Annotated in this window: 57 protein-coding genes and 1 pseudogene (2 of these 58 only partly in view); 19 read left to right on the top strand and 39 right to left on the bottom strand. The window is 62.0% G+C overall.

The features are described 5' to 3' along the window. From GBEM_RS08610 to pstS, 4 genes are all read right to left on the bottom strand, one after another. A protein-coding gene (locus GBEM_RS08610; protein WP_012530145.1) for a DUF4401 domain-containing protein crosses the window boundary here: on the bottom strand, positions 1-944 show its 5' portion. Its footprint begins 130 nt before the window's first position; the window shows 944 of its 1,074 coding nt (coding positions 1-944); its start codon is at positions 942-944; its stop codon lies beyond the left edge, outside the window. Next, the gene (locus GBEM_RS08605; protein ID WP_012530144.1) at positions 941-2,281 is read right to left on the bottom strand and encodes a DUF2157 domain-containing protein; all 1,341 of its coding nucleotides are present in this window, start codon (positions 2,279-2,281) and stop codon (positions 941-943) included. Before GBEM_RS08605 ends, GBEM_RS08610 begins: the two co-directional genes overlap by 4 nt. A 5-nt stretch (positions 2,282-2,286) precedes the next feature. Next, on the bottom strand, positions 2,287-2,679 hold the full coding sequence (locus GBEM_RS08600; protein WP_012530143.1) for a Rid family detoxifying hydrolase: 393 nt from the start codon (positions 2,677-2,679) through the stop codon (positions 2,287-2,289). Positions 2,680-3,086: 407 nt separating this feature from the next. Beyond that, positions 3,087-4,118, bottom strand: a complete 1,032-nt coding sequence (pstS, locus tag GBEM_RS08595) for a phosphate ABC transporter substrate-binding protein PstS (RefSeq protein ID WP_012530142.1) — start codon at positions 4,116-4,118, stop codon at positions 3,087-3,089. A gap of 117 nt (positions 4,119-4,235) precedes the next feature. Between pstS and GBEM_RS22020 the strand changes: the two are divergent. Next, positions 4,236-4,517: pseudogene (locus tag GBEM_RS22020) on the top strand (winged helix-turn-helix domain-containing protein); the annotation flags it as partial. 154 nt (positions 4,518-4,671) lie between these two features. Beyond that, on the top strand, positions 4,672-7,281 hold the full coding sequence (locus GBEM_RS08585) for an EAL domain-containing protein (protein ID WP_012530141.1): 2,610 nt from the start codon (positions 4,672-4,674) through the stop codon (positions 7,279-7,281). 73 nt (positions 7,282-7,354) lie between these two features. Here the strand turns inward: GBEM_RS08585 and GBEM_RS08580 are convergent, their stop codons facing one another. Continuing rightward, on the bottom strand, positions 7,355-8,974 hold the full coding sequence (locus GBEM_RS08580) for an NADP-dependent glyceraldehyde-3-phosphate dehydrogenase (protein WP_012530140.1): 1,620 nt from the start codon (positions 8,972-8,974) through the stop codon (positions 7,355-7,357). Between the two features lie 548 nt (positions 8,975-9,522). On the opposite strand from GBEM_RS08580, the gene GBEM_RS08575 reads away from it, so the two are divergent. From GBEM_RS08575 to GBEM_RS08560, 4 genes are all read left to right on the top strand, one after another. Beyond that, the gene (locus GBEM_RS08575; protein ID WP_012530139.1) at positions 9,523-10,026 is read left to right on the top strand and encodes a ferritin-like domain-containing protein; all 504 of its coding nucleotides are present in this window, start codon (positions 9,523-9,525) and stop codon (positions 10,024-10,026) included. Positions 10,027-10,178: 152 nt separating this feature from the next. Further along, positions 10,179-11,315 carry an IS481-like element ISGebe1 family transposase gene (locus tag GBEM_RS08570; protein WP_012528777.1) on the top strand — a complete coding sequence of 379 codons (1,137 nt, stop codon included), beginning with the start codon at positions 10,179-10,181 and terminating at the stop codon, positions 11,313-11,315. A 143-nt stretch (positions 11,316-11,458) separates the two neighbouring features. Then, a complete protein-coding gene (locus tag GBEM_RS08565; protein WP_012530138.1) occupies positions 11,459-12,547 on the top strand; it encodes a GlxA family transcriptional regulator in 1,089 nt (362 codons plus the stop codon). A gap of 14 nt (positions 12,548-12,561) precedes the next feature. Beyond that, positions 12,562-12,831, top strand: a complete 270-nt coding sequence (locus GBEM_RS08560; RefSeq protein ID WP_012530137.1) for a DUF2917 domain-containing protein — start codon at positions 12,562-12,564, stop codon at positions 12,829-12,831. Positions 12,832-12,835: 4 nt separating this feature from the next. Here GBEM_RS08560 and GBEM_RS08555 read toward each other — a convergent pair whose 3' ends face one another. From GBEM_RS08555 to GBEM_RS08460, 20 genes are all read right to left on the bottom strand, one after another. Then, positions 12,836-13,321 carry a DMT family transporter gene (locus GBEM_RS08555; protein WP_012530136.1) on the bottom strand — a complete coding sequence of 162 codons (486 nt, stop codon included), beginning with the start codon at positions 13,319-13,321 and terminating at the stop codon, positions 12,836-12,838. 10 nt (positions 13,322-13,331) lie between these two features. Then, complete coding sequence (locus GBEM_RS08550; RefSeq protein WP_012530135.1) at positions 13,332-15,047, bottom strand: hybrid sensor histidine kinase/response regulator; 1,716 nt, start codon at positions 15,045-15,047, stop codon at positions 13,332-13,334. Positions 15,048-15,322: 275 nt separating this feature from the next. Beyond that, positions 15,323-15,889: a manganese efflux pump MntP gene (locus tag GBEM_RS08545; RefSeq protein ID WP_012530134.1), complete on the bottom strand. Its 567-nt coding sequence runs from the start codon at positions 15,887-15,889 to the stop codon at positions 15,323-15,325. Positions 15,890-15,978: 89 nt separating this feature from the next. After that, positions 15,979-17,253: a B12-binding domain-containing radical SAM protein gene (locus GBEM_RS08540; protein WP_012530133.1), complete on the bottom strand. Its 1,275-nt coding sequence runs from the start codon at positions 17,251-17,253 to the stop codon at positions 15,979-15,981. A 36-nt stretch (positions 17,254-17,289) separates the two neighbouring features. Beyond that, positions 17,290-17,628, bottom strand: coding sequence for a zinc ribbon domain-containing protein YjdM (locus GBEM_RS08535; protein ID WP_012530132.1), 339 nt, complete (start codon positions 17,626-17,628; stop codon positions 17,290-17,292). A gap of 283 nt (positions 17,629-17,911) precedes the next feature. Further along, on the bottom strand, positions 17,912-18,415 hold the full coding sequence (locus GBEM_RS08530; RefSeq protein WP_012530131.1) for a putative zinc-binding protein: 504 nt from the start codon (positions 18,413-18,415) through the stop codon (positions 17,912-17,914). A 140-nt stretch (positions 18,416-18,555) separates the two neighbouring features. Continuing rightward, complete coding sequence (locus GBEM_RS08525; protein WP_012530130.1) at positions 18,556-19,116, bottom strand: RNA polymerase sigma factor; 561 nt, start codon at positions 19,114-19,116, stop codon at positions 18,556-18,558. Positions 19,117-19,279: 163 nt separating this feature from the next. Further along, positions 19,280-20,380 (bottom strand): ABC transporter ATP-binding protein, encoded by a 1,101-nt coding sequence (locus tag GBEM_RS08520; protein ID WP_012530129.1) that lies wholly within the window; start codon positions 20,378-20,380, stop codon positions 19,280-19,282. After that, on the bottom strand, positions 20,377-21,075 hold the full coding sequence (locus GBEM_RS08515; protein ID WP_012530128.1) for an ABC transporter permease: 699 nt from the start codon (positions 21,073-21,075) through the stop codon (positions 20,377-20,379). The genes GBEM_RS08520 and GBEM_RS08515 overlap by 4 nt, the downstream gene beginning before the upstream one ends. A 2-nt stretch (positions 21,076-21,077) precedes the next feature. Further along, on the bottom strand, positions 21,078-21,926 hold the full coding sequence (locus tag GBEM_RS08510) for a substrate-binding domain-containing protein (protein ID WP_012530127.1): 849 nt from the start codon (positions 21,924-21,926) through the stop codon (positions 21,078-21,080). 120 nt (positions 21,927-22,046) lie between these two features. After that, positions 22,047-22,862, bottom strand: a complete 816-nt coding sequence (locus tag GBEM_RS08505) for a TOBE domain-containing protein (RefSeq protein ID WP_012530126.1) — start codon at positions 22,860-22,862, stop codon at positions 22,047-22,049. 239 nt (positions 22,863-23,101) lie between these two features. Further along, on the bottom strand, positions 23,102-23,875 hold the full coding sequence (locus GBEM_RS08500; RefSeq protein WP_226373943.1) for a TIGR04290 family methyltransferase: 774 nt from the start codon (positions 23,873-23,875) through the stop codon (positions 23,102-23,104). A gap of 115 nt (positions 23,876-23,990) precedes the next feature. Further along, positions 23,991-25,046, bottom strand: a complete 1,056-nt coding sequence (locus tag GBEM_RS08495) for a CgeB family protein (RefSeq protein WP_012530124.1) — start codon at positions 25,044-25,046, stop codon at positions 23,991-23,993. Further along, complete coding sequence (locus GBEM_RS08490) at positions 25,043-26,143, bottom strand: CgeB family protein (RefSeq protein WP_012530123.1); 1,101 nt, start codon at positions 26,141-26,143, stop codon at positions 25,043-25,045. Before GBEM_RS08490 ends, GBEM_RS08495 begins: the two co-directional genes overlap by 4 nt. An 18-nt stretch (positions 26,144-26,161) precedes the next feature. Further along, positions 26,162-27,268 carry a CgeB family protein gene (locus tag GBEM_RS08485; protein ID WP_012530122.1) on the bottom strand — a complete coding sequence of 369 codons (1,107 nt, stop codon included), beginning with the start codon at positions 27,266-27,268 and terminating at the stop codon, positions 26,162-26,164. A 54-nt stretch (positions 27,269-27,322) separates the two neighbouring features. After that, the gene (locus tag GBEM_RS08480) at positions 27,323-28,450 is read right to left on the bottom strand and encodes a glycosyltransferase family 4 protein (RefSeq protein WP_012530121.1); all 1,128 of its coding nucleotides are present in this window, start codon (positions 28,448-28,450) and stop codon (positions 27,323-27,325) included. A 58-nt stretch (positions 28,451-28,508) separates the two neighbouring features. Beyond that, complete coding sequence (locus GBEM_RS08475; RefSeq protein ID WP_012530120.1) at positions 28,509-29,510, bottom strand: Gfo/Idh/MocA family protein; 1,002 nt, start codon at positions 29,508-29,510, stop codon at positions 28,509-28,511. A 13-nt stretch (positions 29,511-29,523) separates the two neighbouring features. Further along, complete coding sequence (locus tag GBEM_RS08470; protein ID WP_012530119.1) at positions 29,524-30,126, bottom strand: alcohol dehydrogenase catalytic domain-containing protein; 603 nt, start codon at positions 30,124-30,126, stop codon at positions 29,524-29,526. Beyond that, positions 30,126-32,180, bottom strand: a complete 2,055-nt coding sequence (locus tag GBEM_RS08465) for an NAD-dependent epimerase/dehydratase family protein (RefSeq protein WP_012530118.1) — start codon at positions 32,178-32,180, stop codon at positions 30,126-30,128. The genes GBEM_RS08470 and GBEM_RS08465 overlap by 1 nt, the downstream gene beginning before the upstream one ends. After that, positions 32,177-33,298, bottom strand: coding sequence for an NAD-dependent epimerase/dehydratase family protein (locus GBEM_RS08460; protein ID WP_012530117.1), 1,122 nt, complete (start codon positions 33,296-33,298; stop codon positions 32,177-32,179). The genes GBEM_RS08465 and GBEM_RS08460 overlap by 4 nt, the downstream gene beginning before the upstream one ends. Positions 33,299-33,622: 324 nt before the next feature. Here GBEM_RS08460 and treZ point away from each other — a divergent pair, with 324 nt between their 5' ends. Beyond that, on the top strand, positions 33,623-35,503 hold the full coding sequence (gene treZ, locus GBEM_RS08455; protein ID WP_012530116.1) for a malto-oligosyltrehalose trehalohydrolase: 1,881 nt from the start codon (positions 33,623-33,625) through the stop codon (positions 35,501-35,503). Next, positions 35,500-37,536, top strand: coding sequence for an amylo-alpha-1,6-glucosidase (locus GBEM_RS08450; protein WP_012530115.1), 2,037 nt, complete (start codon positions 35,500-35,502; stop codon positions 37,534-37,536). Before treZ ends, GBEM_RS08450 begins: the two co-directional genes overlap by 4 nt. Here the strand turns inward: GBEM_RS08450 and GBEM_RS20350 are convergent. After that, positions 37,508-37,858: a hypothetical protein gene (locus GBEM_RS20350; protein WP_049762638.1), complete on the bottom strand. Its 351-nt coding sequence runs from the start codon at positions 37,856-37,858 to the stop codon at positions 37,508-37,510. The two genes, GBEM_RS08450 and GBEM_RS20350, sit on opposite strands and share 29 nt — an antisense overlap. Before the next feature lie 46 nt (positions 37,859-37,904). Between GBEM_RS20350 and GBEM_RS08445 the strand changes: the two genes are divergently transcribed. The 9 genes from GBEM_RS08445 (at position 37,905) to GBEM_RS08405 (ending at position 43,438) form a co-directional block, all read left to right on the top strand. Beyond that, a complete protein-coding gene (locus tag GBEM_RS08445; RefSeq protein WP_264175535.1) occupies positions 37,905-38,780 on the top strand; it encodes a cation:proton antiporter in 876 nt (291 codons plus the stop codon). Positions 38,781-38,789: 9 nt separating this feature from the next. Further along, the gene (locus GBEM_RS08440) at positions 38,790-39,278 is read left to right on the top strand and encodes a Na+/H+ antiporter subunit E (RefSeq protein ID WP_012530114.1); all 489 of its coding nucleotides are present in this window, start codon (positions 38,790-38,792) and stop codon (positions 39,276-39,278) included. Continuing rightward, positions 39,275-39,526, top strand: coding sequence for an MrpF/PhaF family protein (locus GBEM_RS08435; RefSeq protein ID WP_012530113.1), 252 nt, complete (start codon positions 39,275-39,277; stop codon positions 39,524-39,526). Before GBEM_RS08440 ends, GBEM_RS08435 begins: the two co-directional genes overlap by 4 nt. Continuing rightward, on the top strand, positions 39,523-39,882 hold the full coding sequence (locus GBEM_RS08430) for a monovalent cation/H(+) antiporter subunit G (protein WP_012530112.1): 360 nt from the start codon (positions 39,523-39,525) through the stop codon (positions 39,880-39,882). The genes GBEM_RS08435 and GBEM_RS08430 overlap by 4 nt, the downstream gene beginning before the upstream one ends. Before the next feature lie 13 nt (positions 39,883-39,895). Further along, entirely contained in the window at positions 39,896-40,138 is a 243-nt protein-coding gene (locus GBEM_RS08425) for a hydrogenase subunit MbhD domain-containing protein (RefSeq protein WP_012530111.1), read from the top strand. Next, the gene (locus GBEM_RS08420) at positions 40,135-40,896 is read left to right on the top strand and encodes an MnhB domain-containing protein (RefSeq protein WP_012530110.1); all 762 of its coding nucleotides are present in this window, start codon (positions 40,135-40,137) and stop codon (positions 40,894-40,896) included. The genes GBEM_RS08425 and GBEM_RS08420 overlap by 4 nt, the downstream gene beginning before the upstream one ends. Beyond that, the gene (locus GBEM_RS08415; protein WP_012530109.1) at positions 40,893-41,237 is read left to right on the top strand and encodes an NADH-quinone oxidoreductase subunit K; all 345 of its coding nucleotides are present in this window, start codon (positions 40,893-40,895) and stop codon (positions 41,235-41,237) included. Before GBEM_RS08420 ends, GBEM_RS08415 begins: the two co-directional genes overlap by 4 nt. After that, positions 41,234-43,048 carry a complex I subunit 5 family protein gene (locus GBEM_RS08410; RefSeq protein ID WP_041262704.1) on the top strand — a complete coding sequence of 605 codons (1,815 nt, stop codon included), beginning with the start codon at positions 41,234-41,236 and terminating at the stop codon, positions 43,046-43,048. The genes GBEM_RS08415 and GBEM_RS08410 overlap by 4 nt, the downstream gene beginning before the upstream one ends. 93 nt (positions 43,049-43,141) lie before the next feature. After that, entirely contained in the window at positions 43,142-43,438 is a 297-nt protein-coding gene (locus GBEM_RS08405) for a DUF2795 domain-containing protein (protein ID WP_012530107.1), read from the top strand. Between the two features lie 94 nt (positions 43,439-43,532). Here the strand turns inward: GBEM_RS08405 and GBEM_RS08400 are convergent, their stop codons facing one another. After that, positions 43,533-43,850, bottom strand: a complete 318-nt coding sequence (locus GBEM_RS08400) for a BON domain-containing protein (protein ID WP_012530106.1) — start codon at positions 43,848-43,850, stop codon at positions 43,533-43,535. Between the two features lie 169 nt (positions 43,851-44,019). Here GBEM_RS08400 and GBEM_RS08395 point away from each other — a divergent pair, with 169 nt between their 5' ends. Continuing rightward, positions 44,020-44,436 carry a hypothetical protein gene (locus GBEM_RS08395; protein ID WP_012530105.1) on the top strand — a complete coding sequence of 139 codons (417 nt, stop codon included), beginning with the start codon at positions 44,020-44,022 and terminating at the stop codon, positions 44,434-44,436. On the opposite strand, the gene GBEM_RS08390 is transcribed toward GBEM_RS08395, so the two are convergent. Next, positions 44,433-45,098, bottom strand: a complete 666-nt coding sequence (locus GBEM_RS08390; RefSeq protein ID WP_012530104.1) for a uracil-DNA glycosylase family protein — start codon at positions 45,096-45,098, stop codon at positions 44,433-44,435. The genes GBEM_RS08395 and GBEM_RS08390 overlap by 4 nt on opposite strands. A gap of 34 nt (positions 45,099-45,132) precedes the next feature. On the opposite strand from GBEM_RS08390, the gene GBEM_RS08385 reads away from it, so the two are divergent. Next, positions 45,133-46,053: a zinc dependent phospholipase C family protein gene (locus tag GBEM_RS08385; protein ID WP_012530103.1), complete on the top strand. Its 921-nt coding sequence runs from the start codon at positions 45,133-45,135 to the stop codon at positions 46,051-46,053. Here the strand turns inward: GBEM_RS08385 and coaBC are convergent. The 11 genes from coaBC to GBEM_RS08330 form a co-directional block, all read right to left on the bottom strand. Beyond that, positions 46,042-47,277 carry a bifunctional phosphopantothenoylcysteine decarboxylase/phosphopantothenate--cysteine ligase CoaBC gene (gene coaBC, locus GBEM_RS08380; RefSeq protein WP_012530102.1) on the bottom strand — a complete coding sequence of 412 codons (1,236 nt, stop codon included), beginning with the start codon at positions 47,275-47,277 and terminating at the stop codon, positions 46,042-46,044. The genes GBEM_RS08385 and coaBC overlap by 12 nt on opposite strands. 9 nt (positions 47,278-47,286) lie before the next feature. Continuing rightward, entirely contained in the window at positions 47,287-47,916 is a 630-nt protein-coding gene (locus tag GBEM_RS08375; protein WP_012530101.1) for an MBL fold metallo-hydrolase, read from the bottom strand. A 69-nt stretch (positions 47,917-47,985) separates the two neighbouring features. Then, entirely contained in the window at positions 47,986-49,152 is a 1,167-nt protein-coding gene (locus tag GBEM_RS08370; protein ID WP_012530100.1) for a 3'-5' exoribonuclease YhaM family protein, read from the bottom strand. A 40-nt stretch (positions 49,153-49,192) separates the two neighbouring features. Further along, a complete protein-coding gene (locus tag GBEM_RS08365) occupies positions 49,193-50,776 on the bottom strand; it encodes an NAD(P)/FAD-dependent oxidoreductase (protein WP_012530099.1) in 1,584 nt (527 codons plus the stop codon). Positions 50,777-50,786: 10 nt separating this feature from the next. After that, positions 50,787-51,194: a response regulator gene (locus GBEM_RS08360; RefSeq protein ID WP_012530098.1), complete on the bottom strand. Its 408-nt coding sequence runs from the start codon at positions 51,192-51,194 to the stop codon at positions 50,787-50,789. Between the two features lie 75 nt (positions 51,195-51,269). Continuing rightward, the gene (locus GBEM_RS08355; protein ID WP_012530097.1) at positions 51,270-52,460 is read right to left on the bottom strand and encodes a response regulator; all 1,191 of its coding nucleotides are present in this window, start codon (positions 52,458-52,460) and stop codon (positions 51,270-51,272) included. An 89-nt stretch (positions 52,461-52,549) separates the two neighbouring features. Beyond that, positions 52,550-52,993, bottom strand: a complete 444-nt coding sequence (locus tag GBEM_RS08350) for a universal stress protein (protein WP_012530096.1) — start codon at positions 52,991-52,993, stop codon at positions 52,550-52,552. Between the two features lie 29 nt (positions 52,994-53,022). Beyond that, positions 53,023-53,403 carry a response regulator gene (locus tag GBEM_RS08345; RefSeq protein ID WP_012530095.1) on the bottom strand — a complete coding sequence of 127 codons (381 nt, stop codon included), beginning with the start codon at positions 53,401-53,403 and terminating at the stop codon, positions 53,023-53,025. A 239-nt stretch (positions 53,404-53,642) separates the two neighbouring features. Next, positions 53,643-54,464 carry a helix-turn-helix domain-containing protein gene (locus tag GBEM_RS08340; protein ID WP_012530094.1) on the bottom strand — a complete coding sequence of 274 codons (822 nt, stop codon included), beginning with the start codon at positions 54,462-54,464 and terminating at the stop codon, positions 53,643-53,645. A gap of 1 nt (position 54,465) precedes the next feature. Continuing rightward, positions 54,466-55,218, bottom strand: coding sequence for a tetratricopeptide repeat protein (locus GBEM_RS08335; protein WP_012530093.1), 753 nt, complete (start codon positions 55,216-55,218; stop codon positions 54,466-54,468). Between the two features lie 93 nt (positions 55,219-55,311). Continuing rightward, positions 55,312-55,764: the final stretch of a PfkB family carbohydrate kinase gene (locus GBEM_RS08330; protein ID WP_012530092.1), read on the bottom strand. The gene runs 465 nt beyond the window's last position; only the last 453 of its 918 coding nucleotides appear in the window; its start codon lies beyond the right edge, outside the window — the gene reads right to left on this strand; it ends in the stop codon at positions 55,312-55,314.

Below are 55,764 nucleotides of genomic sequence, written 5' to 3'. Positions count from 1 at the left end.
TAATGGGACAGAAACGATGCCACTGCCATTAAACCCAGACCGAACAACACCCTGTTACCGCCGGCAAATCCGAGAATCAGTATAAGAGCCGCGGCAGCTAGTCCGTGGGTCGGGAAAGAGGCCGCCATGATCAGCGCCATGCAAGAGACGATGGCGATGCCTTCCTTACCAGAGACCTCGATGTCCAGTTCCTTAAGGATCTGCACGGTCACCGCAAGGAAGATGACGGCAACCAGTGCCGTGCCCACGTCGTTCCCATGCCTTTGCAACCAATCGGCTTCGCCGTGATGCAGGCCCGACAACATCGCTTCTCCCGCGGCTGAATAGGCCGCGAGCTGGAGCACCCCGAGGGCGAGACCATAGCCCACCGGCTGCCACAGTTCCGCACGCGCAGCCAGCCGCATCTCCCCGCGCCAGACGACCGCGCATGCAGCCGCGACAATCGAAAGCACAACTCCATGCAGTCCGGCCTGCACAGATGCATAGAAGAGTGCTGCCACTGCCGCGACGGTGGTGAAAATGCGGTGCATGAAGTTGGGCATCAGCACCGTAAGGAGCGCCTCGACGCAAAAAAATATGAAGCAGCCAAGCGATATGCTGGGGCTTAGTTCCTTGAAGATGGCAACGGCGAATAGCGCCTGTCCCGCAAGTCCCACCGCCAGACCGAATTGTCCCGCAAAGTCTCCTTTCGATGGCAACCGGAAGATCGCATAGGCACCGCCGCAGCAAAGTATCGCCGCAAAGCTCGCAGCCCCGGCGCTCCGCATCACCATGGCGAAGCTGGTGCCGACGAACCCCAAGATGAACCAGGCGCCGATCCACCCGGCGAACCCCAGCATGGCCCTGATATACCAGGTGGAGGATGGTGCGGAGAGAAGATCCCCTGTTACCAGCCGGGCCTGCCGCAGCCTTTCCCACAGCTCAAAGCGTGCCGCGATCTTCATGATTCCACCTCGCCTGCTACCGCCCGTAGCCACCACCCGCCGACCGCGGAAAGCCCCAACACGGTGACCCCTACGAAGAGCAACGCCCCTGCATCCTGGTCGCCTAGGTTATGGCCCAGAAAAACCGCCGACACGCAGACAATGCTCAATACTCCCAGTGCAAGTACGTAGAGGTCGCGGATCCGGTGTCGGTAAATTTGGTAGGTGCAGGCCAACCAGGCGAAGTAGCCGATAACTTCCGCGAATCCGGCGGAGGAGCGGCCGACGATTCCCCATGCCGCCAGCGTGGTGAAGTATCCAGTCACGAAAGTAGCTATCAGGCGGGGGGGCCAGCGCTCAGCCAGCCATTGAGTACCCCGGCTGGCGACCAACTCCCATACCGCAAGCGCAACCGTATTTACTGCGGTCAATGTCCACAGCAGGGTTTGCGTCCCGTACACGAAACCGAAAAATCCCGCAAAGGCGCTGTAGTAAAGGCTGAGCGCAAGATTAACCAGTGCGAGCCATACAAGCCACAGCGCCGGGAACCGGGATATGGCGACCCACGGCAGCACGAAGAGCGCCCATGTGGCGAAGAGTTCCCAAGGGTCGGCGCCGGTCTGGTACGTTTGGCCGACGAGTGCCAAAAGCGCACCCACCAATAGCGTCGCGGCAAGAAGGGCGGCTTTCCCGGCGGTCCGCTCCAACCCGAGACGCCAGGAGGCAAGCACCGAAGCGCCAAGCAGCCCCTCCGCTATGCCGAACCGGGTGAAACTGCCGAGTTCCTTCCAGTTGTAGGCGAAGAAGAAAATCACCGCTAAGGCGAGGAACGTCGCCCCGCTCCAAAGCGCCAGCCCGTCCAGGAACCGGCGCCACTCCATCCGCCCAGGGAGCATCCCCGCGATACGCGACGCTTGAGGCAGGGCTTCGGGGGCGAGGCGCCCATCCGCTATCCATTTGAAGAGTTCCCCCCGACCGTGGCCGAAATGAAACATGGCCTTACTCAAGGGGACAGGCACCTGCGGAGCCAGTCCCCCTGTCACGGTGTCTGGAAAAGGTGCGTCCTCCGTCGCCGGCTCATATTTATCGCCGTTGTCGGCCTGCAGCCGCCGCTCTTGCACAGCTCGGTACTTTTCGTAGAAAATTCCGCAACTGGCGCAGCTCTCGGCTGCTGGTTGCTCGACGCCGCACTTGGGGCAAACGATGGATGCGGAGGTGTCTTGCATAGCGACCGGTTCTGCCGGGCCGACGAAAAATACGTTCGAGCAACGTGGACACTTGGTGTTCGCCCCTTTGGTAGGGACCTTCGCCGGGTCGACATCGGCAGCGAATTGACAGGAAGGGCATTCAATTCTCATGGCAGCTAACTCGTCCTGTTCTCTCTACGGGCAACCAGTTCGATCTCTATCCTCGCCCCCAGCGGAAGCGACGCAACTCCAATCGTCGTTCGTGCCGGATACGGCCGAGTGAATTGCTTTTCATAGACGGAATTCATGGCAGCAAAATCACTCATATCCACCAGGAAAACGTTGACCTTCACCACGCTGCCCTCATCGAGGCCGGCCGACTTAAGCACAGCGAAAAGGTTCGCAAAGCACTGCTCGGCCTGAACCGTGATGCCGCCTGAAACAAGCTGTCCGGTCGCTGGATCAATTGGCGTCTGTCTCGACAAATAGATGGCGTCGCCGGCATCTATGCCATGGGAATATGGACCAACGGCAACTGCATTTTCGGCGGTTATTGCATTACGCGACATGATGCTTTCCTCTTTGTAAGGGGGACAGGGGTAAGGGAGACATTGTAAGGGGGACAGGCACCTTGCGGAGCCAGTCCCCTTTGTAATCGAAGGTCGCTATGAGCTGAGAGCAAAGAGTAGGTGCCAGGCACCTGGATGGGTGCGCGTCAATTAGGCCGCACTATATAGACATGTCCTATTGTTGTCAAAGGTGAAGCGGCCGTTACTCTCCCCCTCCCTCGACGGGAGGGGGTCGGGGGGTGGGTGAAGCTGCCAACTAAGTCGCATGTGGCCCCTTCCCCCCCACCCCGACCCTCCCCCGCAAGGGGGGAGGGGGGACCTGCTTCCCAAGCCCCCTTAAAAAAAAATCCGGGTGCCGGCTTTACGCCGTACACTCGGATCTGGTCATCTCTTTATTGTCTGCAGTTTTACTTGATGGTCTTGATCGTCTTCTGAACCATCTTCACCACGCTGTTCGGAAGCGGCGCGTACAGCATGGGGGACGCCATCTTCTGCCCTTTGGTCATGCTCCAGTTAAGGAACTCGACCAGCTTCTTGCCCTTGACAGCATCCTTCTGCTTCTCATAAACGAGGAGCCAGGTGAAGCCGACCACCGGGTAGGCGTCCTTGCCGGGCTGGTTCACCAGCGAGATGCGGTAGTCGGCGGGCATATTCTTCAGCGCTGCTGCCGCCGCGGCGCTGGTGGACTTGATGGACGGTGCCACGAAGACGCCGGCGCCGTTTTTCAGGGACGCGAAGGGAAGCTTGTTTTCGAAGGCGTAGGCGAGTTCGACGTAGCCGATGGTGTACGGGGTGGTCTTGATCTGTCCCGCAACGCCTTCGTTACCCTTGCCGCCCAGACCTACCGGCCACTTGACGGAAGCGCCCTTGCCGACCTTCTTCGCCCACTCCGCGTTGACCCCGGTCAGGTAGTCCGTAAAGATGCTGGTGGTGCCGCTGCCGTCGGAGCGGTGGACGACGATGATCGGCTTGGCCGGGAGGTTGATCCCCTTGTTGTCGTCGGCGATCCTCTTGTCGTTCCACATGGTGATCTTACCGAGGTAGATGTTGGCTACGTCTTCGGAGTTGAGCTTGATGCCGGAGGGTACCCCCGGAACGTTGTAGGTGACTACGACGGCACCCATGACGGTCGGGATGTGAAGGAGCTTGCCCGGGGCCGCGCTCAGTTCCTGATCGGAGAGGAATTTATCGCTGGCGCCGAAATCGACGGTCTGAGCGGTGATCTGCTTGATGCCGCCGCCGCTGCCGATGGATTGGTAGTTGAACTTAACGCTCTTGTCCACTTTGGCGTACTCGCTGAACCACTTGGAGTAAAGGGGATACGGGAAGGTGGCGCCTGCGCCGTTAATGAGGGTTTCCGCGGATGCCTGACCTGCGGCGGCGCCCACAGTCGCCACGAGGGCCAGCGCCAGGAATGCTTTTTTTATCTGCTGAATCATTTCTTCCTCCTTTTCGGTTTTGAAGCGACTATAGGCCCGTAATGTTGCAGTCTGGTTACAACGGCCAGAAGAATCTGTGAATATCACCCTCCTGCGTAGGTCCACGCGACTGCGATGCAGGTTGGCCCCATCGGCATAGACGTAGAGCTGCACTGCGTCTTGGTCAACGGCGAAGAGATCAACTTCACCGGCACGGAATTCAAGCTCCTGCAAACCCTGGCGCAGAGACTTGGCAGGGTCTAGAGCAGGGACGTCCTGCTGCGGGACGTATGGGGGTACAACTTGGTGGACGACAGCCGGACCGTCGACACCCACATAACCCGTCTGCGCACCAAACTGGGGGAAGCGGGGGACCTGATAAAAACGGTCCGGGGGTTCGGCTACAAGCTGGAGGTATGAAGAGGAAGTACAGAACGCGACACCTGTAAAAAATCCTTTATAATAAACTTTTCTAACGATCCGTCCCATGAGTAGAGACGTCCCGTATCTCGTCCGCCTAACAGACATCTGGCAGTTGCCGTGCCAGGAACTGCTCTAATGGAGGCCGAAGATCATGCCCGTTAACCCGGACCTGCCAGCGGCACAAGGCCAAGATCTATCCGTACGCGTCCGCAGAATACTCATAGTCGACGACAGCCCCGCCCAGACCAAGTTCCTGACACAGGTACTGGCGGCGCAAGGGTACGGCGTGCTAGTCTCGCAAAGCGCGGAAGAGGCCCTGGAGCAAATAGCCGAGCTCTCCCCAGACCTGGTGATAAGCGACATCCTCATGCCCGAGATGGACGGTTTCGAGCTCTGCCGGCGCATACGCGGGCTGGACCAGATGAACTCGCTGCCGGTCATCCTGCTGACCTACCTGAACGACCCTACCCATGTGCTGCACAGCCTGGAGGCTGGCGCCAACTACTTCATCACCAAGCCCTACAAGACCGAATTGCTACTGTCCCGCGTCTGCGCGCTCTTGCACGGCGGAGAGGGGTGCTGCCAGGTCCGCGACAACGGCGAGGTGGTCTGCAACTATTACGGCAGCAACTATGAGATCAAGGCCTCGAAGGGCCACGTCATCGACCTGCTGCTCGCGACCTACGAGCTCGCTTCGGAGAAGAACCAGGAAAACGAGGCGGCGCAGGAGGACCTGAGGAAGCTGAACGAGGAGTTGGAAACACGCGTCGCCGAGCGGACCGCCGCGCTCAACGACACCATCTGCGAACTGCGCCAGGAGATCTCCGAGCGGGAAAGCGCGGAAGAGTGCGTAAAGCGCCTGAACCGGCTCCACTCGGTTCTTTCGGAAACGAGCAAGGCGGTGGCGCATACCAAAGATCGGGGCTCCCTATTCCATGATTTCTGCAGCATCGCCGTCGACCAAGGCTGTTTCAAGCTCGCGTGGGTCGGCATCCTGGATCAACCTTCCGGAGTAATTGCAGTAGCCGCCGCCTGTGGAACCACGGACTACCTGGAGGACCTGACCGTATCCCTCGATGTGGGGGCATCGGGTAACGGCCCTACCGGCCAGGCGATACGGGAAGGGACCCAATACATCTGCAACGACTTCCTGGGCGACGCCGTCACGCGTCCCTGGCATAAGCGCGGCGCGGCCTACGGCTTCCGCGCCTCGGCAAGCATCGCGCTCAAGCAGGAAGGGCATGTCATCGGCGCGCTCACCTTGTATGCAGACAAGAAGGACTACTTCGATCAGCCCCAGATCGAGCTTTTGCGCCAAATGGGCGCGGATATTTCCTTTGCCTTGGGGAACATGGCGCGCGAGGAACGGCGCCTGGATGTGGAGCGGGCCTTGCTGGAGGAAACGACCCAGCGGATGAACGAACAGGAGCTGCACGAGCAGCGCGTCGAATACCTGGCGCATTACGACATGGTGACGAAGCTTCCTAACCGCTTCAGCCTCATGGCCCGGCTGGGCCAGGCGCTGGAGCTCGCCAAAAGGTTCTCAAGCCGGCTGGCCGTCATCTTCATCGACCTGGACCGTTTCAAGAACATCAACGATTCGCTGGGCCACCACATCGGCGACCGGCTGCTGTTCCAGGTGGCGGGACGCCTCCAGGACACCATCCGCAGCGCCGACATCGTGGCGAGGCTTGGCGGCGACGAGTTCGTGGTGGTGCTTCCGCTGATCAATTCCAACATCTCGGCCGCACATGCGGTGCGCAAGATCCAGCAGACGCTGTCGCAGGGATACACGGTCGAGTCCCACGAGCTGAACATCACCCCGAGCATCGGCATCAGCGTTTATCCTACGGACGGGGAGACGGTCCAGGAGTTGATGAAACACGCGGACCTGGCCATGTACCACGCCAAGTCGGCGGGGCGCAACAGCTACCAGTTTTTTACCCAGGAGATGAACCTGACGGTGCAGGCGAGGCTGGTGCTGGAGAGCGATCTGAGGACGGCCCTGGAGCGGGACGAGTTGATGCTGCATTACCAGCCGCAGATCGATCTGAAGAGTGGCGATGTTGTGGGGGTAGAGGCGCTCTTGCGCTGGAGGCATCCGGTGCGCGGGGCGGTGGCGCCGGACGTTTTCATTCCGGTGGCGGAGGATACCGGGCTCATCCTCTCCATCGGCGAGTTCGCCCTCAAAAGCGCCTGCGAGCAGCTTGCGCTCTGGATCTCACAGGGACTTGGCCCGCTGAGGATGGCGGTGAACCTCTCGGCGCGGCAGTTCAAGCAGAGTAACCTCCCCAGCCTGCTCGCCGACATCCTCGCCGCGACCGGGGTCGCCGCGCACCTTTTGGAATTGGAGATCACCGAAAGCTCGGCCATGGACGACCCGAATTCCGCCATCCTGCATCTGCGCACGCTGAGGGAGATGGGGGTGAAACTCGCCATCGACGACTTCGGGACCGGCTATTCTTCGCTGAGCTACCTGAAGCTTTTCCCGGTTAACCGGCTGAAAATCGACCGCTCCTTCGTGCGCGGCATCGACACCGACTCCGAAGACGCCGAAATTGCCGCCGCCACCATCACCCTGGCTCACAACCTGGGGAAGGAGGTGGTAGCAGAAGGGGTGGAAACGGAAGCGCAGTGCAGGTTCCTTAAGGGGCAGCAGTGCGACATCCTGCAGGGATACTTCTTCAGCGAACCCCTCTCCGCCGCCGGCATCGCCTCCTACCTCGCCGCGAACCGGCGCCCCCCTACCCTGGTCAACTGACCCCTCACTTTCATATTCAATGAATGGCGAAGTCGCTCTTGGTCCCCCCTCCCCTTGCGGGAGGGGGGGACTATTAAAGCATGTAATCGGTGGAGAGGAAGTGCGACTTCCTCTCCCTCACGATGCTGGTGATGATCTCGCGGTTGGCATCGGTCTCCCGCGCCGCCACCACGATCCTGATCGAGAAGACCCTGAGCGCGTCCGCCACCGACTGCGTTCCTTCGGCTGAATTCTTTCGGCCATTGAAGGGGAAGCTGTCCGGGCTTCTCTGGCACTTGCTGTTGATGTTGATGCGGCAGACCTGGTTCACCAGCGCATCGATCAACTGCGCCAAGAGCTCGTCGTCCTGCCCGAAGATGCTCGCCTGCTGCCCGTAGTTGGAATTGACCACGTAATCGATGGTCTCCTTGATGTCCTCGTAGACCACCACCGGGACCACGGGTCCGAACTGCTCCTCGTGGTAGACCCGCATCGCCGGTGTCACCGGGTACAAAAGCGCCGGGAAGAAGTAGGAACCGGAGCGTGCCCCTCCCCCTTCGTTCACCACCTGCGCCCCGTGCGCCTTGGCATCCGTCAGAAGCCCTTCCAGGTATTCCGGCTTTTCCGGCTCGGGGAGAGCCGTGATCGCCACCCCTTCCTGCCAGGGAACCCCGCAGGGGAGAGCGGCTATGCCGGCCGCCATTCCCTTGATGAAATCCCCCGCGATGCTCTTGTGCACGAAGATGATCTTCAGCGCGGTGCAGCGCTGCCCGTTGAAGCTCAGAGCCCCCGACAGGCATTCTTCGACCGCCAGCTTCAGGTCCGCATCGGGGAGGACGATCGCCGGGTTCTTCGCGTCCAGCCCCAGCACGCAGCGAAGCCGGTGCGGGCGCGGGTGGATGGCGCGCAGCGCGTCGGCAACCTTGTGGGTGCCGATGAAGCCGAGCACGTCGACACGCCCCGACGCCATCAAGGGGGGGAGCACTTCCTCGCCGTCGCCGTACACCGTGTTCACCACTCCCGGAGGGAAACAGTCGCGGAAGGCCTCCAGAAGCGGCGCGAAAAGGAGGATGCCGAAGCGCGGCGGCTTCAGCAGGATGGTATTCCCCATGACCAGCGAAGGGATGAGAGTAGTAAAGGTCTCGTAGAGCGGGAAGTTGTAGGGCCCCATGCAGAGCACCACCCCCAGGGGGGCGCGGCGGATCTGCCCGATGATCCCCTGCTGGATCACGAAGCGCGAGGAGACCCGGTCGAGTTCCTTGAGCGCCTCGACGGTGTCGCGGATGTAGGCTATGGCGCGGTCGAATTCGCCCTGCGCCTCCTTGAGCGATTTACCGATCTCCCACATCAAGAGCTTCACCACCTCGTCGCGCTTTTCCTGAACGCAGCGGCTGAAGCGGGTGATGCAGTGGATCCTCTCCCCGACCGACATGGTGGGCCAGGTGCCCCGGCCGTTATGGTAGGCGCTGACCGCCACATCAAGGGCTTCGAGCGCAGCCTCGACCGAGAGAAGGGGCGCCTCCCCTACCCGCTCGTTCTCCAGTTTCCCGGCAGACTTCACCTGGACCGGCGACACCACCTCCTGCAGCGGGCCGTCCCAGCGTCTCAACTCGCCGTTTATCAGGTAGTAATCCTGGCGGATAGGGGCATCGATGCGGTAGGGAGCGGGGATCTCTTCATGCGACGGGGAAAAGCAGGCGATCTTGTTCTTCACGTTTCTCTTCCTTACTGGCAGCGAGCCGGCGAAAGGCGCAGTTTTGCACATTAGGACGCGCAACACAGGCTTCACATGGGTGGGATAGCTTTGAAGCTATACGCCAAGACGAGCCGAGCGTCAACCTGTTAATAGGCTAATACAGCGGCGAGATATTGCTCCCAGCATCCCCCCTCCCGACCTCCCCCCTCCAGGGGGAGGAGCAGAAGCCTCAACGTCCCCCCGGAGGGGGAGGAGCAAAGAGGCATTAGCGTTCCCGTCCCAGGAGGCGGAGAGGCTTCAACGTACCCGCCCCCGGAGGGGGAGGGACAGGGAGGGGGCTATTTTGCCGCAGGGGTTTTCCCGACTCTGAGTTTGGACGCTGTGGCAAAAGCGAATCTCTGTCATATCCGCTCCGTCAGCGACACTGGGATCAGTAATCCCTGAATCAGCAAAAGCCTTTGTCACTGACGCCGTTTGCGCATCCAGTGGCACCTTGTATACTGCTACCATTCTCGCTTGCTATGCCTGTATTTCAGGCGAACTAAGACCATAAAAGGAGACAGAAGATGGGATCAAAGGGGCGCGAAATTGTCGGAATGGATGTGGAGGAACTGCTGGGCCTTTTGCAGCGCGCTTACAGCGACGAATGGTTCGCCTACTACCAGTACTGGCTCGGGGCCAAGGTGGTGAAGGGCCCGATGAAGGACGCGGTGGGCGCGGAACTACTGATCCATGCCACCGAAGAACTGGCGCACGCGGACCTCGTGGCGATGCGCATCATCCAGCTGGGAGGAACGCCGGTGACCCGCCCGGAAGACTGGTACAAGTTCAGCAACTGCGGCTACGACGCCCCGGACGACCCGTTCGTGAAGACCCTGCTGGAGCAGAACATAAAGGGAGAGCAGTGCGCGATAGGGGTGTACAAGCGGCTCTTGGACATCACCCGGGAGAAGGATCCGGTGACCTACAACATGGTGCTCACCATTCTGCAGCAGGAAGTCGAGCATGAAGAGGACCTGCAGGCGCTGCTGGAGGATTACGAACTACTGGTGAACGCGCTGAAGGGGTAACGAAGAAGGACTTTCCAATGCCGAATCAGTCCCCCTCCCGCCTAGTCCCCCCTCCCCTTGCGGGTGTATAGACTGGGGACATGGTTTACAAATGTTCGGGGACATAGTTAACACTTTTGCCAAGAATGACCTTTCCTCGGAGGAGGGAGACCATGCCTTGGCGACCGGTGGATACTATGACCCTGAGATTCGAGTTCGTTCATTTGGCGTTGCAGGAAGGCAGCAACATAGCCTTCCTTTGCAAACGCTTTAACATCAGCCGTCCGACCGGCTACAAATGGATTAGCAGGTTCCTTGAAACCGGCGTCGAAGGCCTAATTGACTTATCTCGCAAGCCACTGACCTGTCCACATAAGACGGTCACTGCGACCGAAGATGCTATTCTCAAGCTTCGCGAAGAACATCAGGCTTGGGGAGCACGTAAGCTACGTAAGCGTCTTGAAAAACTTGGGCATCAGGGGGTGCCTGTACCTTCGACCATAACAGCAATCTTGCGCCGCAACGGCTGCATTGATCCAGCTGAGTCAGATAAACATACTGCTTTCCAACGGTTCGAGCACCCATACCCAAACGACCTATGGCAGATGGATTTCAAGGGCAGTATTCCGATGAAGCATCATGGTCGCTGTCATCCGTTGACTGTTCTGGATGACCATTCCCGGTTTAGTGTGGTGCTTGTAGCCTGTGCCAATGAGCGAACAGAAACGGTTAAAGCTGCTTTGATTGAGGCATTCAGGCAATATGGATTGCCATATCGAATGACCATGGACAATGGCAGCCCATGGGGTAACGATCAATACAACGACCTTACGCCATTAACGGTCTGGCTTATCAGAAACGAGATACGGGTCAGCCACTCTCGCCCCTATCATCCTCAAACACAGGGTAAGGACGAGCGGTTTCACAGAACTCTGGTTGCAGAAGCAATCGCTGGAAGAGTCTTCGAAGACCTAGCTGACTGCCAGCTTAGATTCGACACCTTCAGGCATTGCTACAACTTGGAGCGCCCACACGAATCACTAGGTATGGAAACTCCGATGACGCGTTATAAGCCTAGCCGGCGGACTTACTCAGAAATACTGCCCGAGATTCAGTACGCCCCAGACGACGAGATCCGAAAGGTCCAGGCCGAGGGTAAGGTGTCATTCAAAGGCCGATGTGTGCGCCTCGCGAAGGCGCTCAGGGGGCAGCCGGTGGCATTTCGGCCAACCATACGCGATGGCGAATATGGCGTTTATTTCTGCAGCCAGAAAATCGCAGAAGTCGATCTCAAAGAACAAAAAGTGTAAACCATGTCCCCGAACAACTGTAAACCTTGACCCCGGTCCATACAGCGGGAGGGGGTCAGGGGGTGGGGGTAGGTGTCCCCTCCTGCCTTCGCGGACCGTAGCGCTACGGCGCGCATGCCGTCAAGGAAGGGGGAGAGCTGGAAATGGATGACCGTCAAAATGGCAGGATCTGCTGGTCCATTGTCCTTGAACCTCAGCCGACCTTGTGCAATTATCCCCCCATGAAAAAAACCACTACCATATCGAACATAGAGAGCACCGGGCGGCGCAGGATAGCGGTAGCGGCATACCATGGTGCCGAACTGCTCGACGTCACCGGCCCCATAGAAGTCTTCAACATGCTGAACCGCTGCCTTGGGGACGAAGAGGCGCTGAAGTGCGGCTACGAGGTGCTGCTGATGGCAGAGCGACCGGGCCCCTTCGCTTCCTCGCCGGGCATAAGGCTGGTGGCGGACCTCGCCTGGCAGGAGCTATCCGGTGACACGGACACCATCTTCGTACCGGGGAGCCCGGACGACGCCCTGGCGGAGGCCCTGAAAAACGAGCATCTGGTGCAGTGGCTGCGCTCGACGCCAGCACTGGCCAGGCGCGTGGTATCGGTCTGTACCGGCGCCTTTCTCCTCGCCGAGGCTGGGCTCCTCGACGGGCGGCGCGCCACCACCCACTGGATGGACTTGGAGCGGCTGGCCAGGGAATACCCGCAGGTCATAGTGGAGCAGGACGCCATCTACACGCGTGACGGGGAGATCGCCACTTCGGCCGGGGTCACCGCGGGGATGGACCTGGCGCTCGCGCTGGTCGAGGAGGATTTCGGCAGGAAGATGGCGCTTACAGTGGCCCGGCGCCTGGTCATGTTCCTGAAGAGGCCGGGGGGGCAGACACAGTTCAGCACACAGCTGCGCGCCCAGATGGTGGAGGGGGGACAGCTTGCCGCCCTGCTTGCCTGGCTCAAGGATAATCACTGCCGCAAAGTTACAGTGGAAGAACTGGCCGGGCGGGCGGCGATGAGCCCGCGCAATTTCGCCAGGGTTTTCCTGCGGGAGACGGGGAAGACACCGGCCAGGTATCTCGACCAACTGCGCCTGGAGCGCTCGATAAACCTGATGGAGGATGACGCGCTCTCCCTGGACAGGGTCGCCGCCGAGAGCGGTTTCACCTGCGCCGAACAGATGAGGCGCGTCTTTATCCGGGAGATGGGGGTCACCCCGCTTGCCTACCGGACGAGGTTTTGAGAGGAGGAGGTCGCATGAAATATCTGCTCTGTAAGGGAGAGTTGCTGGCGTTCAAAGCAGGCGCCGCCATCGAGGCGGTAACGGTCAACTCGGGAGAGGCATGGGTGACCAATTCGGAGGATACGCGCGATTATTGCCTGCAGCAGGGAGACAGGCTCACGGTGCGCAAGGGGCAGAGGGTCGTGGTTGAAGCCCTGCAGCAGACGGAACTGACCGTCATCCTGAGGAAATCCCGCGGCGACATCCGTATCACCCTCGCCTGCCCGGGTCAGGCATCGGCTTAAAGGGTCACCGGCCCGAAGTAACACCCCCTCCTTTCGAGGCCATATCCGGATCGCCGGGAGAGCTTCCCTGAAGCGGCCAGCTGATGATGACCACCCCCAGGATGCAGACCGCTATCCCCAAAAGCCGCAGCCAGTGCATATCCCCCCCCAGAAACCAGTAGGCCAGGAGCAGCACCAGGGCGGACTGGCACCCGATGATCGCCAAGGCGTAGCCGGCATTGGCGCTGGAGGAGGTGGCGAGAAACATGGCCCAGTTGCCGACCACGCTGCAAAGCCCCGCCCCAACCAGCAAGGGGACCGCCGCTTTCCACTGCGGCCACATCCCCCAATCCCCGTAAGACCAGATCCCGAAGCTGAAAGTGAGCACCAGCGAAAGCACGAACATGGAAAACTGGACGGAAACGCCGCGTTTCACCGCGGCCGTCATGAACAGCACCATGAAGGCGAAACAGACCAGCGCCGTCAGGGCCTGGGACACGTAATTCCACATAGCTACCCCCTCAACAGGTTGACGTCGTCTTCCCTCCCAGCACCATCCGTATGGTCTGCCCCAGCATCTTCGAGGTGTAAGGCTTCATCAGGCAGGCGCGGATGCCGTATTCCCGGTCCTTCTCGTCGAAGCTCTCCGTGTACCCGGTGCAAAGGATGATGGGGAGGTCCGGTCTCAGGGCATGGATCTCTTTGGCTAAGGCCTTTCCGGCCAACCCAGGCATGGTCAGGTCGGTAATCACCAGGTCGAAAATGGCGGGGTCGGCTCGGAACATCTCCAGTGCCCTGCGGCTGCTGTTGGTGGTGACCACGCTGTAGCCGAGCGCGTCCAGGATACCCTTGCCAAGGACGGTGAGCGATTCCTCGTCGTCGACGAACAGGATCCGCTCCGAGCCGTGCAGAAGCTGCTCTGGAATCTGTGCCTCATGGAGCACGTCGCCAATCACGGTAGGGAGAAAAACCTCGAAGCAGGTTCCCTTTCCCGGTTCGCTATGAACCGTGATGGCGCCCCCGTGGTTTTTCACGATTCCCTGCACCACGGCGAGGCCTAGCCCCGTCCCCTCCCCCACCGGCTTGGTGGTGAAATAGGGGTCGAAGATCCTCTCCAGCACCGAGGGCTCTATACCGCGCCCAGTGTCCCTTACGGCAACCCTGATGTAGTCCCGCGAAAGAAAGAGAGGAAGAGAGCGCAGCCCCGGCGATCCTGCCGCAACCGCGGTCAGCGTGATGGTCAGCATCCCGCCTTCAGGCTGCATGGCGTGTGCCGCGTTGGTGCAAAGGTTCATCAGCACCTGGTGCAGTTGTATCGGGTCGGCCAGGACCTTGTCTTCATCCTCGGAAGCAAAACATTCCGTGCCGATCTCCACGGTGGCAGGGAGCGAGGAACGAAGCAGCTTGCAGGCCTCTTCGACGATATCGGAGAGGTGCACCGGCTTCCTTTCCTGATCGCTTCTCCTGCTGAAACTGAGGATTTGGCGCACCAGGTCCGCGGCTCGCTGCGCCGCTACGAACACCTGCTCCATCTCCCGCCGCCCCGTCCCTTCTTCGGGGATCTTGTGCAGGACCATGTCGGTGAATCCGAGGATGGAGGTAAGGATGTTGTTGAAATCGTGCGCGATACCCGCCGCGAGGGTCCCGATAGCCTCCATCTTCTGCGCATGGCGCAGCTCCTTTTCGGTCCTCCTCAGTTCCTCGGTCCGCTCCTCTACCCGTTTTTCCAGCAGTTCGTTCGCTTCCCGAACCGCCTTGGCCGCAACCTCCGCCACCTCCTTGGCCAGGACCAATTCCGTCGTCCGCTCCCGGACCAGCTCTTCCAGGTGGTCGCGGTACCGTATCAGCTCCGCCTCGGCTATCTTCTGCTCCGTGATGTCCGTTCCGCTGCCGATCCAGCGGACCACCCGCCCATGCTCGTCCTTTTGCGCCAGCGCACGCGACAGCATCCAGCGGTACTCGCCGTCGTGCCTTTTGTTTCGGTGCAGGCAGTAGTAAGGCTCCCCGGTCGCCAGCGAATTCTGCCACTTTTCGGCCGTCATGGCCACGTCGTCCGGATGGATGATGCTGCGCCAGGGCTCGGGATCGGGCTCCCCCGGCGTTAGGCCGTTGAACTCGTACCAGCGCAGGTTGGCGAAATCCTGCCCTCCGTCCGGCGTGGCCGTCCAGACGATCTGGGGGATCATGTCGACGATGTAGCGGTACAGATTGTCGCCCTCGTTGCTGTTCTGGCTCATCGATCCCTCATGCGCTGCGCGCTTTGCCTAAATACAGCTGACATTCAGCGTTTTTGTTGTGCTAAATATACATAGCTTCTGTCACAGTTCAAGGTCTGGTCTGTATACCTGGCACCTCCACAGTCAACTCCTGCCTCATATCGCTGTCTCAGCACTCTGTCCGCTCTGACAATAACTAGTCAGGATTATCATGGTGCGGTAAGTGACGACTCCACGATAAAGAAAAGGGCACGCTCTATGAACGTGCCCTTTTCCAGTGCCTGCCGTCGAAATGCTTATTTGAGGAGTGTGTGTTCCAACAGGATCTTAAGACCTATGAGACACAGTACGAGACCTCCGCAGATCTCCACGCGCTTGCCCCATTTTTCCCCCAGGCGCCGCCCCAGCAGCATCCCCGCCACGGTGAGAACACCGGCAACCAGGCCGATTACCGTTGCGGGGAGCCAGACGCTGACCCCCAGCATGGCGATACTCAAGCCGACCGCAAAGGCGTCGATGCTGGTCGCCACCGACAGCATCACCATGGTCATCCCCTTCGTCGGATCGGAGGGGGTTTTTTCTTCGTCGTCCTCTTCGAACGCTTCGTGCACCATCCTGCCGCCGACATAGGCCAGAAGGCCGAAAGCGATCCAGTGGTCATAGGCGGAGATCCATTTCTGCACGGTCATGCCGAGGAGCCAGCCTCCGATGGGCATCAGCGCCTGGAACAGGCCGAAATGAAAGCCCAGGCGGAACAGGTGGCGCCCGGTGATCGGGCTGATGACGGCACCTGCGGCCAAGGCTACGGCGAAAGCATCCATGGCCAAGGCCACGGAGATACCCAAAATGGTCAACCAATCCATTCAAGTTCCTTTTCAATCATTGCGGTAGGAAAGCCAGGCAGTATAGCCAAAGAATCGCTTCTACCCAAGTCTTTTCTACCTAAAACCCGCTAGCTGATACAGTAGGGGCGGGTCTTCATCCAGTCAGCCAGCAGCGGCCCAAGCCACTCATCCAGGCCCGGAGCCTGATAGAAGCGGGGAAGGAGCAGGTCGTCATCCCCGGCGATCACCCCTTCCCTTCTGGCCGTCTCGGCTAGAGGCGTGTCGGGGTAGATGCGGATCCCGGTGGAGAGCTTCAGCATGTCTAGCTGCAGGGAATCGGCGAAGTCGAGGCTTTCCTGCACCGTCTCCCTGGTTTCACCGGGCGCGCCGAACATGAGGAACCCCATCCTGGCGATGCCGTGGCGCCGGAGGAGTTCGGAAGCATCGCGGACCCGGTCAAGGTCGTACTTCTTGTTGAGGTTTTTCAGGATGAGGGACGACCCGCTCTCGAACCCGAGGCTCACCTCGACGCAGCCGGCGCGGGCCATCTTGGAGACCATCTCCTCGTCCACGAATCCGGGATAGAGGATGCAGCGCCAGCGGATGCCGAGTTGGGCAGAGACGATGGCGTCGCACAGGCGCTTCGCGTAGTCGGGGGGAAAGTTGAAGGTGTTGTCGACAAAGTAGAAGTTATTGAACCCGGCGGCGACATGGCGGGAGAGCGCTTCCAAGACGGTCTCGACCGGATGCATCCTGATCGCCGTCCCCTCCAGGGCGGGGGTGGAGCAGTAGCTGCAACGCATCGGGCAGCCGCGCCTGGTCTGCAGCGGGATCCAGAGCTCGTCCGCCCGCCCCGCCGGAACCGACCAAAGGGAAGGGTCCGGAAAAGGAAGCCCTTCCAAGCCCCCCCTCGCGGCCGAGCCCATCTGCACCGGCTTTCCCGGGAGGCAAAGGCCGGCAATGCCGGAAAGTTCCCCTCCCCGCTGCAGGGCGTCGACAAGCTCCGTGAAGGCCAGCTCCCCTTCGCCGCAGATACCCATGTCGGCGCCGAGGTAATCCAGCATCGCCGCGGGGAAGATGCTGAAAGCGGCGCCGCCCACGACCGTCGGCGCATAGGACAAGCTCCTGCAAAGGGCGACCGTTTCCCTTACCGGCTCCAGGAGGAACTTGGTGTCCGCCATGCTCTGGTTGTCCACATTACGGACCGAGATGCCGATCACCTCCGGACGGAAAGTATCGATGGCGGCCCGGATGAGCGAGTCGTTGTCGCCTCCCCCCATCAGGTCGAGCAGTCGCACCTCGTGACCCGCGTTACCGGTGGCGACGGCCACGCAGTTGAGCCCCAACGGGAGCGGCACCATGTTCATGGTTTCAGTATTCGCGGAAATCAACAGGACTCGCATATGCTGCTCCTCCAAAATCTTCGCTCTACTTTACAATCAGGCCTTCTTCACGAACTCAGATTTGAGCTGCATCGCGCCGATGCCGTCGATCTTGCAGTCGATGTCGTGGTCCCCCGAGACGATGCGGATGTTCCTCACCTTGGTGCCGACCTTCACTACCGAGGACGAGCCTTTAATCTTAAGATCCTTGATGACGGTGACGGAATCGCCGTCGTTGAGGACATTGCCGAAGGCATCGCGCACGACGCTGTCGGATGCTTCACTCTCAGCGGCGGCTTGCGGCCACTCATTGCCGCACTCGGGACAGACATACAGGCTCCCGTCCTCGTAGGTGTATTCGGACTTGCAGGAAGGGCATTGCGGCAGGCTAGACATTGGTATTCCTCTTTCTTTCATAGGTTTTACATGCGCGCAGCAATATATAACCCAGACGCCCTTTTTGCAAACCCCAAAACGGAGAAGCAAAGGCTTTCACCACAGAGGACACAGAGGAACCACAGAGCTAAAACCAAAAGCACAAGCTTTACCACAGAGGTTCACGGAGGAAAAACAGAAACAGGAAAAGCCTAAAGCTTTTTGGTTTAACCCAAAGGCTTTAGGCTTTTGCTTTTCCTCTGTGGTTCCTCAGTGGACCTCTGTGGTGAGTGCCTTTTTCCGCCTACAATGTAGCGGCGATTTTGACAGCGACGGTGCGGGCCCAGGCGCCTATCTCCTCCGACGTCGCCTCGTCCACTCCGAACAGCTGCCGGTCGAACTCGTACAGGCGGTCCGCAATGATCAGCTCGGGAGTCAGCCCTTCGATCACCCCTTGCATCATGCGGGAGGAGCAGTTGACGCCGCACCCTTCAAGCGCTATCAGGCGGCCGGAGTTACGCACCAGGCCGCGCTGGCCGGTGTCTTTCGTGAAGGCTCCGCCCAGGCAGATCCTGACTGTCTTGTCCTTCGCCAACTCGTGGCAGATGATGTTCGCGGCCCGACGCGCCACCTCCCCTCTCAGGCAGGCCCCTTCGCAGCACATTACCGCCACCGGTTTCGCCTCATTTTTCTTGGCGAAGTCCTCGCACAAGCTGCAACCTCCCGGTGCCTTGGCTATTCGCGCCACCTCGTAACCGTCGGTAGCCCCGCCGCCCATCATCTTGTCGCAACACTTTTTCCTGTCCATGGTTTCGCTCCGTCTGTAGATTTGACTGCTTCACCCCCTACAGACGGGCTTCCACGAAAAAGGATACAAAAAAGGGGACAGGCTACTTTTTCAAATCAAAAAGTAGCCTGTCCCCTTTAAAGTAGCCTGTCCCCTTTTTTTTACTGCGCCTTTCGGTCGCACATCAGTTGGTTGCGCTCGTCGCGGTAGAAGTCGCACCCGGCTCCCATCGCCTCGCGCAAGGCCTTCCGCGCCCGGTGGAGCCGGATCTTCACGGTGTCGAGACTCGCCTTCAAAACATCTGCAATCTCGGCATTGGAAAGTCCCTCGAACTCGCTCAAGACCAGGACCTCGCGGAGCTTTTCCGGCAGGCCGTCCACCATCCCGCGGATACAGCACCCCATCTCGCTCCGGATGTACTCCCAGTCGGTCTCCGGGTCGTCCTCGCGCACGAAATCGTCCAGGGACTGGTCCTCGTCGAGCAGTTGCTCAGCCCGCCTTTGCTTGGTCATGGACAAAGAGGCGTGGTCGTGCGCGGCGTTGGTGGCGATCCGGTAGATCCAGGTGGAGAGGGAGGATTCCGCCCTGAAGCTTTCGAGGGATTGGCTCACCTTCAGGAAAACCGCCTGGCTCACTTCGAGCGCTTCTTCCTCGGACATGAAACTGCAGAGATAACGGGTTATCTTGGGCTGGAACTCCTGATAGATCTCTTCAAAGGTCATGCAAACTCCTTAAAAGCTTTACCACAGAGGTCACAGAGGATCACGGAGGTCGCAGAGAAAGGCAAAAGACTTTGGGTTGAACCCAGAGGCCTTTGTTTTGGTTTCCTCAGATTTTCCTCTGTGTACCTCTGTGTCCTCTGTGGTAAGTGCCTTAGGCTTTTGTCTAGCCGGCCCGCCTGCGAATGATGTGAACGGAGGTCGCTTTGAAGGAGGCGAAAACCGGTCTTCCTTCATAAAGGGCTAGTTCGGTGAAGGATTCACGGGTCACGTAAGAGGTCAATTGGAAATCGCAGTCGAGCCGGAGTTTGAGGAAGGGCCCCATGGAGGAGATCTCGGTGATGGTCCCTGGAAACAGGTTCCTGACGCTGGTTTTTTCCTTAGGAAAACTGGTGCTGACGCTGACATTCTCGGGCCTGATGCAGCAATAAACATGATCGCCCGGTTCTGCATCCCCCACCGTATCGACCTCCTGCCCGCACACCGCAACCGCCACCTGCTGCTCGTGGTTACTGATGACTTCTCCTTCCAGGATGGTCTCCATGCCGACGAAGTTGGCGACGAACTCGTTGACCGGGTGGTTCATCACCGCGGCCGGCGTCCCTTCCTGCACCAGCCTTCCGCTGTTCATGACCACGATCCGATCGGACATCCTGAGCGCCTCGGACTGGTCGTGGGTGACCAGCACCGCCGAGATCCCTTTCTCCCGGATGATCCGGTCCATGTCCTCGGTGAGCGCCTGTCGAGTGGGGGGATCGAGGTTAGCGAACGGCTCGTCGAAGAAGATCAGCTCGGGCTCGACCGCGAAGGCGCGCGCGAGGCTGACGCGGCGGGCCTCGCCGCCGGAGAGCTTGCGGGCCGAGCGCTGGGCCATGTCGGCGAGGTTGAAGCGCTCCAGGTAGGTCATCACCCGGCTGCGGATCTCGTCCCGCCCCATCCCCCTGAACTTCAGACCGCTCGCCACGTTGTCGTAGATGGTGCTGTCGAACAGAAGCGGTTCCTGGAGCACCATCGCCATCTTGCGGCGCAATTGGAGAAAGTCGGCCTCGGTGCGGATCTCCTCGCCTTTATATCTGAGGGTTCCGCTTCGGCGCTGCATCAGCCCCATCAGGGAAAGAAGCAGGGTCGATTTACCCGCGCCGTTTGGTCCGATGAGAGAGACGAACTCGTTTTCGTACAAACAAAAAGAGGGTATGTCGAGTATCTGGACACCACCTCGATCTACCCTCAAATCTTTTTGTTCAAGCACTATTTGCTGCTGTGTCATCTAGGTCTTTCCCGCTGCTGAATGTAGGTCAGTACGATGTTGATCGCGAAGCAGAATAACAGAAGGATAACGGAAAGGGCAATCGCTATGTCGAAATTCCCCCTCCCCGTTTCCATCACAGTTGCCGTAGTGAGTACGCGCGTATAGCCTCTCACGTTGCCCCCCACCATAATGGAGGCGCCGACCTCGGAGATGACGCCGCCGAACCCGGCCATGACCCCCGCCATCAGCGGAAGCCTCGCCTCCTTCACCAGCATCCAGACCATCTGGACCCGCGTCGCCCCGAGCGCAAGGATCTGCAGCCTCAGGTTGGCCGGGAGGTTCTGCATGGCGCCGATGGTTATCCCCATGACGATGGGAGTGGCGATCACCGACTGGGCGATGACGATCGCAGTCGGAGTGTACAGGAGCTCCAGGAACCCGAGCGGGCCGTTTCTCCAGAGGAGGATGGAGACAAACAGGCCGACCACGACCGGGGGGAGCCCCATGCCGGTATTGACCACGCTGACCAGGATCTTCTTACCCGGGAAAGTATTGAGAGCGACCAGGGTGCCGACGGAGATCCCGAGCACCAGGCTGATCAGCGTGGCCAGCCCCGAAACCTTGAGCGAGAGCAGGGCGATACCCAGCACCTCGCCGTCGAGCGAGACGAGGAGCTGGAACGCCTTGATTATCCCTTCAAGAATGATGTCCATTATTACTCAGGCTTGCCGGCATCGGCGAAGAAGAGCGGGGAACCGAACTGCTTTTTGCCGAAGGTGCTGATGACGTCCTGGGCTTTCTTGGAGACGATAAAGTCGGAGAAAGCCTTCGCCCCTGCGCTGTTCACCTTGGGCCACTTCGCGGGGTTCACTTCGATGACGTGGTAGATGTTGAGGAGCTTCGGCTCGCCCTGCACCATGATCTCGAGGCCCAGGTGCGCCTTCTTGTTGAGCGCCAGGTAGGTGCCGCGGTCGGCCAGGAGGTAACCCTTCTTCTCGGCGGCGACGTTCAGGGTTTCGCCCATGCCGAGGCCGGTCTGCTGGAACCATTTCTGCCCTTCGGGGTTGATCCCCGCCGCCTTGAAAAGGCCTTTCTCTTTGGCGTGGGTTCCGGAGTTGTCGCCCCTGGAGAGGAAGAGCGCATTGGAAGCTGCGATAGCCTTGAGGGCGTCTGCGGCGGTCTTGGCGCCGCGGATCTTCGCCGGGTCGCCGGCAGGTCCCAGGAGGATGAAGTCGTTGTGCATGACGAGCTTCCCGTTCACGCCGAACCCGCCCGCCATGAACGCCTTTTCAGCCTCAGGCGAGTGGACCAGCAGCACGTCGGCCTCCCCCTTCTCGCCCATCTTCATGGCCTGGCCGCTGCCGACGGAAATGGTCTTGACGAAGTAGCCGGTCTGCTTTTCGAACATGGGAAGCAGCACGTCCAGAAGCCCTGAATCCTGGGTGCTGGTGGTGGTGGCGAGAATCACCGTCTTTTCAGCGGCCCATCCGGAGGGGACCGAGGCTACGGCGGTGAGCACGAAGAGTGCGGCGAACAGGGACATCATCTTGGCGAAACGCTTCATAAACTTTCTCCTTTTTGTCGACATTTCTGTTCTGCATTTGGCTGCGCTGTAGCGCAGGTGATATAACGACGAGCCAGTAAAAAGGGAACAGACGAGGTCCGTTCCCTTCCGCCCCTATTTTTAGCTTACGCCGAGGATGACGCTGGAGGCCTTGAAGAGGGTGCAGGCATGCCCCCCGACCTTGAGCCCGAGGTTGTCGGAACTGCCGTGGGTGATGACGGCGCTGATGGTGTTGCCGCCGCCCACTTCCACGTCGACCTCGGTGGACACGGGCCCTTCGATGATTTTGGCGACCGTGCCGCACATGACGTTGCGAGCGCTGATCTTGGCGCCGTGCAGGTCGCTCCCCACCATCACCGAGCTGGCCTTGATGATGGCGTAGGCGCTTGCGCCCTCTTTAAGGGCAAGGTTCTCGACGGCTGCGTTGGTGACGACCGCAATGAGCGGCGTGCCGCCGCCGGTAAGGGAAAGGGCAACCTCCGAGTTGACGGCCCCCTTGATGATCTTTGTTACCGTTCCTGCCAGGACGTTACGGGCACTAACTTTCATGGATATCCTCCTCAAAAGCCGGTAGAGGCTTGCGGTGTCCCCGAGCCTCCCCTCTAGATTCTCCAGGAATTTCCTGTGCTCTTCCTGGAGTACGCCGTACTGTCTAACCACCTCTTTGCCATATCTGGTGAGGGTGGTCCCGCCCCCACCCTTTCCCCCGGCCACCCGCTCTACCAGCGGCTGGTCGGCGAGATTGTTGATCATGTTGACCAGGTCCCAGGCGTTCTTGTAGCTGATGCCCACCGCCTTGGCCGCCTTGGTGATGGAGCCGACCTCGTCGATGCTTTTCAAGAGGGCAATACGGTCCCCGCCGAGGAATTTCTGCTCGTCCTTTTGAAACCAGAGGGAACCGTCGAGTTCCATGCCGCCCTGCTTCTTCCGGCTCAAATCGCACCTCGTCGTGCCTTCACAGTCAGAATAACCTGTCACTGGGGCCGGACGAATGGCGCCGGCTACCGTATACAACGTCGTTATAGCATAACCTATATGGCGAAAGAAAGCACGTATACGCGCCTTTCATGGAACTTCATGACAGTTGAATAAGGAATAAGAACGTGCATTGAGTATAACCGATAGGGAAATATGTGAAGTGAACAAGTCTTGAGACAGAGGATCGGCGAGATCTGTCAGAGGTCTTCCTTTTCTGCCTGTGTGGCTGAGAGGTATTCGGCCCGGTTCCAGGTGGTCATGCAGGAGGGCTTTTCCGGGTCCGGTTCGCAGAGGTAGATCTCGTCGCCGGGGTGGCCCGTGATGCGCATGCCGGCCGAGCGCAGCAGAGCCTCCACGCCGGCATGGTTGGCAATCCACCAGTTGGTCGGGTCGCCGGCGAAACGGTCTTCTATGAACGCCATTTTCGGCCACCCTTTTTCCAGCAAGGCATCCCTCTCGTTGAGCAGGAAATCAGACTGCCCCGCCACCTCGCGCCCCGGCATGGTTACGGTCTGGAACAGCATCATCCCCGCGGTCTTCTGAGCCACGATGTCGAGCGCCAGCATGGGGTAGCGCAGATGGTAGAAGACTCCCATGAAGAGCACGAGGTCGAATTTGCCGGTGAGGCGCGCCAGGTCGTAGACCTGCATCTGGCGGAAATCCACCAGCCCCTCCAGCCCGTACTGCCCGGCCGCCCATCGCGCCTGCTCCAGGTAGTGCGGGTCGCAGTCGATACCCAGGACCCGTGCCCCCCGCCGCGCCAGCTCGAAACTGTAGAAACCGGCGTTGCAGCCGATGTCGAGCGCGCTCCAGCCGGTGAGATCGTCCGGGATGCTGGAGGCGATTTCGAGCCATTTGAAGCTGGGGAAATCCCCAAGGAAGTGGTCCGGCGCGGTCTCGCTCCCGTCGGGGAGATGCAGGTTGTGGAACCAGGGAGAAAGCTCCCTTATGTCGTCGTCGACAGATCTCATCTTGGTTTCTGGCATACCTTGATACCATCCATTTCACTGATTGATGCAGCTGCCGACATGGTCACTCCACCTTTTCGCCTTCGCTGTTCCGCCTCCCCATCGCACATTGAAGAGGTCACCTGGCGGTCAGATACTCCTCCAACTCTTCCGCCCTGCAGGCGGCGGAATGGGAGCGGAGCACCCTTTGACGCGCGCGTTCGCCGATGGCCCGCCGCTCGTTTTCCGGGAAGCGCTGCAGGATGCGGAGCATCTGCTGGGAATCGGAGGCGAGCAGTATCTCCTCGCCCGGCACGAAGAAATGGTCCAGGCCGGGCCACTGGTCGCTCACCACCGGCACCGCGCAGGACGCCGCCTCGAAAAGCCTGACGCTTGGGGAGTATCCGGCGAGAAGCATCTGCTTCCGGGTCAGGTTCAGGGTGAACCGCTGCGAGCTGTAAAACTCGCTGTGGCACTCCGGCGGGAGGTGCTCGATGCGGTGCGTGTTTTCGGACCAGGCCACGTCGGCGGGGTACTGCGCTCCGGCGACCACGAAGCGCCCTTTCTTCCAGGAGCGCGCCGACCGGCTCAGAAGCTCCTCAAGGCCTAGCTGCCGATCGGGGCTGTAGGTCCCCAGGTATCCCAGGTCCCAGCGCGGCGTGATCTGCATCGGGTAATGCACCTGCGGGTCGACCGAGCAGTAAAGGGCACGGGCCGCCGGGGAGCCGAATTGGCGCTCTATCTGGTCGAGGGTCGGCCCTCCGGTGAAGGAGAGGTAGAGGTCGTAGTGCGGGACCAGCTCCCGGTTCAGGTATCTGCACTCCCCCTTGGCCAGGGAGGCGAGCGTGACCGGTGTGTCGATGTCGTAGAATGCCGTGATCCCCTTGGCGTTTTTCGTCACCCACTTTCCGACCTCGATCCCCTGGTACACGTACGAGCCGACGATGACGCAATCGGCGTCGCAGATCTCCGGGCCGTACTCTCCCAGGAGCGTTTCCAGCGAGTCGTAGAGTATGGTGTTGCAAAAGGAGGGCTCGGGGAGGTCGCGATTGGCGGCGTACCACTTGGCGTCGCGCTCGAAAAACTGCACCTCGTGGCCGCGCCGGTCCATCTCGCGCAGAAGGCCGCGGTAGGTGGTGGCGTGGCCGTTACCCCAGGACGAGGTGATCGAAAGGCCGAAGATTACGATCTTCATGGCATCCCCCCGGTATACGGCTTCCCGGCTGAAAAGATCTCCTGGAACTGTCGGGCGCGGTGGGCGTAGGTATGCTGCGCCCGCACCCGGGTCAGGGCCCGCGAACCGACCGCCGCGGCCAGCGCCGGAGTGAGACGGTCCAGGATCTCCGCCACCTCGTCGCCGCTGGCGGCGACGTAGATCTCGCGCTCCGGCTCGAAGAACTGCTCCACCCCTTCCCACTGGTCGGTGATCATGCAGGCGCCGGCACCGGCTGCCTCGAAGACACGGGTCGCCGGCGAGAAGCCGTTTCTCGCCATGCCGTCGCGGCTCACGTTCAGTATCGCCATGGGACTGCAGTTGAAGGCGTTATGGTCGGCGGTCCCCACATGCCCCAGGTACTTCACGTTGCCGGACCTCTCCTTGTCGTCCCAGCCGCTTCCGGCCAGAAGGAAGCGGCGCTCCGGCAGACGCTTCGCCACGGCGAGGAAGAATTCGTCGACCCGCCGCTCCCGGTCGGGGAGCCGGTTCCCCAAAAAGGAGAGGTCTGCCTCCAGGCGCGGCTCGGAGTGCACCGGGAAGTGGGTATCCGGGTCGAGCGCGTTGTAGATGGGAATGCAGCTGCGCGCGCCGAAGCTTTTGTAGCGGCGGACGATTGGGTCGCCGCCGCCATAGGTGAGGACGAGATCGTACTGGGGGATCAGCGCACGGAAGGGATCGTCCGAGTCTTCGGCGATACGCTCCAGGGTGGCAGGCGCGTCCACGTCCCAGAAGACGACCTGGGTCCCCTCCCCCTTGAGCCGCAGCACCTCGCGCTCCAAAAGTTCGTCGAAGACGCCGACGCCGCTCGCCTTGATGACCAGGTCCGAACCCTTCGCCGCCTCCAGCGAGCGCATCACCCCCGACTCGGTGGCCGGGTAGACCACCACCGTGGCCCAGTCTGGGTCTTCCATATCCCGGTGCGACTGCCGTTCGTAGGCGTCCGGTTCGTAAAAGACGATGCGGTGCCCAAGCCCTGCCAGGGCCCTGACCATGCCGCGGTAATAGGTGGCGGCGCCGTTCCAGTAGGCGGAAACAAGACTCGATGCGAAGAAGGCGATGGATAGTGGTGCGCCCATTGTCATTCCTTTTCTAGTTCATGATTCATCTGCGGGAAGCCCCAGCTCCCTGCAGATCTGCAAAAGCTCGTCTATGCGGTGGCCGCAGGTGTGCCGCGCCAGGATGGTGCCGCGGCCGTGGCAGGCCAACCTGCCGGCGCGGGCGGTATCGTCCAGCAAGGCGCACATCTGCCGCTGCATCTCCTCGCCGCTGCCGGCGTAGACGAAATCGCGGTCGGGGGAAAAGAGCGCGTCGCAGTCGTCCCATGGGGCCGAAATGAGCGGGATGCCGCAGGCCAGCGCCTCGAAGGGGCGGATAGTCGGGATCCCCGGAAGCGCCGTGACGTAGGGTCGACGCGGGATGTGGACGGTGAGCCGGAAGCTGCTGAAGACCCTCGGCACTTCGAAGTTGGGGAGCCAGCCGCCGTAGCCGATCCCCGCTTCCTGCAAAAGTTTCAGCGCGGGCTTCGGGTAGCGGACCCCGTATACCGCCGCTTTCAGCCCCAGCCGCCGCACCGGTTCCACGAAGAACTCGCGGATTTCTTCGCTCCTCTCGTCGTCCTCCCAGTTGCCGATCCAGACCACGTCCCCCGCCTTCTGCGCTCCCTCGACTGGTCGAAAGACCCGGACGTCGGCGGCCTCGTGCCAGATCCAGACCCGTTCCGCCCACCCCTTTTGCAGGTAGATCTCCCTGATCCTGCCGCCGTAGGCCAAAACGCCGTCGAAGCCGGAGAGGTCGTAGGCGTCCATGGCGCCGGCGTCGGTGACCGAGCGGTGATGGGTATCGTGAAAGAGCAGGCGGTAATTACCGTTTTTTTTGCGGTGCTCTCCGATCCTGTGCACCAGCTCGTGCTCGTTCCATTCGTGCACGATGACGAGATCTGCCCCGGCAAGCGCCTTATGGAGGTCAAGCTTATCGAGCTCGTAAGGAATCCCCGAAAGGCCGGGATACACCTCCTCGAAGCGCCGCAGGGCGTTCACCCCTTTTTCGCGCAAAAGGTTGCTGTAGCTCCAACCGTTCCTGGGTTCGTAGACGCGGACCTCGTGCCCCCTCTGGCCCAATTCGGTCGCAACCCCGCGCAGGAAGTGGGCGTTGCCGTGGTTCCAGTCCGAGACCAGGGAGTGATAAAACATGACGACACGCATCGGGCAATCCTCTGGTTGTCCCCCTCCCCCAGCAAGGGTCGGGGCGGGGGAAGGTCAGCTTACCCGGCACAACTGGCGGTACAGCGACAGGTAACCCGCCACCATCTTGGCCGCGGTGAATTTGCGGCTTTGCGCCAGCGCCTTGTTCCCCAGGCTCTCCTGCCTCGCGCGGTCGGCGCAGAGCCGGCAGAGTTCCTCCTGGAGCAGGTCTGGGGAATCCGGGTCCACGAAGATCGCGGCGCCGTCCCACAGTTCGCGTAGGCTCGGGATGTCGCCAAGCACCAGGGCGCAGCCGGAGAGCGCCGCCTCCAGCACGGTGAGGCCGAAAGGCTCGTAGCGCGCCGGCAGCGCGTAGACCGAGGCCGCCGCGTACCAGGGGGCCAGTTCGTCGGGCGAGAGGAAACCGAGCCGGTTCACCCCGCCCATGGTCACGCTCCCCCCGCCGGGGTGGTTGATCTCGCCCGCTACGTACACCGGCCAGGGGAGGTCGCAGGCATTTTTTACCAGGGCGCCGATGTTCTTCGCCTCGTCCCAGACCCTCCCTACTGAAAGGATGAAATCCTCCTTGTGCCCGGGGCGGAACCTGGTGCGGCTGCGGGCGTTATGAACCACCCTCCCCTCGGGAAGGGGGAGGTACAGCGTCTGGATGTTCCGAAGCATGGCGGCCGAAGGGGCCGCGACGAGGTCGGCGGCGGCGAGTCCCTGCGCCACCCGCTGCCGGTATTGCTGGTATCTGGAGGGGAGATCCTCCCGTCGCACCGCCTGCCACCAGGAGAGGAGGCAGGAGTGGGCGACCACGAGGCAGGGGCTCTGCCATGGGAGCGCGGCGTGGGCGTAGCCGTTCAGGTGCACCAGGTCCGGGCGCAGGCGGTCCTCCAGCTCCAGGAGCCAGGCCCCGCTTAGCTCCACGTCGGCCCAGGGGTCGTCCATCCACTCCAGCCGATAGCCGCTTTCATACAGGGTAACGTTCCCTTCGTCCGCCACCTCGCGCCGCTGCTCCTGGGAAAGGGGCTGCCCCATGGTGGCGAGAGCCACCTCCACGCCGAACACCGAAAGGCCGCGCGCAAGCTCCAGCACGTAGGTCCAGACGCCGCCGATGGTATCCGCGGTCATCAGGATCAGTCGGGGCGGAGCCGAGACGCCCCCCTCGTCGCACCCTTTTTTGTAATCCGTCTCGGTCATAGCAACTGCCGTCCTCCTGCTCTCTCTCCTCCCCCTCCGGGGGCGGGGACTCAAGCGGCTACCTGCCGTAGGCCGCGTCCAGTACCGCCGCCACCTGGACCAGGTTTTCCGCCTGGGGGTTGTAGCTCCCTCCCCCGGTCCTCAACTGACGCACCCAGTCCACGGCGCACCTCCCCCCCCAGTCGTCCGGCGGGGTGGCGATGGTCTCTGCGCTGGTGCCTCGGAAACGTTCGGCGACGAAATCGTAGAAGGAGCCCTGGACGTTCCGGAAGGCGACCCCTCCCTGGGTCCCGTAGAAACTCGACTCGATCACCGCGTCCCGCCCGGCGGAGACGTTCCAGGAGCAGGCCACCCGCACCGCGTGCCCGTTTTCCAGCACCAGCGAGACGACGGCGTAGTCCTCGACCTTGCCGGATCCCCCCTTGAGCCTTTCGCCGCCCGAGAAGATGGAGCTGGAGACGCTACGGACCTGGGGGTAGTCGAAAAACCAGAGGGCGAGATCGACCAGGTGGCTCCCGAGATCCATGAGGCACCCCCCGCCCGATAGTTCGGCGTCGTAGAACCATGCCTTGTCCGGGCCGTAGGCGTTATGGAAGACGAGGTCGGCGGCGTAGACCTCGCCGAGTTCGCCGGAGCCGACCAGTTCGTGCATCTTCCGGACGGCATCGGTGAAACGGTAGGAGAAGTCGACGCCCAAGAGGCGATTGGCCGCCCGGGCCGTGTCCACCACCATCTGCGCCTCATAGGCGCTCCTGCCCAGAGGCTTCTGGCAAAATACCGAGAGACCCGCCTCCAGCGCCCTTACCGCCTGGGAGCAGTGCCCCGCGCTGGGTGTGGCGATCACCACCGCGTCGAGCCCAAGCTCAAGAAGCGCGTCCAGCGAGTCGACTACCAAGGCGCCGGGGGCGAGCTTTGCCGCGTCGCTGGCATTTTCCCGGCAGACGTCGGCGATGCATGCTACCTCGGCTTCTTTGCTTTCCAGTATCGCCTTCAGGCGATGGCGACCGATCCAGCCGGTCCCCAGGAAGCCTATTCTCGGGAGTGGTTGCTTTTTCTTCATCGCTTCCCCTTTTTTAATGATCGATGCGGACGATCCCTTTCAGGAAGCCGTCCGGCCGCTGGTCCAGCGCCCGGTACGCTTCCCCCAGATGCTCCAGCGCATAGGTGTGGGTGATCAGCTCGTCGAGGGCAAAAAGGCCGGCATCGACGGCCTCGATGCCGGCCAGCATCCCCTCCAGGTACACCTTGGGGTCGCGCTCGTGGGCGTTGATCACGTCCACCCCCTTCCAGTTCCAGAGCTGGACGTTCACCTGGCGCATGCCGTCCTGGTGGAACCCGGCGATGACGATCTTTCCACGCTCGCGCACCAGTTCGCCGGCGACGTCGAGCGGCCACTGGTACCCGGTCGCCTCGATGACCCGGTCGCCGACGGCTATCCCTTCCACCCCCTCCCCCAGCCGATGCACCCTCCCCCACCCCTCGTGCCCGGGGGAGCCGGGCTGCGCGGGATAGTTGAACCAGAACCTTCCCTGCCAAAGCGGGAGGTTGGAGGCGCAGACGCCGCAACCCTCCACCCGCACCACTACTTCCCCCCTGCCGGCCGCAGGGCGCGCCACCTGTTCTACCCGCGACCGCCCAGGACCGGTGATTACCGCAGCATCCATCACATCGCTCATCAGATCGCCTCCGCCCCCGTCGCCGGGTAGCTTTGCTTGTCGAAGCTCCCGGCGCCGCGCGCCGGCGAGTGCATCGTTTCCAGGAGCCAGTCGTACAGCCTGCGCACCCCCTCGGCCACCGAATGCCGCGGCGTCCATCCGGTAGCCTTGCAGAACTTCCTGGTGTCGGAGACGTAGTACCTCTGGTCCCCGGTGCGCCAGTCGTCGCGCAGTATGGTGGGAAGGGTGCCGTGCAGATCGCGCAACAGATCCAAAAGCTCCAAGAGGCTTATGGTGCGAGCGGGGCCGCCGCCGATGTTGAAGGCCTGGCCGGCTATGCGCGGCATGATGTCCCGCGCCCGGCACATGGCGTCCACCAGGTCCTCGACGAAGAGGAGATCCCGGATTTGGCAGCCGTCCCCGTAGAGGGTGATGGGCTCCCCTTTCATGGTCTGTATGGCGAAGTGCGCCACCCACCCCTGTTCCTCGGTGCCGTACTGGTGCGGGCCGTAGATGCAGCTCATCCGGAAGACCGCGGCGTCGATGCCGAAGCTGCGGGCGTAGTCCAGGACATATTGGTCGGCGCATCCCTTGGAGCAGCCGTAGGGGCTCAGGAAATCGAGCGTGGTCCCTTCTCCCAGCCCGTGGGAGCGGAGCTGCGGGTCGAGCGGCTCGTAGCGCACCCCGTTTTTCCGGACGCCGCACCCCTCGATGGCCCCGTACACCTTGTTGGTGGAGGTGTAGAGAAGCGAAGGAGGGGTCTTCGCCTTGCGGATCGCCTCCAGGAGCGAGAAGGTCCCCTGGACGTTGATGGCGAAGTCGTTGGCGGGGTTGTCGATACTGCTGGAGACCGCTACCTGGGCCGCGAAGTGGAAGACCTGTTTCGCCTCACTTACCGCCTGCTCCAGAAGGAGAGAGTTGCGGGTGTCCCCTATCACCACCTGCAGCCTTTCGCCGCAGTTGTCCATGAGCCAGAGGAGATTCTTCTCGACCCCTGCGCGGGAGAGGTTGTCGTAGAGGATCACCCTCTCCCCCTGCGCCACCAGGTGCTGCACCAGGTTGGTCCCGATGAACCCGGCCCCCCCGGTGACGAGCACCGCCTTTTCGGTCCCGCCGCTGTCTGCCCTCGCGGCGCTCCCAGCGGCTACCACGCGCTTCAGGGAGGAAAGCGTCCCCTCCTGGAGCAGGCGGTAGAGGAGCTTGGGCGTTGCGTCCGCCTTCCTCAAGCCGAAAAAGTACTCGCGCTCGTCCAGATGGTAGCGGTCCACCGCGGAAAGCGAGGGATCGAGATCGTCCACGCCGTACCAGTAGACGCGCTGCGCCGGGGCGGCGAGAAAATCGAGGAAGACCTTGGCCTGCTTGAACTCGTCGTGCTGCCAGGTGGAGAAGCCCGCCTCGGTGACCCAGATCTCGCAGGCGCACTCCTTCTCGTCGAGGATCTCCCGCACCATGGCGATGTTGCGCTGCCACCCCTTCCAGGTGTAATCGAAGATGTCCGGGAAACCGTGGATTCCCACCACGTCGATGTAATCCATCACCCCCAGCTCGAACATCCGGCAGAGCCAGTGGCCGTCGATGGGGCTCATCCCCCCGAGGACGGTCTTCTTGCCGCGCTTTCTGACCCAGTAGGCCGCCCCGCCGATCATCTCCCCGAAGGAGGTCCAGTGCGGGTCCAGGGTCCAGTCCCACTCGCTCAGGTTGTTAGGCTCGTTCCAGAGCTCCAGGTACTCGAAATGCTCCCCGAAGGCGGTGACGAAAAGGTCGATGAAGTCGGCGTAATCCTTGGGACGACGCGGGGGGGATGAGGTCTTCGCCTCGATCCCGATGGAGGGGGGGGTGTAAAGCACGCAAGGGAGCAGCTCCACCTCCCGCGCCAGCCGCGGGATGAGCCAGTCGTACCACCTCTTCCCCTCGCTCGTGTACCAGTCCGCCCAGGAGATCCCGGTCCTGAGGCTCTTGGCGCCGATCGCCTTCATGTCGGAAAGGACCCGTTCCACCCGTTCCCGCTCGCCCGGCCGGAACCACTCCACTATGCCGAAGTGCTCCGGTACCGCTTCACTGGTCGCCCTTTTCATAGCGTCAACCCCCGCTGGGTGAGTTCGGCATGCGCCTCGGAGACACGGTCTATGGCGACCTCCCCTTCCAGCCAGCCGGCCAGTTCGGCAAGCCCATCGTCGAAGGAGATCCTCGGGGCGTATCCCAGGACGGAGCGGGCGGAGCTTATGTCCGCGAAGCAGTGCCTGATGTCGCCGGCCCGGTAGTTGCCGGTGATCTCCGGCTCGATCCCGTCGCAGTTGAGCACCCGGCGGAAGCGCTGCAGCACCTCGAGGACGCTGACGTTGGCGCCGCTGCCGATGTTGAAGAACTGCGCCTGCTGCTGGTCCACCTGGAGCGCGAGCCGGCAGGCCGTCACCACGTCGTGCACGCTGACGAAGTCCCTCTGCTGCAGCCCGTCCTCGTAGATGCGCGGCGGGTTGCCGTTCATGAGCCTGGAGGCGAAGATGGCGAGCACCCCGGTGTAGGGGTTGGAGAGCGCCTGCCTGGTGCCGTAGACGTTGAAAAAGCGCAGGGCGATCACCGGGATGCGGTAACATTCCCCGACGATGAGCGCCATCCGCTCCTGGTCGTACTTGGATAGGGCGTAGACCGAGGCGAGCGACGGCGACTTGTCCTCAGGGGTTGCCACCGGGCGCAGCGGCTCGCTCCTGCGGTTGAACGGCTCCCAGCGCCCCCGCTGCAACTGCTCCAAGGGACGCCGGACGTCGTCGTAGCAAAGCCCGTCGGCGTCCAGGTAGCGCCCCTCGCCGTAGATGCTCATGCTTGAGGCGACGATCAGCTTGCGATGCCCCTTGGCGTGGGCCATCGCCTCCAGGAGCACCGCAGTCCCGCAGTTGTTGACGGAGGTGTACTGCTCGATCTCGTACATGCTCTGGCCGACGCCCACCATGGAGGCCAGGTGAAAGACCGCCTCGGTCCCGGCAAGCGCCCTCTGCACGGCGGCCGCGTCCCGCACGTCCCCCTTGATCAGCTCGACCTCCGGATCCAGATAGCCGGGTCGCCTCCCGTCCGGTCCATGCACCTGCAGCACCAGGCTGTCCAAAACGCGGACGCGGTAACCGTGACGAAGAAGCTCATCTGCCAGGTGAGATCCAATGAATCCGGCTCCACCCGTGATTAGAACGCTCCCTGCCATAAGGCCCTCCTTGGCTTGACGGGATATGCTGCAGGCCATTTATCTAATTAGCACCAAGTTAATCGTTTTAAATTAATAGAAGCCAATACTAGCAGTGTGACTTTTCATGTCAAACGTTTTTTGCTGCTGTTAATGCAAAATCACCCAATAACTTGGCAGACATTGGCAGCGCCACCCTATCTTCTCGCGGTCTTCCGCTTCGAAGCCGCTTCAATGTTCATGAAAGTCTTGGATGAGCGACAAGAAACCGGCAGGTGCGGTTTTAAAATTTGCGAACTATGTTATTTTTAGAGCCTGTTAATTTTAATAAGACCGGAGGTAGCGATGACTGCGCTACAAAGACGGCTGGCCATGGGAGCGGAGATTGTCCCGGAAGGTGTCCACTTCCGAGTTTGGGCCCCGGCGCACAGGAAGGTGGAGGTGGTGCTGGAGGGAGGGGCCGGCCAGGGGAGTTCGGTGGAGCTGGAATCGGAAGAGGAAGGTTTTTTTGCCGGATTAAGCCGCGAGGCGCGGGCGGGGTCGTTGTACCGCTATCGGCTGGACGAGGCAATGAACCTCCACCCCGATCCCGCCTCGCGCTTCCAGCCCGACGGTCCGCACGGCCCCTCGCAGGTGGTCGACCCTTCCAAATACAGGTGGAGCGATGGCGAATGGCCCGGGGTCGTGCGCGAGGGGCACGTGATCTACGAGATGCACCTGGGGACCTATACCCAGGAAGGGAGTTGGCGGGCGGCGGCGGAGCAGCTCCAGGAACTGAAGGAGTTGGGGATCACCCTGGTAGAGGTGATGCCGGTGGCGGATTTCCCCGGCAGGTTCGGCTGGGGGTACGACGGGGTGAACCACTTCGCCCCCACGAGGCTTTACGGCGAGCCGGACGACATGCGCAGCTTCGTGGACAAGGCCCACCGCCTGGGGCTCGGAGTGTTGCTGGACGTGGTCTACAACCACTTCGGCCCGGAAGGGAACTACCTGGCCCAGTTCTCCCAGTACTACTACGCGGAAGAGGACGGCGAATGGGGCAAGGCGATGAACTTCGACGGCAGGCGCAGCCGCCCGGTAAGGGAGTTCTTCGCCAGCAACGCCGCCTACTGGATCGACGAGTTCCACCTGGACGGCCTGCGCTTCGACGCCACCCACGCCATTCACGACGACTCCCCCATCCACGTCCTGGGGGAGATCACCGAAAAGGCGCGGATAGCCGCCGGCAGGCGCGCCATCTTACTAGTGGCCGAGAGCGAGAACCAGGACGCGCGCTGCCTGCGCGATAAGGAAGCTGGCGGCTTCGGCATGGACGCGGTCTGGAACGACGACTTCCACCACAGCGCCTACGTGGCGCTCACCGGCTACCACGACGCCTACTACTCGGAATACTTCGGCTCGCCGCAGGAGCTGGCCTCGGCGGCCAAGTGGGGCTACCTGTACCAGGGGCAGTTCTACTTCTGGCAGGGGAAAAGGCGCGGCTCCCCAACCATCGGCGTGAGCCCTGCCTGCTTCGTCAACTACATCCAAAACCACGACCAGATCGGCAACTCCGCCTGGGGGATGAGGATCGACCGGCTCACGAACCCTGCGGCGCTCCGGACCATGACGGCGTTCCTGATGCTCGCCCCGCAGACCCCGATGATCTTCCAGGGGCAGGAGTTTTCCGCAAGCTCTCCATTTATGTACTTCGCGGACCTGAGCCCGGAGATCTCGCAGGCGGTGCACGCCGGCCGAATCGAGTACCTGAAGCAGTTCACCAACATAGACGCCCCGGAGATCATCGACACGATAGACAAGCCGTACGAGGTGAAGACCTTCGAGCAGTCGCGGCTCCACTTAAAGGAGCGCGAGCGGCACGCGAAGACCTACGCGCTCTACCGCGACCTGATCCGGCTGCGGCGCGAGGACCGGGTCTTCAGCCGCGGCTATGCCTGCCATATCGAGGGGGCGGTGCTGGGGGCGAGCGCCTTTTTGCTCCGCTATTTCCTGAAGGGGGACCAGCGCCTGCTCCTGATCAACCTGGGGCGCGAGCTGCACCTGGTGCCGATCCCGGAGCCTATGCTGGCGCCGCCGGAGGGATGCGACTGGGAGATCCTGTGGACCAGCGAGAAGCTGGAATTCGGCGGCTCGGGAACGCCGAAGCTCGACACGGAGAAATTTTGGCGCATACAGGGGAATGCGGCGGTGGTGCTGATTCCGGTCCGCCAGGGAGAAGAGCCATGACCACAGTGACACGCGACTTCCATTTCGACCGGCATGACGAGAAGACCAAGACGCGGCAGCTCCTGGAGCAGGAGTGGCTTCTCACCAACGGCCTGGGAGGCTACGCCTCCGGCACCGTCTGCGGCGCCCTCACCCGCCGCTATCACGGGCTTCTCATCGCAGCCTATCCCTCGCCGCTTGGGCGCATGGTGATGCTGAACCGGCTCACCGAGTCGATCCGCTTCCCCGACGGGAGCACGGTCCGCTTCGGAGGCGACCAGAGGGAGGGGGGACTCGATTACGAGGGGATCGAGTACCTGACCGGGTTCCGCCTGGAAGACGGGCTCCCGGTCTGGCGCTACGAGTTCATGGGGAGCGTGATCGAGAAGCAGCTGGTAATGGTGCACAAGCAGAACACGGTGCACCTGATCTACCGGCTCCTCTCCGGCGAGCAGAAGGTGAGGCTCAAACTGCAGCCCTATCTGCAGTTCCGCCCGCACGACGCCTCGGTGGACCAGGTGACCGACGACCCGTACATGTTCACCGCGGTGCAAAACCGCTACCAGATCTCCACTGGAAGCCATGCGCCGCAGTTAAGGCTCGTGATCAACGGGGGACGCGGCAACTTTACCCTGGAGGAGAAGCAGAGCACCGACATCTTCTACGACGTGGAAAACGCCCGCGGCTACGACGCCCTGGGAACGCTCTGGACCGCAGGCTACTTCGCGGTCGACCTGGGGATGGATCAGGAGGCGGCGCTGACCGCCTCCACGGAAACCTGGGAAACCCTGGCCGCCCTCCCTCCCGAGGCGGCGCTCGCCATGGAAAGGGAGCGGCGCCGGCTTATCCTGGCCGCGGCGGACCCCAGGGCCCGCCAGGGGCTCGCGGCAGAGCTCGTCCTTGCCACGGACCAGTTCATCATCACCCCGGCCGGCAGGCACAAGGACAGCGTGCGCGCTCACGCCATGGGGGACGAAGTCTGCACCGTGATCGCCGGCTACCACTGGTTCACCGACTGGGGACGCGACACCATGATCTCGCTGGAGGGGCTCACCCTTGCCACCGGGCGCCACATGGAGGCGGGATGGATCCTTAGGACCTTCGCCCACTACGTGAGAAACGGGCTGATACCGAACCTCTTCCCGGAGGGGCACAACGACGGGCTCTACCACACCGCCGACGCGAGCCTCTGGTTCTTCCACGCCGTCAACAGGTATCTGCAGCACACCGGGGACGACGCGACGCTGCAGTTGATCATGCCCCAGCTGCGGCATATCATCGACAAGCACCTCTCCGGCACCAGCTTCGGCATCAGGGTGGACCCAAGCGACGGGCTACTCACGCAGGGGGCCGAGGGGTACCAGCTCACCTGGATGGACGCCAAGGTAGGGGACTGGGTGGTGACCCCGCGCCGGGGGAAGGCGGTGGAGCTGAACGCCCTCTGGTACAACGCGCTCAGGTTGATGCAGCAGTGGACCGAGCAAAACGACCCCGCCTACTCGCGCCAGTTGGGCTCCTTTGCCGACCAGACCTGCCGCTCCTTCAACAGCCGCTTCTGGTATGCCGAGGGGGGCTACCTGTACGACGTGGTGGACGGCGAATTGGGGGACGACAGCGCCTGCCGCCCCAACCAGCTCTTCGCCATCTCGCTCGAACACTCGGTGCTGGAGCGTGACAAGTGGTCCCCGGTGCTGGAGACGGTGAGAACAAGGCTGCTCACCCCGGTCGGGCTCCGCACGCTCGCCCCCGGGCACCCCGACTACAAACCTACCTACCACGGCGACCTGAGGGCCCGCGACGCCGCCTACCACCAGGGAACCGTCTGGCCTTGGCTGATCGGGACCTTCGTCGACTCCTGGCTGAAGCTCTACCCCGACCAGGTCCAGACCGCGCACAGCTTCCTGGACGGGCTGGCGCGCCAGATGAACCACCAGTGCATAGGCTCCATCAGCGAGATCTTCGACGCGGAAAAGCCCTACCACCCCAAGGGGTGCATCGCCCAGGCCTGGAGTGTCGCCGAGATGCTCAGGTGCTGGTTGAAGACCTCGCCCTGAGAGCGGCAGCATGGGGTTCTTTCAAATCGCAGCACTCCTCACCACGCTGACGGCCGCCTTCGCCTATATCAATCACCGTTACCTCAAGCTCCCGGTGACGGTGGGGCTCATGCTGCAGAGCCTGCTCTTTTCCCTGCTGCTCGCCTTTTCCCTGCGTCTCGGGCTCGACGTGATGACCCCCGCGCTGCAGGTGATGACCCGGATCGACTTCGACGTCCTCTTCCTGCAGGGGCTCCTGAGTTTTCTCATCTTTGCCGGTGCCCTCTTCGTCAAGGTCGAGGAAGTTTTGAACGTGAAGTTGAGCATCGCCCTGTTCGCCCATCGCCGGGGTGCTGGTCTCCGCCGGGGTTATCGGCGGCTCTTTCTACTTGCTCGCCAGGCTGCTCGCTCTCAACCTGGAGCTCTCGCACTGCCTGCTCCTGGGGGCCATCATGTCCCCCACCGACCCGGTCGCCGTCCTTCCCACCCTGCGCAGCCTGGGGATCCCGGACCGGCTGAACGCCTGGATCGCCGGGGAGGCACTCTTCAACGACGGCATCGGCATCGTGCTCTTCGTGGCCCTCCTGGGGATGGCGCGCAGCGGCGGGAAACCGCAGTTGACCCAGCTGGGCGCCGCGTTCGCGCAGCAGGCGGTGGGAGGAATTATCTTCGGCGCGCTCCTTGGGTGGGCCGGGTACCTCCTCATCAAGAGCGTGGACAACTACCGGCTGGAGATATTGATCACGCTGGCGCTCGTTACCGGCGGCTATTCGCTGGCCCAGAACTTCGGCGTCTCAGGGCCGCTCGCCATGGTGATGACCGGGCTTCTCATCGGCGGGCGGGGGAGAAAGCTCGCCATGTCCGAGCACACCCGGGACCATTTGGACCAGTTCTGGGACCTGGTGGAGAAGTACCTGAACGCCATCCTGTTCACCTTGATCGGCCTGGAGGTCCTGGTGTTGAGCAGCAGGCTTTCGCTGGTCCAGCTCTTGACCGGGGTGCTGTCCATCCCGCTGGTGCTCCTGGGAAGGTTCCTGTCGGTGCTGGCGGTGGGTGCGTTTGTGAGGCTGCGCGAGCCGTTCTCGCTGCGGGACGCCTGGATCATGACCTGGAGCGGCCTCAGGGGGGGGATCGCCGTCGCGCTCGCCATGTCCCTGCCGCGCGGGATGGGGCTCGGCACCCTGGTGATCACCAGCTATATCGTGGTCCTTTTTTCCATCCTGGTGCAGGGGCCGACGCTCAAGTACCTGGTAAAGCGGGCCTGAGGGGGAAGCATGTTCTTTAAGGACGGCATCGTATTCGCGCTCTGCGCCTGGCTCCTATTTCTCGGGCTCTACCTTCTCATGGCGGGGAAAACCGACGGGAGCGAATTGGCGGCAGGCGCCTTCGCGGCGACCGTCACCCTCTTTCTCGTCAGCATGCTGCGGGAGCGCTTTAAAAAGCCCCTGCGCATCAAGCCGCGCTGGCTTTGGCTTCTTTGGCGCGTGCCGGTGGCCATGCTGACCGAAACCTGGCAGCTGCTGGTAGCCCTTTGCCGGGCACTGGCCGGCAAACCTGTGGAGGGGGAGCTCATCGAGTACCCTTTCCCCGGGCCCGATGACCGCCACGAGTCGGCGCGCCGCGCCGTGATGACCTTCGGCGTCTGCATCACCCCGAACAGTTACCTGGTCTATGTCGACCGGGAGCAAAAGCGGGTGCTGATCCGGCAACTGGTGGGGAAAGAGCTGTCTAAAATCGACCGGCTCTTCGTGGAGCTCCCATGAACCTCTGGCTGATTGCGGCATTGGTCCTTCTCTTGTTGATGGCCCCCTGCGGCTGGTTCTGCTGCAAGGGGGAGATCATGGAGCGTTTCGTCGCCCTGCAGATGGCGCAGATCCTGGCCGTATTGACGCTGCTCCTTCTGGCCGAGGGGTACGGCCGCGACATCTACTTCGACCTCGCCCTGGTGCTGGCGACCCTCTCCTTTGCCTCCGGGCTCGTCTACATCCGCTTCCTGGAGCGCTGGCTGTGACCCCGGACGTCTCAGCAAGCCCCGCGGCCCTAGCGCTCCTTTTGCCGGCGCTTTTCATCTGCGCCTTCTGCTGCCTGGCCCTGGCGGTAATGAAGGGGTTCTACGTGAAGCTGCACTACCTGGCTCCCCCCGCCGTCCTGGCAGGGGTCCTGGTGGCGGCAGCCATTGCATTTGAGGAAGGAATGGGAGCCAACGCGGTCAAGGCGGGGCTGGTGCTCCTGGTGCTCTTGATCGGAAACCCGGTCATCACCTTCGCGGCGGCGCGCGCCTACCACCTGCGGCAGGTCTCCCGGCAAGAGGCCGAGGATGGAAAGCGTGAGGAGGAGGCGCAAAAGGACGGGGCAGATGGTCCCTAAAAAGGAGTAGCGCATGGACCCGCTATTAACGGTGGCATTCGTGATGGTGGCGTTAGCCGGATGGGCTGTGGTGGCGGTGCGGGACCCGCTGGAGCAGTCGATCGTGGTCGGTTTCTTCGGGCTTTTGCTGAGCCTATTGTTCACCCTGCTCCAGGCGCCTGACGTAGCGCTTTCCGAGATGGTGGTCGGCGCCGTCGCCGTTCCGCTGATGGTACTGATAACGGTAGCGAAGACCCGCTCCGGGAGGAAGCAATGAGCGAACGGTTCCGCATCATGCTCTACCTCGTTTCGGCGCTGGCCTTCGCGGCGGCGCTAGGCGCCGCATTCGCCGGGCTCCCGGAATTCGGCGCCTATTCCGGCGCCTACGGCCCCCTGGTGCTGGAAAGCATGCAGGGGATGCGGCACACCCAGCAGGGCGTTGCGGCGGTGACCTTCGACTACCGCGGCTTCGATACGCTGGGGGAGGAGTTCATGCTCTTCGCCGCGGTGGCAGGCGCCCTCCTTCTTTTGCGCCGGCAGGAATCGGAGCGCTTCCGGGAACCCAAGGACCAGGCAAGCGACCGCGCCGGCATTGAACCGGCACCGGCTATCCTGGGGCTCGGCCTGTTGATGTTTCCTTTTACGCTGCTCCTGGGGATCTACGTGGTGCTGCACGGGCACCTCACTCCGGGGGGCGGGTTCCAGGGAGGCGTTTTGCTGGCGACGGCCTTCTACTACGTCTATCTGAGCGGGGAGTACGGCGACCTTCTTGAGGTCGCCGCCGGCGACACCGTGGCACGGTTCGAGGCCGCGGGTGCGGCGGGGTTCCTCCTCCTGGGGACGGTCCCGCTCTTCGCGGCGCGTCCGTATCTGCAGAACGTGCTGCCGCTGGGAAACTTGGGGGAACTCTTCTCCGCAGGGACGCTCCCGCTTTTGAACTGCGCAGTGGGGATCGAGGTGACCGCCGCCTTTCTCCTGGTGATCTCGGCCTTTCTGAGGCAGGTACTCTTGATACGAAAGGGGAAACATTCATGAACATGCTCCCGTTCCTTGTCGCACTCTGGCTCCTCCTGGTCGGGCTTTACGGGGTTTCGACCACGATAAACAGCATCCACCTGGTCAGTTCCCTCTTCGTGGCCCAGTCTTCGGGCTATCTGCTCCTCCTCTCCCTGGGGTACCTCAAGGGGGGGACCGCCCCCATACTGGACCAGGTGCCGCTCGGTTCGCGGCCGGTCGATCCGGTGGTGCAGGCGCTGACCATGACCGACGTCGTCGTGGGAGCGGCCGTCTCCGCCCTGATCCTCGCCTGTGCGCTGCAGGCCTTCAAAAAGAGCGGGACGCTCGACCCCAGGCGTACCCCGCCCATGAGGGGATGACCGTGGAACTCGCCCCCTTTCCCGTTCTGGCTCCGCTTTTTTTGGCGGCGGTTTTGGCGGCGCTGGAGCATGCGACCAACCGGCACCGGATCCTCGACCTCCTCTCTTTGGCCACCGTCGCGGCCGTGCTGGTCCTGGACCTGCTCCTTTTGAAACGCTCCCTCTCCGGCACCGTAGTCTACTGGTTCGGCGCCTGGACTCCGATGCAAGGCTTTCCCGTAGGGATCGCCTTCGTCGTGGATCCGGTCGCCGCCCTCCTCGCCCTTTTCGCGGCTTTTCTCACCGCCATGGGATTTCTCTATTCCTGGCACCGTTTCAAGGCGATCGGCACCTACTATCACACGCTCATGCTCCTTTTCCTCGCCTCCATGCAGGGCTTCTGCCTCACCGGCGACCTCTTCAACATGTTCGTCTTCTTCGAGATGATGGGGGTCACCGCCTATGCGCTCACCGGGTACAAGATCGAGGACAGCGGCCCCTTGGAAGGAGCGCTCAACTTCGCCGTGATGAACAGCATCGGCGGCTTGATGGTCCTCTTCGGGATCGGCCTCCTTTACGGCATCACCGGCGGGCTCAACCTCGCCTGGGCCGGCGCGTTCCTTGAGGGAAAAGCGGGAGGGGCAACTGTCGCTGCGGCCTTCCTACTCTTAAGCCTGGGGTTCCTGGTGAAGGGGGCCATCGTCCCCTTTCATTTCTGGCTTCCCGACGCCCATGCCGTCGCCCCTACCCCCGCCTCCGTCCTTTTCTCCGGCATCATGGTGCAGCTGGGGCTCTACGCGGTGGCGCGCATCTACTGGGTCGTCTTCAGCGACGCGCTCGACCCCGCCCCCTTGCGGCTCCTGTTGCTGTCTGCTGGTGCCGCTACGGCCGTTTTGGGAGCCGTCATGGCACTCCTGCAACGGCACCTGAAACGGATGCTCGCCTTCTCCACGGTAAGCCACAGCGGGATGATGCTGACCGGGATCGCCCTCATGGACCCGTCCGCCCTCGCCGGGACCCTCCTCTACCTGGTCGGGCACGGGGCGGTCAAGGGGGCCCTCTTCGTCTGCACCGGGATCATCCTCTATCACTACAATTCGGTGGACGAGGAGACCCTGCGCGGCAAGTGCCTCCCCCTGAAGGCGACCGGCGCCCTCTTCTGCCTTTGCGGCGTAGCTCTCGCCGGGCTCCCCCCCTTCGGGACCTGGGCCGGAAAGGGAGTGCTGGAGCAGAGCGCCGAGAGCCTCGGCTACGGGTGGCTCCCCCCCCTGTTCCTGATCTGCTCAGCCATCACGGGCGGGGTGGTGCTGCGCGCCGGGGGAAGCCTTTTCTACGGCGTAGGCTCTGCCAACTTCCTCTCCAGTTCGGCCCCGTCCTCGGGTAAAAAGGAGGAACCGGAGGCTTTCGAGGAGAAAGGGGCGACACCGAGGATGATGCTCCTTCCCCTGGTCCTATTGATTGTGGTCGCAGTCGGGGCCGGGGCCTTGCCGCAGGTGCAGAGTTCCCTTGCAGAAGGAGCAGCGAGGCTCGCGGATGGGAAAGGGTACCGGGCTACGGTGCTAAAGGGCGGGGCTTACGCTGCGGCAGCGCTGCCGCAACCCGACCGACCGGATTTGGCAATGGGAGTGGCTGCGGCCCTCGCGGCGCTAGCCGTGGCGGGAATTTTTCTGGCCCCGCCGGACGCGGTGCGGCCGCTGAGGGGCCTGCGGCGCGCGCTCGAAGGACCGGTAGCGCTCTTAAGATCCCTGCACAGCGGCTACATCGGGGACTACACCGCCTGGTTTCTGGCAGGGGCCGCAGTCATGACGCTTTTCGCCATATTGTCGCAATGAGCTATCAGAGGCTTTTTGCGTTGATTAAAAAAAACCAACTCAATATAATCGACTTGTAACAAGGTTGTTAAAAGTGGCTTAAAAGGAGGAGTTATGGCAACGCGTGGTACTGGTCACTCACCGGCAAATGTGACGAAAAATCTCAAAGGCATAGACTTCCCGGCAGATAAAAAGGATCTGGTAAAACACGCCCAGCATATGAAAGCCGAGAAAGTCGTCATCGACGAAATCCAGAAAATGGAAGACCGGGAATACGGCAACATGGCCGACGTCATGAAAGCGTTCGGCGGGAAAGGGTCCGAGGAGGGCTCATCCAAATCGAGCAGCAAGCAGCAACAACCAGGCAGCCAGGCGGGGCAGAGCAAGTCCCACAGCAAGTCGCACCACTAACGATGCTGAGCCCCCCTCCCCAAAGGGAGGGGGCTTTTCCCGGAAATGAAAAACCCGCCGCAGCGGGTTTTTTTGTGGGTATGAAAGTAATGCGTCACTTGGCGATCAGGTCGTTTCTCACCTCTTTTACCCCTTTGACGCCGCGGGCGATCTCGCCTGCCCGCTTGGCGTTGTCGGCGGAGTCCACAAAGCCGCTCAACTGCACCACCCCCTGAAAGGTGGTGACGTTGATCTGGAAGGTCTTCAGCGCCATCTCGTCGAAGATGGCCGCTTTCACGCGCGTCGTGATCATCGAGTCGTCGACGAACTCGCCCGCGCTGTCATGCTTGGGTGTGGTCCTGCAACCGGTGGTGACAGAGGCTGCCATGCAGGCACAGAGGATGAGAAATACGATGCGCCGAAACTTTGCCATAACCATCTCCTTTTGTTAGAGGATATAGCTGCCGGAAAGCGCATTAAGAATATCCAACGCAAATTGTGTGTCAAGACAGGCTGGAGAGTACGAAAATTTGAAAGGGTTCATTTTGACACTATACTTGGCGGGTGTTTGCAGCCATCAACCAGTGCAGCGGGGAGGGATCATGAAGCTCATACTGCTCGCATTAAGTCTGCTTCTGACAATCGGGAGCGGGAAAGCTCTCGGGGTCGACGCATCCATCTGCAATCCGGGCGGGACCGTGATCTATTACCCCAACGGCGAGTTGAAGTCCTGTCCGCTCAAAGACATCACCCTGTTAAGCGGCGTGAGATGCAACATGTACGCTGAGGCTGAGTTCTACGAACTGGGGACCTTGAAGAGCTGCATCACCAGGGACTTCTTCTACTACGAGGGGCTGGCCTGCAACGAGTACAGCACTATCAGCTTCTATACCTCCGGCAAACTGGAAGGGTGCGTCCTCGCCACCCGGGTCGAGGTGGACGGCAAGATCTGCGTCGACCTGCAGCCGATCGTGCTCTTCGAGAACGGCAGACTCAAGACCTGCACCGCTCCGCGCTAGCGCCCCTGCCCCAGGCGCCCCATCACCTGCTGCATGTCGTTCCAGGCGTCCCGTTTGAGCCCCTGGTTCTCCAGCATCGCCTCGGGATGGTGGGTCGGCATGAGCGCTATCCCGGACAGATCGTGGAACCTGCCCCGCAGCCGCTGCAGGGGGGCCTCGCTTTGGAGCAGCAGGGCGGTCGCCTCCTCCCCCATGCTCACCACCACCTCGGGAGCGAGCGCGGCGATCCGGCCGGCGACGGCGGCGCGGGAAGCCTCACCGCTGTCAAAGCTTAAAAGGCCAACCTGCTCCTTGCCCAATCCCATGGCGACGACGATCTTCTCCAGAAGCTCCCCCGCCTCCCCGGCGAATCCCGATCCGTGCATGACGAAGAGCAGCCGGGCCCGCGGATCCCCTTCCACTCGCAATGAATCTTCCGGCGCGGCCGGCCGGTAGCTCGCCTCCGCACGAACCGGGGCCGCCGGCTCCGGCGCGGCAGAGGGGGCGGGCGCCTGCGGGAATGCCTCTGCGGGCGCGGTCGGTGCCTGGACCGCGGCACGCTTCTCCCGCTCTCCGGCAACCGGCTCCCCAAAGGTGAGCTCGTCCACGCCGCTCTCCAAAAGCTCCGCCAGGTACCCTTTCAGCGAGCCTAGCACGGTTTCCCGCTCGTCCATCTCGACCATCCCAAACCCCTTTACTTTTTCAAGCTCATTAACTATGCTCGACCACATGTTGATACTAGCTGCAGCAACCCTCTTCCTGGTCATAGCGGTGCCGGAGCAGGCCTACGCCTGGGGCGCCGGCATCCATCTCCAGCTCGGCATGAACGTCCTCGCCAACCTGGACGCGCTCAAGCCCGCCGTAGCGGCCGTTATCGGCGCCCATCCCTACGACTTTCTCTACGGCACTATCGCGGCCGACATCACGCTCGGCAAGAAGTTCACCCACTACCTGCAGCACTGCCACCGCTGGCGCATCGGCCACCGCGTGCTGGACAAGGCGGGGGACGACGCGCAAAAGGCCTGCGCCTACGGCTACCTGAGCCATCTCGCCGCGGACTGCATCGCCCACAACTACTACGTCCCCTACAAGGTGATGAGGAGCTTCTCCTCCCTCACCTTGAAGCACGCCTACTGGGAGATGCGCTTCGAAAACTTCGTGGAAAAGGAGATCTGGGAGACGGCGAAGAAGGTGTCCCTGGAACATTTCAGCTCCAACGACGCGCTTTTGCGCAAGGTCCTTTCCGACACCATCTTCTCCTTCGGCACCAACAAGAGGATCTTCAACTCGATCCTGCTGGTGAGCCGCCTGGAGAAATGGCAAGGGCTCTTGCAGACCCTTTCGGAAACCTCCCGCTACGTCCTGGAGGAGGATGACCGGGAGGAGTACATGCAGCTCGCCCAGGAAGCGGTCTTCGACTTCCTCAACAACGACGAAGAGTCCCGCTACTACTTTGCCGACCCGACCGGCGAGCGCGCCCTCGCCGCAGCCGAAGCGGTCAGGAAGAACCTGCGCCTTTTGTACCGGACCGGAAAGATCACCAAGCCCCAGGCCTTAGACGAACTGGAGGAGCTGAAGCCGAAGCTGAAGCAGGCGATCTGCCGCCCCGAGCTCCTCTTGGAGATCCTATCGGGCTGACGGGCTCCCCGGCTTTTCCGCCTTGCCGGCTCCCTCTCCGCGCAGCAGTTCCACGCGCTCCAGTATCTCCCCCGCCAGCTCCTCTTTCCCCATCATGGGAAGCGCCTCCACCCGGCCGTCCCGGTACAAGAGCTTCGCGATGTTGGTGTCGACGTTGAAGCCGGCCCCCTCCTGGGAGACGTCGTTCGCGACCACGAGGTCCAGGTTCTTCGCGTTCAGCTTCGCGGTGGCGTTTTTCACCAGTTCCTGGGTTTCTGCCGCGAATCCGACCAGGAGCCTTTCCCCTTTCATCCCCCCTATCTCGGCCAGGATGTCCGGGTTTTTCTCCAGTTCAATGGAAAGGGCAGCCGCGCTCTTCTTCATCTTCTCGCCGCTGCGGGACTTCGGGCGGTAGTCCGCCACCGCCGCCGCCTTGATCACGATGTCGGTCCGCTCCAGAAGCCCCATGACGGCGTCCCGCATCTCGGCAGCGCTCTGCACCCGGATCACCTTCACACCGTGCGGCGCTGCGAGCGCCGTGGGCCCGGTCACCAGGGTGACCTCCGCTCCCTTTAGCTGCGCCTGCCTCGCTATGGCGTACCCCATCTTCCCCGAGGAGTGGTTGCTGATGAAGCGCACCGGATCGATCTCTTCCAGGGTCGGCCCCGCCGTCACCAGGATCCGCTCCCCCGCAAGCCTTTTGGGGGTGAGCGCCGCCACCGCCTCGGCTAGGATCACTTCGGGGGCCTGAAGTTTCCCCTCCCCCTCATAGCCGCAGGCGAGCATGCCGCAGACCGGCGCCACGAAGAGGTAGCCGTGCTTTTTCAGGCGCTCTTCGTTCTCGCGGTAAATGGGGTTCTGGTACATGTTGACGTTCATGGCCGGGGCGATCAGGACCGGCGCCTTGGTGGCCATGACGGTAGTGGTCAGCAGGTCGTCGGCGATGCCGCAGGCGAGTTTCCCGATGCAGTTGGCCGTGGCGGGGGCGACGATGAAGAGGTCGGCCCTTTCCGCGAGCGATATGTGCCCTATCTCCTGCTCCGAGATCAGGTTGAAGAGCTCGCTGTGCACGGGGTTACCCGAAAGGGTCTGGAAGGTGAGCGGCGTGACGAACTGTTTCGCGGCCTGCGTCATAACCACGTGTACCGTCGCACCCGCCTTGACCAAAAGGCGCAAAAGTTCGACGGCCTTGTACACCGCAATCCCGCCGGTTACCCCGAGAACGATCTCCTTCCCTTTCAGCATCGCCTCCTCCTATTCGTTGATGTAGGGATTGCTGCGCCTCTCGCGGCCGATGGTGCTGGAGGGGCCGTGTCCGGGCCAGACGGTGGTGTCGTCGGGAAGCGGCATCAACTTCGCCTTGATCGAGGCCATCAGCTGCTCGTGCGACCCGCCGGGGAGGTCGGTGCGCCCGACAGAGTCGGCGAAAAGGGTGTCGCCGGTGATCACCAGCTTCTCGTGGGCGAGAAGGAGGCAGCACCCCCCCTGGGTGTGCCCGGGCGTGTGCAGCACCTCGATGGTGCGCTTGCCGAATTCGAGCTTCATGCCGTCCTCAAGAAACCGTGTCGGGGCAGGAGAGGCCTCGGCCTTAAGCCCGTACTTCTGCGCGCTTTTGGCGGCCAGTTCCAGAAGCGTTTGGTCCCCCTGGTGGATCAAAAGCTCCGCGCCGGTCTTCTCTTGGACGCTACGGTTGCAGCCGACGTGGTCGAAGTGGCCGTGGGTGTTGATGATGTACTTGACCTTGATCCCGAAGCGCGCGATGGCGTCGGCGATCAGCTCGAAGTCTGCACCCGGGTCCACCACCACCCCTTCGTTACTCTGCTTGTCTCCCAGTATGAAGCAGTTGACCCCGAGGGCGCCAACCACTATGGTCTCGAATAACATGGCATTTCCTCCTTGCGCGGCCGGGGCTTTTTGGCTGCGCCCCGAACCCGCTTCAAACTCAGCGGATGCTTATTCCTTGCCGTTTTTCAGCGCGGCGAAAGGGTTGTTGCTGAAGCTCTTGCGCTCCTGGCCAGCGCGGGGGGCCTCCTGGCGCTCCCGGCGCGGCGCTCCCTGCTCCGGCGCGCTAGAGGGGGACGGTACCGGCACCGGCGCCTCCACCGTCTGCGGCATCAGCTCGGACGGCTCCAGGCCTGCCGCCGGGGAGAGTTCCAGCTCCTCCTCCGGCAGGCAGTTCTCCTTGAAGAAGTAGCGGTCGTAGAGGCGGTGGTACGAGGTCCAGCGCGAGGGGTTGTCGGGTTCCTTGCGGATGTGGGTCCGGATGCCGTTGATCTTGGAGTCGAGATCGTCCAGGTAGTTCAGGATGGTCGCCTCCAGCGTCTTCGGGCGCTTCGGGGAGCCGTACTCGTACTGGCCGTGATGCGACAGGATCATGTGCTTCAAGAGCATGGCGAGCTCGGCCGGAAACCCCGGCAGCGCCGTGATCCGCTCGTGCAGCATCTCGGCCCCGATGGTGATGTGGCCGATCAGCTTCCCCTCGTCCGAGTAGTCGAAGCAGCGCAGGTAGGTCATCTCCCGCACCTTACCCACGTCGTGCAAAAGCGCCCCGGCGACGAGGAGGTCCCGGTTCAGCCCCGGGTAGAGCGGGACCATGGCGTCTACCAGCTTCGCCACGGCAAGCGAGTGCTCCAAAAGCCCCCCGAGATAGACGTGGTGCATCCCCTTGGCCGCGGGGGCGACGCTGTACTGGGCCAAAAGCTCAGGGTCGTGGAAGAAGGAGGACAAAAGCCTGGCTAGGTCAGGGTCCTTCACGCCGGCGACGAGGGCGTGCAGCTCCTCGACCATCGCCTCGATGTCCCGGTCGGTTTCGGGAAGAAAATCCGCCAGATCCACCGAGTCATCGGGAACCTTCTTCAGCTCCGAGACGATCAGCTGCATCTTCCCCAGGTAGACGCTCGCCTTGGCGCGCACCTCCAGGAAGTCGTTGCGATCGAAAAGCGCCCCCACCTGGTCCGCGTTGTCCCAGACCTTGGCGTCGACCTCGCCGCTTTTGTCCATAAGCTTCAGGGTGAGGTACGGCTTGCCGTTCTTGGCCATGGCCACGATCTTCTCCTTGACCAGGAAGACCGCTTCCACGAGGTCGCGGTCCTTTATCTCGGCAACGCATTTCTTTTTCACATGAAGCTCCTTGTAGGCTTGAAACCGGTTGGTGCTACTGCTAAGGCTTTTGGCTCTCGGCGCGAAGCCTCGCCGCGATGGCGTCGGCCACGCGGATCCCGTCGAGGGCGGCGCTCATGATACCGCCGGCGTAACCCGCTCCCTCGCCTGTGGGGTAGAGTCCCGGATGGGAGACCGACTGCAGGTCGGGAGCCCGCAGGATGCGCAAGGGGGCCGAGGTCCTGGTCTCGACCGCGGTCAAGGTAGCCTCGGCGCTCATGAAGCCGCGCATCTTCCGGTCGAAGTGGCGAATCCCCTCCTTGAGCGTCGCGGCGACGGCAGGAGGGAGAAGCGGCGTCAGCTCGCATTCGACGACGCCCGGACGATAGCTGGAAGCGACCCTCCCCTTCCCCTCGCCCAGAAAGGCCATAAGGCTCTGCGCCGGCGCCAGGTACCCCCCTCCCCCGGCCGCGAAGGCGCGCCGCTCCAGGTCGCGCTGGAACTCGATCCCGGAAAGCGGGGAGGCGCCGGGGAAATCTGCCGGGCCCACGGTGACAACGAGCGCGCTGTTGGCGCCGGGGCCGTTGCGGCGGTAGCCGCTCATCCCGTTCACCACGACCCCGCCCGCCTCGGAGGCGGCTGCGACCACCACCCCTCCCGGGCACATGCAGAAGGAGTAGGCGGAGCGCCCGGTCTTCTCGTTGTTGTAGGCCTGCGCATACTCGGCCGGCGGGAGCTGGGGATGCGGGTTCCTGCCGTACTGGATCTCGTCGATCAGGGCCTGCGGGTGCTCTACCCTAAGCCCCACCGCGAACGGCTTTGCCTCCAGCGCCACCCCGGCCCGGTGCAGCATGGCGTAGGTGTCGCGCGCGCTGTGGCCCGGCGCCAGCAGCAGCGTGTCGCAGGGGTGCTCCGAGGTCTCGTTCACCATCACCGCGCTCACCCGGTTGCCGGAAAGCCCGATCCCGCTCACCCTGCTCTCGAAGCGGATCTCGAAACCGGCCTGGATCAGCCTCTCCCTGATCCCCTTCACCACGGCGCGCAGCCGGTCCGTACCTATGTGCGGCTTCGCAGCGTAGAGGATCTCCGGCGGCGCTCCGAAATGGACGAGCTGCCTCAGCACCCAGCCGCAGTTCTCGTCCTTCACCCGCGTGGTGAGCTTGCCGTCCGAAAAGGTCCCCGCCCCCCCCTCGCCGAACTGCACGTTGCTCTCGGGGAGGAGCTCCCCCGCGCGCCAGAAGCGGGAAACGTCGGCGGCTCTTTTCTCCACCTCCCGTCCGCGCTCGAGGACCAGGGCGGAAAGCCCGTATTCGGCGAGCCTAAGCGCCGCGAAGAGGCCGGCCGGCCCCATGCCGACGATGACGATGCGCTCCTTCGAGGCGAGCTTCGGGAACTCTTCCCTTGCGGCCGGCTCCACTCGGGAGACGTCCCCCCCCTCCTTGACCCGCGACTCGTCCTTAACGGTCACCTGCACCGTGTAGACCAGCTTGATCTTCCCCTTCTTGCGGGCGTCGACCCCTTTTCTAACCAGCGACAAGGAGGTGACGGCGCTCTCGGGCACGCCCAGCTTCGCCGCGGCCAGAGGGCGCAATAGGCGCTCCTCCTCTCCGGGGGAGAGGGTGAGGTTTCGTAGCAGAAATGGCATGGGGTTTCCGTCAGGCGGCGCTGGAGCCGCGCCTCTTTCTTTCCAGGAGCTGCTCGACGATGATGACGATGTCCAGCGGTGGGGTGGATTTAGGGATGTGCACCTTGGCGCCCATCTCCGGAATCGGGTGTTCGTGCGGGGCGCCCTGGAACATGGAGGTCAAGAGGATGAGGACGGGATCCGGATCTTCCGACAGCCTGGCGATCTCGAGGGAGGCGCTTACCCCCCCCATCCTGGGCATGACGAGGTCCAAAACGACGGCGTCGAACCGGTCTTGGGCGTAAGCCTCCACCCCCGCCTGGCCGTCGCCGGCGGTGGCCACCGTGAAGCCGGCGCTCTCGAAGGCGTCCGACATCACCTTTTGAAAGAACTTGTCGTCGTCCACCAGGAGGATCTTTTTCCGGTTTTCTGCTGTCATTTCAACCTCAAAGCGCGATGGAATGCGCCATCATACAAAAATGTATTGCAAAAGGGAAGGGAGAATCCTCCCCCGCTACCTCGGGGGGGCAAGCGGCAGACGGACCAGAAAGGTGGTCCCTAAGCTGTCGCTTTTCTCCACTTCGATCTTCCCCTTGTAGGTCTTCACGATGCGCAGGACCACCGAGAGCCCAAGCCCGGTGCCGCGGCTGTTGGTGGTGAAGAAGGGGTCGAAGATGTTGGGGAGGTTTTCAGGCGGGATGCCGGGGCCGGTATCGGAGACCCTCACAGTGATCCACTGCTCGTCCCCTTCCAGCTCCACCGCGAGGGTCCCCTCCTCAGGCATCACGTAGATGGAGTTCAAAAAGAGGTTGGTGAAGATCTGCTCTATCTCCATCGGGTCCGCCTTGATGGCAGGCGGGATGCTCTTGAAATCGGTGACCGCCCGGATCCTTTTCTGCCGCAGCTGCGGGGTGAAGGCGTCGAGCGTGTGCTCCAGGACCCGGTCCACCCTCACCTCGCTGATCTCGAACTTCGGCCGCTTGGAGGCGTCGAGTAGCTTGGCCAGGATGTTGTCGATCCGGTCGACTTCTTTGAGGATCTTTTCCACGTAATCCAGGCGCTCGTGCTCGTCCAGCCCGGTTTTGATCAGCTGCACGAAAAGCGCTATGGAGTTCAAGGGGTTCCTGATCTCGTGCGCCATCCCGGCGGAGAGGTAGCCAAGGGAAGCGAGCTTCTCGGACTGCACCACTTCTGCCTGGGCCCGGCGCAGCGCCTCGCTCTTTTCCTGCACCCGGCGCTCCAGCTCGCGGTTCCAGTCCGCGATCTCGGCCAGAAGCCTTTCCCGCTCGCTCAAAAGGGCGCGGTTTTGCAGCTCGATCCCCCGCAGCTTCAGGACGCTCTCGATCCTCTCGACCAGGTCCTGGTTGTTGAACGGCTTCAGTATGTAGTCGGAGGCCCCCGCCTTCATCAGCTCGACGGCGATCTCCTCGCTCCCCTTGCCGGTGAACATGATCACGTAGGTATCGGGGTAGCTGCGCCTGATCTCCTTGAGCGCGGTGAGGCCGTCCATGTTCGGCATCATGTAATCGAGAAGCACGAGCTCGGGGCGTTCCTTCTCGATGACCTCCAGCCCCTCCAGCGCCGAAAGTGCGGTGAAGACCTGGTAGCCGCGGTTTTTGAGGATGATGGCGGTAAGGTCGAGGATGACCTTCTCGTCGTCGACTATCAGCACGCGGCCGCGCGGCTCTTTATCCTGTTGGGACATGACGGGTTTTCCTGTTCTGTAGTGATTTTGGTGCATCAAAAAAAAGGGGCAGCAAAACGCTGCCCCGCAGAAGTCTTATGGCGCCGGAGTCAGGCGAGCCGGACGGTTACCACCGGGCAAAGCGCCTTTCTCACCACGCGTTCAGCGGTGCTGCCGAACAAAAGGTGGTCTATCCCGCTTCTCCCCTGGGTGCCCATGACGATGCAGGAGGAATGGTCGTTTTCGGCCCGCTTCAGGATCTCCTCCCAGGGGACGCCGGTGACGATGGCGCACTGGTAGTTGGTGAAGCCTGAAAGACGGCTGGCGCAGAACTTGCCCATCATCTTCTCGGCACCTTCTTCGATCTCCTTTTCCAGGTTCTCGAAGGAGATGTGCGGCACGTAGAAGCCGCGCAGGTCTACAGGCTCGTTGATGACGTGCAGTATGGTGAGCTGGCTGTCGAACTGCTTGGCCATGGTGAGCGCGTACTCGAAGGCATGGTCCGAGCTCTCGGAAAAATCGGTGGCAAACAGAATCTTGTCGAAGCTTCTCATCTCGCCCCCCTGCGAACCGGTGTTCAGAGTCAGTGGCTGGTTTCCTTGAAGATCTTCTTCAGGATCGACTTCAGCTCGTCTATCTTCACCGGCTTGTTGATATATTCGAAAGCCCCGAGGTTCATGGCTTCGATATAAGACTCGACACCGCCGTAAGCGGTGATCATGATCACGTTGCTGGAGGGGTAGCTCCGGTTGAGTTCCTTGAGGAAGGTGATGCCGTTCATCTCGGGCATGTTGATGTCGGTAACGATCAGGTTAACCTCCTGCTCGCGCAGGTAGTTAAGCGCTTCGAAACCGTTGGCAACGCTGTCAACCAGGAACCCTTCCTTGGCCAGCAAGCGGGAGAGACCGATGCGCGCGTTCTCCTCGTCATCCACCACCAATATTCGCTTGGGCTGCTTTGGCAAGATAGGCTCCGATTCGTTTATTAGAAAAGCAGCTTTGATTCTAGCACCGCCCCCCGGGGTGTCAACGGGGGTTTTCCCCCAAGAGCGAATCTTTTACGTAATTTACCGGCATGGGATGAGAGGGTGCCGATGCGGGAAACGAAACAGTTTTATCGCGCAAAATGGTCTTCATTGGAATTTTGTCCGCTTTAATGATCGACGCAGAGCTGGGAGTGAGTTGCAGTGGGGGGCTCGTGGATTTATTGTCCCGCTTTCAGATCGACGTGCGCCGGCTGTCCGGCCTGCCCGAGCGCCTTCAAAGGCCTGCCGTTGAATTCCCCTTCGACGGCGCCGCCGTCGCCCAGTTCCAAGGAGAAAGAGCGCTGTCCCTTCCACTCGATGATGTCGCCGGCCTTCAGGTCGTAGCGCTGGGAGATGCTGTCGTCGATGGTGATGCTGAGCCAGCTGTCGCGGTTGAAACGCAGCTTCAGGACCACGCCTTGCTGCTTGCCGGCTGGAGCGGCACTCTGCGGACTCTCGGGCGCCGGCTCGGCCAGAGGCGCCCGGCGCGCCGAACTGATCTGCTTTTGCACCGGCGCCGTCATGGGGGCCATAACCGGTGCGGGGACCGGCGCCGGGGGAGCCGGCCGCGGCGGAGGGGGAGGTTGTTCGCCGTCGGAGTAAAAGAGCGCGGCGAGCACCACCAGGACCAGCAGCAGCGCCGGTATCAGCCAGCGCCCGTGGTTGGCGAGCTTCGCCTTTTCCACGTTCTCCATCCCCGGGTGCGGCTGAGAGGGCTCTGCCTGCGGCTTCGCTGCCGGGACCAGCTCGCGCTCGTACCTCGCGACCATCTCGTCGCCGGAAAGGGAGAGAAAACCTGCGTAAAGCCTTAGGAATCCCTTGATGTAGGCGACATTGGGGAGTTTCTCGAACTGCCCTTCCTCGATCGCCACCAGATAGTTCTTGCCGATCTTGGTTACCTGGGAGGCCTCTTCCAGCTTGAGTCCGCGCGATTCGCGCACGCTCTTCAGGTACTGGCCGACGGGCATCTCCGCGCCCATGTTCTGCTCTGGCTCAGACACGTTACCTCACCTTGAGCAGTTCCAGGTACTCCCTGGAGAGCTGCCCGATTTCCGAATCCGGGGCCAAACGGACCACATCCTGAAAGGCGCTCTTGGCTGCGTCGGCGTCTTTGAGCTTCATCTGTGCCAGCCCCAGGTGGTAATAGGCGGAGGCATAGGAGCGGTTCAGCTGCAGGGCCTTTTGGTACTCTTCGACAGCTAGTTCGTTTTTTTGAAGGGCGAAATAGACCCGGCCCAGGTTGAGCCGGATGCGGGGGTCGCTGCCGTTTTTTCCGACCTCGTTGCGCAGCACGGTCAGGGCCTGCTGATACTCCCCCTTGCCCAGATAGGCAAGACCTAGGTTGATGGCGACGCCGTCCTGCCCCTGGTAGAAGATGTCGTCCTGCACCAGCTTGAACTGCTCGATGGCGTCGTCCCAGCGCTTCATCTCCAGGTAGTTGACCCCCAGGTTGTTGCGGGCGTCGGAGAAGCGCTCCTTGTGGTCGATCGCCTTCAGGTACTTCGCCTCGGCAAGATCGTAGCGCCCCTTGCGGTAGTAGGTAAGCCCCAGAAGGTTCAAAAGGTCCGGATCCCTCGGGGTGAGCTTCTCGGCCTCGCTCAGCTCCAAGAGGGCGCCGGTGTAGTTGTTCTCGGCGTAAAAGGACTGCCCCATCTGGTAGTGATAGATGGACCGGTTCTTGTCCCCCTGGTTCAGGGCGCATCCCGCTGCAAAGAGCAGGACGAAGGACAGCATGATCGGTATCGGACGGAGCATAAGCCTCACATGGTGGCTGCCGGTAGGTACCGGGGAAAATTAGCAGATTAGCAGATCGTTGTCAATGAGGAGGGGTTCAGCAAGCGAGGCCGATCAGAGCTCCCCCACCCCTTGGAAATGCGTCATCTTCTTGAAGCTGCGGTAGCGCGACTCGATCTCGGGGTAGGAGAGCGTCTTCAGGCGGTCTAGGCTGAAGGCCTCGACGTTGAAGGAGGCCATCACGGAACCGAAGACGATGGCCTGCCGCACCCCCTGCTCCGAGACGTCGCCGGTGTTGGCCAGATACCCCATGAAGCCGCCGGCGAAGGTATCGCCCGCGCCGGTGGGATCGAAGACCTCCTCCAGCGGGAAGGCGGGGGCCGCGAACACCGAGTGCCCGTTGAACATGAGCACGCCGTACTCCCCGCGCTTCACGATCAGGTTCTTCACCCCCATCGCTATGATCGCACGCGCCGCCCGCACCAGGTTCGCCTCCCCGGAAAGCTGGCGCGCCTCCCCTTCGTTGATGATGAGGAAGTCGACGCGGCTGATCACCTTCTTGAGCGC

It is taken from the genome of Citrifermentans bemidjiense Bem, assembly GCF_000020725.1.
Classification (GTDB): domain Bacteria; phylum Desulfobacterota; class Desulfuromonadia; order Geobacterales; family Geobacteraceae; genus Geomonas; species Geomonas bemidjiensis.
This window is presented reverse-complemented; position numbering and strand designations above follow the sequence as displayed.

Coding starts and splice junctions, on each gene's coding strand:
- GBEM_RS08400 (WP_012530106.1), bottom strand. CDS start 43,850: ATGGCAAAGTTTCGGCGCATCGTATTTCTCATCCTCTGTGCCTGCATG.
- GBEM_RS08480 (WP_012530121.1), bottom strand. CDS start 28,450: ATGACCGAGACGGATTACAAAAAAGGGTGCGACGAGGGGGGCGTCTCG.
- GBEM_RS08570 (WP_012528777.1), top strand. CDS start 10,179: ATGCCTTGGCGACCGGTGGATACTATGACCCTGAGATTCGAGTTCGTT.
- GBEM_RS08495 (WP_012530124.1), bottom strand. CDS start 25,046: ATGAAGATCGTAATCTTCGGCCTTTCGATCACCTCGTCCTGGGGTAAC.
- GBEM_RS08420 (WP_012530110.1), top strand. CDS start 40,135: ATGAGCGAACGGTTCCGCATCATGCTCTACCTCGTTTCGGCGCTGGCC.
- coaBC (WP_012530102.1), bottom strand. CDS start 47,277: ATGCTGAAAGGGAAGGAGATCGTTCTCGGGGTAACCGGCGGGATTGCG.
- GBEM_RS08450 (WP_012530115.1), top strand. CDS start 35,500: ATGACCACAGTGACACGCGACTTCCATTTCGACCGGCATGACGAGAAG.
- GBEM_RS08375 (WP_012530101.1), bottom strand. CDS start 47,916: ATGTTATTCGAGACCATAGTGGTTGGCGCCCTCGGGGTCAACTGCTTC.
- GBEM_RS08600 (WP_012530143.1), bottom strand. CDS start 2,679: ATGTCGCGTAATGCAATAACCGCCGAAAATGCAGTTGCCGTTGGTCCA.
- GBEM_RS20350 (WP_049762638.1), bottom strand. CDS start 37,858: ATGGGCGAACAGGGCGATGCTCAACTTCACGTTCAAAACTTCCTCGAC.
- GBEM_RS08360 (WP_012530098.1), bottom strand. CDS start 51,194: ATGACAGCAGAAAACCGGAAAAAGATCCTCCTGGTGGACGACGACAAG.
- GBEM_RS08525 (WP_012530130.1), bottom strand. CDS start 19,116: ATGACCTTTGAAGAGATCTATCAGGAGTTCCAGCCCAAGATAACCCGT.
- GBEM_RS08355 (WP_012530097.1), bottom strand. CDS start 52,460: ATGTCCCAACAGGATAAAGAGCCGCGCGGCCGCGTGCTGATAGTCGAC.
- treZ (WP_012530116.1), top strand. CDS start 33,623: ATGACTGCGCTACAAAGACGGCTGGCCATGGGAGCGGAGATTGTCCCG.
- GBEM_RS08365 (WP_012530099.1), bottom strand. CDS start 50,776: ATGCCATTTCTGCTACGAAACCTCACCCTCTCCCCCGGAGAGGAGGAG.
- GBEM_RS08605 (WP_012530144.1), bottom strand. CDS start 2,281: ATGAGAATTGAATGCCCTTCCTGTCAATTCGCTGCCGATGTCGACCCG.
- GBEM_RS08425 (WP_012530111.1), top strand. CDS start 39,896: ATGGACCCGCTATTAACGGTGGCATTCGTGATGGTGGCGTTAGCCGGA.
- GBEM_RS08500 (WP_226373943.1), bottom strand. CDS start 23,875: ATGAGATCTGTCGACGACGACATAAGGGAGCTTTCTCCCTGGTTCCAC.
- GBEM_RS08460 (WP_012530117.1), bottom strand. CDS start 33,298: ATGGCAGGGAGCGTTCTAATCACGGGTGGAGCCGGATTCATTGGATCT.
- GBEM_RS08435 (WP_012530113.1), top strand. CDS start 39,275: ATGAACCTCTGGCTGATTGCGGCATTGGTCCTTCTCTTGTTGATGGCC.
- GBEM_RS08490 (WP_012530123.1), bottom strand. CDS start 26,143: ATGGGCGCACCACTATCCATCGCCTTCTTCGCATCGAGTCTTGTTTCC.
- GBEM_RS08520 (WP_012530129.1), bottom strand. CDS start 20,380: ATGACACAGCAGCAAATAGTGCTTGAACAAAAAGATTTGAGGGTAGAT.
- GBEM_RS08335 (WP_012530093.1), bottom strand. CDS start 55,218: ATGCTCCGTCCGATACCGATCATGCTGTCCTTCGTCCTGCTCTTTGCA.
- GBEM_RS08530 (WP_012530131.1), bottom strand. CDS start 18,415: ATGGACAGGAAAAAGTGTTGCGACAAGATGATGGGCGGCGGGGCTACC.
- GBEM_RS08485 (WP_012530122.1), bottom strand. CDS start 27,268: ATGCGTGTCGTCATGTTTTATCACTCCCTGGTCTCGGACTGGAACCAC.
- GBEM_RS08535 (WP_012530132.1), bottom strand. CDS start 17,628: ATGTCTAGCCTGCCGCAATGCCCTTCCTGCAAGTCCGAATACACCTAC.
- GBEM_RS08575 (WP_012530139.1), top strand. CDS start 9,523: ATGGGATCAAAGGGGCGCGAAATTGTCGGAATGGATGTGGAGGAACTG.
- GBEM_RS08440 (WP_012530114.1), top strand. CDS start 38,790: ATGTTCTTTAAGGACGGCATCGTATTCGCGCTCTGCGCCTGGCTCCTA.
- GBEM_RS08405 (WP_012530107.1), top strand. CDS start 43,142: ATGGCAACGCGTGGTACTGGTCACTCACCGGCAAATGTGACGAAAAAT.
- GBEM_RS08565 (WP_012530138.1), top strand. CDS start 11,459: ATGGATGACCGTCAAAATGGCAGGATCTGCTGGTCCATTGTCCTTGAA.
- GBEM_RS08415 (WP_012530109.1), top strand. CDS start 40,893: ATGAACATGCTCCCGTTCCTTGTCGCACTCTGGCTCCTCCTGGTCGGG.
- GBEM_RS08585 (WP_012530141.1), top strand. CDS start 4,672: ATGCCCGTTAACCCGGACCTGCCAGCGGCACAAGGCCAAGATCTATCC.
- GBEM_RS08550 (WP_012530135.1), bottom strand. CDS start 15,047: ATGAGCCAGAACAGCAACGAGGGCGACAATCTGTACCGCTACATCGTC.
- GBEM_RS08475 (WP_012530120.1), bottom strand. CDS start 29,510: ATGAAGAAAAAGCAACCACTCCCGAGAATAGGCTTCCTGGGGACCGGC.
- GBEM_RS08545 (WP_012530134.1), bottom strand. CDS start 15,889: ATGGATTGGTTGACCATTTTGGGTATCTCCGTGGCCTTGGCCATGGAT.
- GBEM_RS08560 (WP_012530137.1), top strand. CDS start 12,562: ATGAAATATCTGCTCTGTAAGGGAGAGTTGCTGGCGTTCAAAGCAGGC.
- GBEM_RS08515 (WP_012530128.1), bottom strand. CDS start 21,075: ATGGACATCATTCTTGAAGGGATAATCAAGGCGTTCCAGCTCCTCGTC.
- GBEM_RS08390 (WP_012530104.1), bottom strand. CDS start 45,098: ATGGTCGAGATGGACGAGCGGGAAACCGTGCTAGGCTCGCTGAAAGGG.
- GBEM_RS08385 (WP_012530103.1), top strand. CDS start 45,133: ATGCTCGACCACATGTTGATACTAGCTGCAGCAACCCTCTTCCTGGTC.
- GBEM_RS08395 (WP_012530105.1), top strand. CDS start 44,020: ATGAAGCTCATACTGCTCGCATTAAGTCTGCTTCTGACAATCGGGAGC.
- GBEM_RS08350 (WP_012530096.1), bottom strand. CDS start 52,993: ATGAGAAGCTTCGACAAGATTCTGTTTGCCACCGATTTTTCCGAGAGC.
- GBEM_RS08465 (WP_012530118.1), bottom strand. CDS start 32,180: ATGAAAAGGGCGACCAGTGAAGCGGTACCGGAGCACTTCGGCATAGTG.
- GBEM_RS08410 (WP_041262704.1), top strand. CDS start 41,234: ATGACCGTGGAACTCGCCCCCTTTCCCGTTCTGGCTCCGCTTTTTTTG.
- GBEM_RS08540 (WP_012530133.1), bottom strand. CDS start 17,253: ATGCGAGTCCTGTTGATTTCCGCGAATACTGAAACCATGAACATGGTG.
- GBEM_RS08510 (WP_012530127.1), bottom strand. CDS start 21,926: ATGAAGCGTTTCGCCAAGATGATGTCCCTGTTCGCCGCACTCTTCGTG.
- GBEM_RS08470 (WP_012530119.1), bottom strand. CDS start 30,126: ATGAGCGATGTGATGGATGCTGCGGTAATCACCGGTCCTGGGCGGTCG.
- GBEM_RS08555 (WP_012530136.1), bottom strand. CDS start 13,321: ATGTGGAATTACGTGTCCCAGGCCCTGACGGCGCTGGTCTGTTTCGCC.
- pstS (WP_012530142.1), bottom strand. CDS start 4,118: ATGATTCAGCAGATAAAAAAAGCATTCCTGGCGCTGGCCCTCGTGGCG.